45 protein-coding genes and 1 tRNA gene (1 of these 46 cut by a window edge) are annotated in these 57,671 nt (G+C 63.5%); 17 read left to right on the top strand and 29 right to left on the bottom strand.

Annotated features, from left to right (window positions below; translation table 11 throughout):
• The 3 genes in view from DDE20_RS00755 to DDE20_RS00745 are tightly spaced (each overlapping or abutting the next) and all read right to left on the bottom strand, a layout consistent with a single transcriptional unit that may run on beyond the window.
• Positions 1-1,197: the 5' portion of an FAD-binding oxidoreductase gene (locus tag DDE20_RS00755; RefSeq protein WP_116556538.1), read on the bottom strand. It extends 123 nt beyond the left edge of the window; 1,197 of the gene's 1,320 nt are visible here — the first part of the coding sequence; its start codon is at positions 1,195-1,197; its stop codon lies off the left edge, out of view.
• The gene (locus DDE20_RS00750) at positions 1,197-1,610 is read right to left on the bottom strand and encodes a GtrA family protein (protein ID WP_116556537.1); all 414 of its coding nucleotides are present in this window, start codon (positions 1,608-1,610) and stop codon (positions 1,197-1,199) included. Before DDE20_RS00750 ends, DDE20_RS00755 begins: the two co-directional genes overlap by 1 nt.
• Positions 1,607-3,049 (bottom strand): UbiA family prenyltransferase, encoded by a 1,443-nt coding sequence (locus DDE20_RS00745; RefSeq protein ID WP_116556536.1) that lies wholly within the window; start codon positions 3,047-3,049, stop codon positions 1,607-1,609. Before DDE20_RS00745 ends, DDE20_RS00750 begins: the two co-directional genes overlap by 4 nt.
• 510 nt (positions 3,050-3,559) lie before the next feature.
• Here DDE20_RS00745 and DDE20_RS00740 point away from each other — a divergent pair.
• Complete coding sequence (locus DDE20_RS00740; protein WP_116556535.1) at positions 3,560-4,771, top strand: NnrS family protein; 1,212 nt, start codon at positions 3,560-3,562, stop codon at positions 4,769-4,771.
• Between the two features lie 3 nt (positions 4,772-4,774).
• On the opposite strand, the gene DDE20_RS00735 is transcribed toward DDE20_RS00740, so the two are convergent.
• Entirely contained in the window at positions 4,775-5,461 is a 687-nt protein-coding gene (locus tag DDE20_RS00735; RefSeq protein ID WP_116557198.1) for a phosphatase PAP2 family protein, read from the bottom strand.
• A 328-nt stretch (positions 5,462-5,789) separates the two neighbouring features.
• Between DDE20_RS00735 and DDE20_RS00730 the strand changes: the two genes are divergently transcribed.
• The 5 genes from DDE20_RS00730 to DDE20_RS00710 all read left to right on the top strand — a co-directional run bounded on the left by DDE20_RS00730 (position 5,790) and on the right by DDE20_RS00710 (position 15,115).
• Positions 5,790-7,265, top strand: a complete 1,476-nt coding sequence (locus DDE20_RS00730) for a catalase (protein ID WP_205961591.1) — start codon at positions 5,790-5,792, stop codon at positions 7,263-7,265.
• Between the two features lie 1,165 nt (positions 7,266-8,430).
• Positions 8,431-10,023: an ABC transporter substrate-binding protein gene (locus DDE20_RS00725; protein WP_116556534.1), complete on the top strand. Its 1,593-nt coding sequence runs from the start codon at positions 8,431-8,433 to the stop codon at positions 10,021-10,023.
• A 105-nt stretch (positions 10,024-10,128) separates the two neighbouring features.
• Positions 10,129-11,106, top strand: coding sequence for an ABC transporter permease (locus DDE20_RS00720; RefSeq protein ID WP_116556533.1), 978 nt, complete (start codon positions 10,129-10,131; stop codon positions 11,104-11,106).
• Positions 11,103-12,830, top strand: coding sequence for an ABC transporter permease subunit (locus DDE20_RS00715; protein ID WP_116556532.1), 1,728 nt, complete (start codon positions 11,103-11,105; stop codon positions 12,828-12,830). The genes DDE20_RS00720 and DDE20_RS00715 overlap by 4 nt, the downstream gene beginning before the upstream one ends.
• Positions 12,827-15,115 carry a dipeptide ABC transporter ATP-binding protein gene (locus DDE20_RS00710; protein ID WP_205961590.1) on the top strand — a complete coding sequence of 763 codons (2,289 nt, stop codon included), beginning with the start codon at positions 12,827-12,829 and terminating at the stop codon, positions 15,113-15,115. The genes DDE20_RS00715 and DDE20_RS00710 overlap by 4 nt, the downstream gene beginning before the upstream one ends.
• A gap of 169 nt (positions 15,116-15,284) precedes the next feature.
• Here the strand turns inward: DDE20_RS00710 and DDE20_RS00705 are convergent, their stop codons facing one another.
• The 18 genes from DDE20_RS00705 to DDE20_RS00620 all read right to left on the bottom strand — a co-directional run bounded on the left by DDE20_RS00705 (position 15,285) and on the right by DDE20_RS00620 (position 35,500).
• Positions 15,285-16,454 carry an ABC transporter substrate-binding protein gene (locus DDE20_RS00705; RefSeq protein WP_116556531.1) on the bottom strand — a complete coding sequence of 390 codons (1,170 nt, stop codon included), beginning with the start codon at positions 16,452-16,454 and terminating at the stop codon, positions 15,285-15,287.
• A gap of 24 nt (positions 16,455-16,478) precedes the next feature.
• On the bottom strand, positions 16,479-18,359 hold the full coding sequence (locus DDE20_RS00700) for an AMP-dependent synthetase/ligase (protein WP_165814379.1): 1,881 nt from the start codon (positions 18,357-18,359) through the stop codon (positions 16,479-16,481).
• 17 nt (positions 18,360-18,376) lie between these two features.
• A complete protein-coding gene (locus tag DDE20_RS00695; protein WP_116556529.1) occupies positions 18,377-19,147 on the bottom strand; it encodes an ABC transporter ATP-binding protein in 771 nt (256 codons plus the stop codon).
• Complete coding sequence (locus DDE20_RS00690; RefSeq protein ID WP_116556528.1) at positions 19,147-19,917, bottom strand: ABC transporter ATP-binding protein; 771 nt, start codon at positions 19,915-19,917, stop codon at positions 19,147-19,149. The genes DDE20_RS00695 and DDE20_RS00690 overlap by 1 nt, the downstream gene beginning before the upstream one ends.
• Positions 19,914-20,990, bottom strand: a complete 1,077-nt coding sequence (locus DDE20_RS00685) for a branched-chain amino acid ABC transporter permease (RefSeq protein ID WP_116556527.1) — start codon at positions 20,988-20,990, stop codon at positions 19,914-19,916. Before DDE20_RS00685 ends, DDE20_RS00690 begins: the two co-directional genes overlap by 4 nt.
• A gap of 1 nt (position 20,991) precedes the next feature.
• Positions 20,992-21,876, bottom strand: coding sequence for a branched-chain amino acid ABC transporter permease (locus DDE20_RS00680; protein WP_165814378.1), 885 nt, complete (start codon positions 21,874-21,876; stop codon positions 20,992-20,994).
• Positions 21,873-22,811 (bottom strand): winged helix-turn-helix transcriptional regulator, encoded by a 939-nt coding sequence (locus tag DDE20_RS00675; RefSeq protein ID WP_165814377.1) that lies wholly within the window; start codon positions 22,809-22,811, stop codon positions 21,873-21,875. Before DDE20_RS00675 ends, DDE20_RS00680 begins: the two co-directional genes overlap by 4 nt.
• A gap of 8 nt (positions 22,812-22,819) precedes the next feature.
• Positions 22,820-24,004, bottom strand: coding sequence for an acetyl-CoA C-acyltransferase (locus DDE20_RS00670; RefSeq protein WP_116556524.1), 1,185 nt, complete (start codon positions 24,002-24,004; stop codon positions 22,820-22,822).
• A gap of 68 nt (positions 24,005-24,072) precedes the next feature.
• Positions 24,073-25,287, bottom strand: coding sequence for an acetyl-CoA acetyltransferase (locus DDE20_RS00665; RefSeq protein ID WP_116556523.1), 1,215 nt, complete (start codon positions 25,285-25,287; stop codon positions 24,073-24,075).
• Positions 25,284-26,225: an NAD(P)H-dependent flavin oxidoreductase gene (locus tag DDE20_RS00660; protein WP_116556522.1), complete on the bottom strand. Its 942-nt coding sequence runs from the start codon at positions 26,223-26,225 to the stop codon at positions 25,284-25,286. Before DDE20_RS00660 ends, DDE20_RS00665 begins: the two co-directional genes overlap by 4 nt.
• Entirely contained in the window at positions 26,222-27,907 is a 1,686-nt protein-coding gene (locus DDE20_RS00655; RefSeq protein ID WP_205961589.1) for an aldehyde dehydrogenase family protein, read from the bottom strand. The genes DDE20_RS00660 and DDE20_RS00655 overlap by 4 nt, the downstream gene beginning before the upstream one ends.
• Positions 27,904-28,311 (bottom strand): lipocalin-like domain-containing protein, encoded by a 408-nt coding sequence (locus tag DDE20_RS00650; RefSeq protein WP_116556521.1) that lies wholly within the window; start codon positions 28,309-28,311, stop codon positions 27,904-27,906. The genes DDE20_RS00655 and DDE20_RS00650 overlap by 4 nt, the downstream gene beginning before the upstream one ends.
• A complete protein-coding gene (locus tag DDE20_RS00645; RefSeq protein ID WP_116556520.1) occupies positions 28,311-29,795 on the bottom strand; it encodes a carotenoid oxygenase family protein in 1,485 nt (494 codons plus the stop codon). Before DDE20_RS00645 ends, DDE20_RS00650 begins: the two co-directional genes overlap by 1 nt.
• A 2-nt stretch (positions 29,796-29,797) precedes the next feature.
• On the bottom strand, positions 29,798-31,294 hold the full coding sequence (locus DDE20_RS00640; RefSeq protein ID WP_116556519.1) for a carotenoid oxygenase family protein: 1,497 nt from the start codon (positions 31,292-31,294) through the stop codon (positions 29,798-29,800).
• A 450-nt stretch (positions 31,295-31,744) separates the two neighbouring features.
• Positions 31,745-33,034 (bottom strand): TRAP transporter large permease, encoded by a 1,290-nt coding sequence (locus DDE20_RS00635; RefSeq protein WP_116556518.1) that lies wholly within the window; start codon positions 33,032-33,034, stop codon positions 31,745-31,747.
• Complete coding sequence (locus tag DDE20_RS00630; RefSeq protein ID WP_116556517.1) at positions 33,031-33,552, bottom strand: TRAP transporter small permease; 522 nt, start codon at positions 33,550-33,552, stop codon at positions 33,031-33,033. Before DDE20_RS00630 ends, DDE20_RS00635 begins: the two co-directional genes overlap by 4 nt.
• Positions 33,553-33,556: 4 nt before the next feature.
• Complete coding sequence (gene dctP, locus DDE20_RS00625) at positions 33,557-34,531, bottom strand: TRAP transporter substrate-binding protein DctP (RefSeq protein WP_116556516.1); 975 nt, start codon at positions 34,529-34,531, stop codon at positions 33,557-33,559.
• Positions 34,532-34,567: 36 nt separating this feature from the next.
• On the bottom strand, positions 34,568-35,500 hold the full coding sequence (locus DDE20_RS00620; RefSeq protein ID WP_116556515.1) for a fumarylacetoacetate hydrolase family protein: 933 nt from the start codon (positions 35,498-35,500) through the stop codon (positions 34,568-34,570).
• A 99-nt stretch (positions 35,501-35,599) separates the two neighbouring features.
• On the opposite strand from DDE20_RS00620, the gene DDE20_RS00615 reads away from it, so the two are divergent.
• The 3 genes from DDE20_RS00615 to DDE20_RS00605 are packed head-to-tail and all read left to right on the top strand — an operon-like array spanning position 35,600 to position 37,624.
• On the top strand, positions 35,600-36,298 hold the full coding sequence (locus DDE20_RS00615; protein WP_116556514.1) for a GntR family transcriptional regulator: 699 nt from the start codon (positions 35,600-35,602) through the stop codon (positions 36,296-36,298).
• A complete protein-coding gene (locus tag DDE20_RS00610; protein WP_116556513.1) occupies positions 36,295-36,615 on the top strand; it encodes an EthD family reductase in 321 nt (106 codons plus the stop codon). The genes DDE20_RS00615 and DDE20_RS00610 overlap by 4 nt, the downstream gene beginning before the upstream one ends.
• A 34-nt stretch (positions 36,616-36,649) precedes the next feature.
• The gene (locus tag DDE20_RS00605; protein ID WP_165814376.1) at positions 36,650-37,624 is read left to right on the top strand and encodes an NAD-dependent epimerase/dehydratase family protein; all 975 of its coding nucleotides are present in this window, start codon (positions 36,650-36,652) and stop codon (positions 37,622-37,624) included.
• Between the two features lie 213 nt (positions 37,625-37,837).
• Here the strand turns inward: DDE20_RS00605 and DDE20_RS00600 are convergent.
• Positions 37,838-37,913: transfer RNA gene (locus tag DDE20_RS00600), tRNA-Thr, on the bottom strand.
• A gap of 91 nt (positions 37,914-38,004) precedes the next feature.
• Between DDE20_RS00600 and DDE20_RS00595 the strand changes: the two genes are divergently transcribed.
• Positions 38,005-38,892 (top strand): hypothetical protein, encoded by an 888-nt coding sequence (locus tag DDE20_RS00595; protein ID WP_116556511.1) that lies wholly within the window; start codon positions 38,005-38,007, stop codon positions 38,890-38,892.
• A gap of 63 nt (positions 38,893-38,955) precedes the next feature.
• Here the strand turns inward: DDE20_RS00595 and DDE20_RS00590 are convergent, their stop codons facing one another.
• Positions 38,956-39,207: a DUF2312 domain-containing protein gene (locus tag DDE20_RS00590; protein WP_116556510.1), complete on the bottom strand. Its 252-nt coding sequence runs from the start codon at positions 39,205-39,207 to the stop codon at positions 38,956-38,958.
• A 184-nt stretch (positions 39,208-39,391) separates the two neighbouring features.
• Here DDE20_RS00590 and DDE20_RS00585 point away from each other — a divergent pair, with 184 nt between their 5' ends.
• Positions 39,392-39,616: a hypothetical protein gene (locus tag DDE20_RS00585; RefSeq protein ID WP_116556509.1), complete on the top strand. Its 225-nt coding sequence runs from the start codon at positions 39,392-39,394 to the stop codon at positions 39,614-39,616.
• Positions 39,617-40,132: 516 nt separating this feature from the next.
• Here DDE20_RS00585 and ppk2 read toward each other — a convergent pair.
• Positions 40,133-41,152, bottom strand: a complete 1,020-nt coding sequence (ppk2, locus tag DDE20_RS00580) for a polyphosphate kinase 2 (protein WP_420812346.1) — start codon at positions 41,150-41,152, stop codon at positions 40,133-40,135.
• Between the two features lie 183 nt (positions 41,153-41,335).
• Here ppk2 and DDE20_RS00575 point away from each other — a divergent pair, with 183 nt between their 5' ends.
• Both DDE20_RS00575 and DDE20_RS00570 read left to right on the top strand, forming a co-directional pair.
• The gene (locus tag DDE20_RS00575) at positions 41,336-42,907 is read left to right on the top strand and encodes a Re/Si-specific NAD(P)(+) transhydrogenase subunit alpha (protein ID WP_116556508.1); all 1,572 of its coding nucleotides are present in this window, start codon (positions 41,336-41,338) and stop codon (positions 42,905-42,907) included.
• 12 nt (positions 42,908-42,919) lie between these two features.
• Positions 42,920-44,365: an NAD(P)(+) transhydrogenase (Re/Si-specific) subunit beta gene (locus DDE20_RS00570; RefSeq protein WP_116556507.1), complete on the top strand. Its 1,446-nt coding sequence runs from the start codon at positions 42,920-42,922 to the stop codon at positions 44,363-44,365.
• A 242-nt stretch (positions 44,366-44,607) separates the two neighbouring features.
• On the opposite strand, the gene lpdA is transcribed toward DDE20_RS00570, so the two are convergent.
• The 3 genes from lpdA to DDE20_RS00555 all read right to left on the bottom strand — a co-directional run bounded on the left by lpdA (position 44,608) and on the right by DDE20_RS00555 (position 48,096).
• Positions 44,608-46,002 (bottom strand): dihydrolipoyl dehydrogenase, encoded by a 1,395-nt coding sequence (gene lpdA / locus DDE20_RS00565; protein WP_116556506.1) that lies wholly within the window; start codon positions 46,000-46,002, stop codon positions 44,608-44,610.
• Positions 46,003-46,099: 97 nt separating this feature from the next.
• A complete protein-coding gene (locus DDE20_RS00560) occupies positions 46,100-46,690 on the bottom strand; it encodes a DUF924 family protein (protein WP_116556505.1) in 591 nt (196 codons plus the stop codon).
• A gap of 170 nt (positions 46,691-46,860) precedes the next feature.
• Complete coding sequence (locus DDE20_RS00555; RefSeq protein WP_116556504.1) at positions 46,861-48,096, bottom strand: MFS transporter; 1,236 nt, start codon at positions 48,094-48,096, stop codon at positions 46,861-46,863.
• Positions 48,097-48,489: 393 nt separating this feature from the next.
• Between DDE20_RS00555 and uvrA the strand changes: the two genes are divergently transcribed.
• Complete coding sequence (gene uvrA / locus DDE20_RS00550; protein WP_116556503.1) at positions 48,490-51,357, top strand: excinuclease ABC subunit UvrA; 2,868 nt, start codon at positions 48,490-48,492, stop codon at positions 51,355-51,357.
• Between the two features lie 233 nt (positions 51,358-51,590).
• Here the strand turns inward: uvrA and DDE20_RS00545 are convergent, their stop codons facing one another.
• Positions 51,591-53,576 (bottom strand): FAD-dependent oxidoreductase, encoded by a 1,986-nt coding sequence (locus tag DDE20_RS00545; protein WP_116556502.1) that lies wholly within the window; start codon positions 53,574-53,576, stop codon positions 51,591-51,593.
• Positions 53,577-53,883: 307 nt separating this feature from the next.
• Here DDE20_RS00545 and hutH point away from each other — a divergent pair, with 307 nt between their 5' ends.
• The 3 genes from hutH (at position 53,884) to DDE20_RS00530 (ending at position 57,597) form a co-directional block, all read left to right on the top strand.
• Complete coding sequence (hutH, locus tag DDE20_RS00540; RefSeq protein WP_116556501.1) at positions 53,884-55,401, top strand: histidine ammonia-lyase; 1,518 nt, start codon at positions 53,884-53,886, stop codon at positions 55,399-55,401.
• 215 nt (positions 55,402-55,616) lie between these two features.
• A complete protein-coding gene (locus DDE20_RS00535) occupies positions 55,617-56,903 on the top strand; it encodes a lipoprotein-releasing ABC transporter permease subunit (RefSeq protein ID WP_116556500.1) in 1,287 nt (428 codons plus the stop codon).
• A complete protein-coding gene (locus DDE20_RS00530) occupies positions 56,896-57,597 on the top strand; it encodes an ABC transporter ATP-binding protein (RefSeq protein WP_116556499.1) in 702 nt (233 codons plus the stop codon). Before DDE20_RS00535 ends, DDE20_RS00530 begins: the two co-directional genes overlap by 8 nt.
• The last annotated feature ends 74 nt before the right edge of the window (positions 57,598-57,671 follow it).

Raw genomic sequence — 57,671 nt, 5'->3', positions numbered from 1 at the left:
GCTGTCCTTGGCCAGATAAAAGCGCCCGCCGTGATCAAGGGTGATCCGGTCCAGCTCGGGCAGCAGGTCAAGGCTGCGCTGGTGCATCGGGAAATCCAGCGCCAGCGTATAGCCCGCCATCGGAAACGACAGGCGGCTGTCCTGCGGACCCATCCGTTTGAGCACCGCCAGAAACGAGCCCGCGCCCGAGCGGGTGATCGCCTGCAAGATCGCGCGCAGCCCTTCGGCATGGGCCTCCAGCGGCACCACGCATTGAAACTGCATGAACCCCTTGCGCCCGTAAATTCGGTTCCAGTCGCGAATGGAATCCAGAGGATAGAAGAACGGCCCGTAAGCACTCGTCGAGAGTTCGGGCTTGCGGGCGTTGCTCCGGTAATAGACCTCATTGAACAGCCGCACCGAGGTCGGGTTCAGCGCAAATCCCGGAAAATCAAAGGGCACCCGCAGATTGCCATGCGCCGGCGTGCGGTAGGGGTGGAACCGCCGCGCGGGCGTCAGTTCCGCGCGGGTCGCATGTTCGCCGGTCATCACAATCGAGTGGCCCAGTTTCGCCCCCGTCGCCGCGCAGTCAATCCATGCCATGGAATAGGTCGCAGAATAGGTCGCTTCAAAGGCCTCCAGCGCGGCGTCCAGATCGGGTGCGGCAATGGTGCGCTGGCGGATATAGGCGCTCTCGACGGGTTTCAGCCGGATCGCGGCGCGCAGAATGACACCGGTCAGCCCCATGCCGCCAAGCGTCCAATGGAAGAGATCGGCGTTCTCCTCACGCGAGCAGCGCTGCACTTGGCCATCACCGCCCATCAGGTCGATCCAATCGACGAAGGTGCCAAAGGATCCCTCGGAATGGTGGTTCTTGCCGTGCACATCCGCCGCGATCGCCCCGCCCAGCGAGACAAACTGCGTCCCCGGTGTCACCGAGAGAAACCAGCCGCGCGGCAGGAAGGCGGCGATCACCTCGCCCAGGGTCACTCCGGCCTCGGCGACCAACTGCCCGCTGGCGGCGTCAAAACCGATCATCTTGTTGAACCGGCCCATATCGACGGTATGCGCGGCCAAGGCGCTGTCGCCATAGGCCCGCCCCATACCGCGGGCGATCAACGGCCCCTCCGCGATCAGCGCCGCCAGAGCGCGCTCATCCCGCGGGCTGCTCAGACGGGTGTCAACGCGCGGGAACCGGCCCCAGCCCGAAAGTTGCATCACATCGCCTCCGAGGTGGTAAAGACAAAGCGCCGGTCCAATTGGTATTTCACCACATAGCCGACCGCCAAGCCCAGCACCGCGCCGATCTCGCGCGCGCTATGGGTCTGGCCGACCACCCAAAAGACCGTCTCGGAGGCCCAGAAGATCGCCGTGGTCACCAGCCCCATCGCCGAATACAGCGAGAACTTGCGCGAATGGGCGCGCAAGCCGGTGGACATATCGGCAAAGATCCAGCGTTTATCCAGCGCGTATTTCACCGCCAGCCCCAGCGCGGTGCCGGTGATCATCGCCAGCGCAAACCACGCCCGCGTCTCGCCCAGCATCAGGACCAGCCGCTGCGCGCCCAGATTGGCCAGCGTGGCAATCACCGCAAATACGCTATAGCGAAAAACCAGTGAAGCGCGGCTCATAGATAACCCGCCGCCAGAAACAGCCCGACAATCAGCACAAAAGCCATGCGGCTGACGCGGTCGCGGGCGGTAAAGACCACCGGATCATCATCCATCTCGCCGCGCTGGGCCTTCAGGATCATCCGCGTGTTCCAATACAGCAGGATCAGACAGGCGACCCAGATCAGCACCGGAAAGCGGTAAAGCTGCTGCACCGTCGGCTCATTTAGATAGAGCATTAAGACCACCACCGAGGCGAACCCCGAGGCCACCGCCATCTGCGTGACCACCGCCAGATCGCCGACACGGTAGCCGCGCCCGGCGATCTCGTCGATGCCCCGATGCACCATATCGACCAGCTCTGCCTGCCGTTTCACCGCCGCCAGCGAGAAGAACAGGAACGCCGAGAAGGCCAGCAGCCAGACCGACAGGGTGATCCCCGTCGCCGCCGCCCCCGCCGCCATGCGCAGGGTGTAAAGGCTCGCCAAGGTGCAGATGTCGATGATCGGGCGGCGTTTGAGCCAGAGCGAATAGGAAATCGTCAGCAGGTAATAGACCGTCAACACCAGCAGGAACAAAGGCGCCAGCAGAAGCGCCATCGCCAGCCCCGCACAGAGCAGCACCGGCACCAGCATCATCCCGTGGCGCAGGGGCAGCGCGCCCGAGGCAAGTGGCCGGTTGCGTTTGCGCGGATGCATCCGGTCCGAGCCGAGGTCCAACAGGTCATTGAGCAGATAGACGCTGGAGGCAACAAGGCTGAAGGCGACAAAAGCCACCGTCGCCTGCCAGATTGCCAGCGGCAGTAGGTGATGCGCGGCGACCAGCGGAAAGAAGACCAAGAGGTTCTTCAGCCATTGATGGGGCCGCATGGCGCGCAATGCGGCAGGCAGCACCGATTTGGGCGGCGCCAGATGGGTTGATCCGGGATGCTGCGCCTCGACCTGTCCGCGCAGCGCTGCGTTCAGCCCGACAGTCACCGCGCCCGCCGCCTCTTGCCAGACCGGCAGATCGGCGCTGCTGTCACCGGCATAGATATAACCGCCCGCGCCAAACCGCTCGATCAGCAGCGCGGCTTTCTTGGCGCCCTTGAGGTTGGTCTCGCCGTCCGAGCCGTGGATCTCGTCAAACAGCCCCAGATGCGCGCCAATCGCATCGGCAAGGCTCTGGTCGGCGGCGGTCACCAGCGCGGTGCGCCCGCCACTGGCCCGCCACTCGCGGATATGCTCCAGAACCTCGGGCGTATAGGGCAGGGTGGCGGGATCGGGCGCGCCGCACAGCGCCATGCGTTCCTTCAGCGCCGCGCGGCCACGGGTCAGCCCCGCAACCGCCCAAAGGGGCGTGCGCCAATTGCGCGAGAATCCGGTCCAGAAACACTCATAGAGCATATCCGAGCGGATCAGCGTGCCATCAAGGTCGATCACCAGAACCGGGCGCGTATCGTCGATCTCCAGCATGGTCATGCCCGCTCTATCCTCCGCTCGGCGCAGCCCGGGTCACAACCCGCTACTGCACCGTGTTTAAAGGCACATTTGCATGCAACCCCGTGCCCGCGCAAGAGAACCACGCGGCTGGGGCAGGACTGTGGTGAAATAGGGACAATTTGCGCCATTTCGCGGGGCAAGGGCGGGCAGGGGGCAGATAGACTGCGAGGGAGACTGCGAGGGAGACTGCGAGGGAGACTGCGAGGGAGGGGGCGGAGCATGGGCGGGGAGGCCCGGAGGATAGCCATACTCGGGCCCGGATACGCACAATCGTGCCCAGACAGGCGTTTACCCAGACGGGCGCTTACCCAGACAGGCGGTTACATGAACAGACAGGCACAATCGCGCGCGCCCCAAGCCAAATTGCCGCAGATGGGACAGATTGCGCGGGGCGTGGTAATCTGACAAAAATACTCTGGTAATCCGCCAGACTCGCCCCACCAGACTCGCAATCGCCTGTCTGCCCATCCCTATAAGGTCGCGCGCGCCATGACCCAGACCCAAAGCCAATCCCCCGCCACCCAATCGCCGCTCTCGCTAACCGCGTTTTTCTCGCTCGGGTTCCGGCCGTTCTTTCTGCTCGCGGCGCTCTGGGCGGCACTGGCGATGCTCTTGTGGATCGGCGCGCTGACCGGCGTTATGGAATTGCCCACCGCTTTCGACCCAGTCTCATGGCACGCGCATGAATTCCTCTTTGGCTATCTCGGCGCGGTGATCGCGGGCTTCCTGCTCACCGCGGTGCCCAATTGGACCGGACGCCCGCCGCTACAGGGCGCCCCCCTCGCAGCGCTGGTCGGGGCATGGCTGATCGGGCGTATCGCTGTCACCACATCGCTGTTCTGGCCCGCCGTTCTGGTCGCGATTCTGGACCTGATCTTCCCCTGCGCGCTGGCCGTTCTGGTGCTGCGCGAGATCATCGCCGGTCGCAACTGGCGCAACCTGATCGTGGTCGGCATGCTGGCGCTCCTGATCCTCGGCAATCTGGCCTTCCATATCGAGGCCGCAGAGGGCGCCTTTGCCGCGCAGGGCTACGGGCTGCGGCTGGGGCTGGCGGCGGGGGTGATGATGATCGCGGTGATCGGCGGGCGGATCATTCCCGCCTTCACCCGCAACTGGCTGATGAAACGCGGCGCAGGGCGGCTGCCCACGCCGCCGATGGCAAAGTTCGACGTGCTGGCGCTGCTGGTGCTGCTACTGGCGCTGCTCGCTTGGGTGGCGTTGCCCGACCAGTCACTGACCGCCGCGGCGCTGATCCTCGCGGGGCTCTTGCATATCTGGCGGCTGATGCGCTGGGCCGGAGAGCGCACCCTCTCCGAGCCGCTGATGTGGGTGCTGCATCTGGCCTATGTCTTTGTTCCCGCAGGCGCTTTGGCCATCGGCATCGCGGGCCTCACCGGCGCCTATTCCGCCACCATCGCCGCGCAGCACCTATGGATGGCCGGTGCGCTGGGCCTGATGACGCTGGCGGTGATGACCCGCGCCTCCTTGGGCCATACCGGCCGCCCTTTGGTCGCGGGATTGGGCAGCACGCTCAGCTATCTGTTGATCCTCGCCTCGGTCGCCCTGCGCGTCGCGGTTTGGTTCGCGCCCGACGCCGCCTCCTCCCTCCATGCGCTCTCGGCGCTGTTCTGGATCGCGGGTTTCGGCCTGTTTGCGCTGCATTTCGCGCCCTTGATGCTGCGCCCGCGCCCTGCTGGCTAAGCGTCAGAACAACAACCGCGCGAAATAGCTGACCAAGGCGCGGGCGCTGTCGAACATCGAGGCCAAGAGGAACAGCACTGCAAACAGCAAGGGGTGAAAGACCTGCGGCCAGCGCTCGGCAAACGCATCAAGCCCGATGAGCCGCGCCAGCGCCACCATCGGCCGCATCAGGACCAGCGCCACGACAACGCCGATCACCGCGCCGACCAGAATATCGCTGGGGTAATGCAGCAGCAGGAACACCCGCACGAAAGCGACGATGAACAGCGCATGGATCAGCGCCACAACACCGGCCCAGCGGTTGATCAGGAAGAAACAGGTCACCAGCGCGCCGAAAAACACCGCATGATCGCTGGGAAAGGACGACCATTCGGCCAACCCGCTGGCATCGGGGGTGGCCGAGAGATGCAGCTCAAGCTCCTCGGCATAGAGGGGCCTGATCCGGTAGGGAAACAGCATATTGGTGCCGCGCCCGAGGAAAATCGCCACGATTCCGATCGCCAAAAGCGCGATCAGCCGCAGCCGCGCTTCGACCTGTTCAGGGCGCGGGAGAAACCACAGATAGCTGAAGATCATCGCAATCGGCACGCCTTTGATCAGCGGATTGTCCGAGATCACGGTGATAAATGCGTTGAATGCCTCGGATCTGGCGGCGATCCCGTCCAGCCAAAGCAGAATTGCTTCATCCATGCTGCTCATTCCTTCTGCCGTTGCGCTTCTGTCTCTCCTTTGTGGCCTTGCGACCGCTGTCCCGCGCCTATTGCGCGCTCAAGCTGCACAGTATGCAAAGAATTTGTGGCAATTTGGCGGCGTTTTCCACCGCTTCGATCCCCCACGCCCGCTAACGCGCCGCGCAGAGCCAAGCTCGCCGACGTTCTTCGCCCATCCAGCGCCATCCACGGCATTAGGTTTTGACAAAAGGCGCCGGTTGCTTAGGCTCGACATGTAACACTTGGCGATGCGCGCGGCATCCGCGCACAGCACCGGGTCAGTTCACGGGCACTATAGGAGGATTTAGATGACCGATATGAATAAGAAACAGGGCGGAACAGGCTCGACCACGGGCACCGGCGCACCGGCGGTAAGCGACCGCAACTCTCTGACCGTGGGCCCCGATGGCCCGATCCTGCTGCATGACGTGCATTTCCTCGAGCAGATGGCCCATTTCAACCGCGAGAAAGTGCCCGAGCGCCAGCCCCACGCCAAAGGTTCGGGCGCGTTCGGCACTTTCGAGACCACCCATGATGTCTCGGCCTATACCAAGGCGGCGCTGTTCCAAAAGGGCGCGACCACCGAGATGCTGGCGCGCTTCTCCACCGTCGCCGGCGAGATGGGCAGCCCCGATACATGGCGCGATGTGCGCGGCTTCTCGCTGAAATTCTACACCGATGAGGGGAATTACGATCTCGTCGGCAATAACACCCCGATTTTCTTTGTCCGTGATCCGATGAAATTCCCGCATTTCATCCGCAGCCAGAAACGCCTGCCGGACTCTGGTCTGCGCGACAATCATATGCAGTGGGATTTCTGGACCAATAACCCCGAATCCGCGCATCAGGTCACCTATCTGATGGGCGTGCGCGGGTTGCCCCGCACATGGCGGCATATGAACGGCTACGGCTCGCACACCTATATGTGGGTGAACGAGGCGGGGGAGCGTTTCTGGGTGAAATACCATTTCCACACCCATCAGGGGATGGAGTTCTTCACCAATGAAGAGGCCGGTGCGATGGCCGGTGCCGACGCCGATTTCCACCGCCGCGACCTGTTTGACGCGATTGCCCGTGGCGAGCATCCGGCCTGGACGATGTCGGTGCAGGTGATGCCCTATGAAGAGGGGAAAACCTATCATATCAACCCCTTCGATCTGACCAAAACCTGGCCGCATGCGGATTATCCGCTGATCGAAGTCGGCAATATGACCCTGAACCGCAACCCCGAGAACTTCTTTGCCCAGATCGAGCAGGCAGCCTTCTCGCCGGGGAATACGGTGCCGGGAATTGGCCTCTCGCCGGATAAAATGCTGCTTGGCCGCGCCTTTGCCTATAATGATGCGCAGCGCAACCGGATCGGCACCAACTTCCACCAGCTGCCGGTGAACCAGCCGAAAGTGCCGGTGAACACCTATATGTTCGACGGGCAGATGGCCTATCACCACAGCGGCAGCGCGCCGGTGCATGCCACCAATAGCGGCGGGCGCAGCTGGTCCGACGAGACCGGCGCGGTGCATGACGGCTGGGAGGCGGACGGCGATTTCGTGCGCAGCGCCTATACGTTGCGGCCGGGTGATGACGACTTCTCGCAGCCGGGCAAACTGGTGCGCGAGGTGTTCAATGACGACGAGCGCCGCCAGTTGGTCGAAACGGTCAGCGGCGCGCTGCTCGGCGGGGTGCGCTCTCCGGTGCTTGAGCGGGCCTTCGAGTATTGGAAGAGCGTCGACACCGAGATCGGCCAGCGCATCGAAGACGCGGTGCGTGCGGGGCAGGCGGGCTAAGCCCAGCGTTCCGGGATGAACACAGACGCCGGCCCTCACAAGGGGCCGGCGTTTCAAATGTCTGTTTCGCCCGTGGGAACCACGGGCCGCGCCCGACCCTCCCCCCGGGAGGGCGCATCGGCGATGTCTTTCACCGCACACCCGACATCAGTGCTTTTGAGCGCCCGCGTTGTGGAGCGGGTGCGCGCGCCCACCCAGGGTCGGGCGCGTCCCTTCGTTCATTGTTGCAGTCGTCTTGCGACAGGTGGACTTCCAACGCAGGGGCCGTAAGGGCTTCACCTCCAATTACCCTCTTGGCCCGGCGGCACCACGGGCCGCGCCCGACCCTCCCCATGGGAGGGCGCCTCGGTGATGATGGGTGGGGCTCGAACGTCGTGGATGCTTTGCAGTGCGGCGCGTTGTGCTGAGTTCAGCGCGCCCACCCAGGGTCGGGCGCGTCCCTTATCGCCTCACTTTGAGTGGGGTGTGAGGATACCCTTAGCAAATGCCCCTGAAAATCTCAGCGGAGCATGTCCCAACAGCAGGGCCCGTGGCCACCACAGGCCGCGCCCGACCCTCCCCATGGGAGGGCGCATCGGTGATGATGGGTGGGGCTCGAACGTCGTGGATGCTTTGCAGTGCGGCGCGTTGTGGTGAGTTCAGCGCGCCCACCCAGGGTCGGGCGCGGCCCTTTGTGTTTTGCTCGTAGGGATGGGGAAGCGGGGCGGGGCGAAGCACCGTAAGAACTCTCAGCGCTATGAACCCCACATAGGGGCGGCAGGGCGGGTTAGCGGTAAAAAACTGGCCCTTCTGCCGTATTCCACCGCGGACCGCCGGAAAAAACGCAGCACGTTCCGCCACGAAACCCGCGCGATATCCGGCATTAATCCTCCACCGGAAACCCACAAAAACCGCCCCTCTCCGTCACCTCTAAAACCAAAAACCCGCTGACATATCAATCACCTGTGCTTATGCCAAACCCGCATCTCTCCACGCGCCCGCAAGCAACTCACCACATAAACCACCGGAAAAACTCAAAAAATCACGTGATCACCCTGAAATAATTTTATGGAACCCATCTTGACCATTTTTTATATCACGTAATATTGAGTGGAGATTAGACCTGCTGCCTTGGGAGGCATGGCAAGCGATCGAATTCGTCTTAGTGAAGGAAATTGCCGTGAGAATGACAAAACTGCTGGGCTCAACGATTTTGTTGGCCGCGACGACTGTGGCATTCGGTGCCGCCGCGCAAACCCGCGTCGCGCCGATCGAGATTTACACCACCACCCAGTCTTATGACCCGATCCGCTATGAGAGCGCCTATATCATCGCCGACGCATGGCGCGATCTGGGGCTGGAGGTCGAGGTCCGGCCGATGGAGTTCAGCACCCTGCTGGACCGTTTCTATACCGAGCAGGATTTTGACGCGACGGTGCTGGGCTGGTCGGGCCGCACCGACCGTCTCGATCCGCAGTTCTTCCTCGGCACCCTCGACAGCCGTCAGGCCGATCCGGGCGCGAACAACCCCGGCGGCTATGCCAACGCCGACTATGACGCGCTGTTTGACGCGCAGTCGGGCGAGTTCAACATCGAGGCCCGCCGCGACATCGTCCATGAGATGCAGGATCTCTACAAAGGCGACGCACCGATGGCGGTGCTGTTCCACCGCGACGAGGTGGTCGGCTATAACCACACCACCTTCACCAATCTGAACGCGATGGCGGGTGAGGGGCTCTATTCCGAGTGGGTGCCGATGGAAGCCCAGCCTCTGGGCGAGCGCGCGACCCTGCGCATCGGTGGCCCGCAGGAGCCCGACAACCTCAACCCCTTGGCCTCGACCAGCGTTTGGGGCTGGAAGTGGATGCGGATGTATTACGACCGCCTCGTGCGCCTCTCGCCCGACGTCGAGCCGGTGCCGTGGGCGGCCGCTTCGGTGGATGCCGTGGATGAGGTGACGATTGATGTCACCCTGCGCGAAGGGATGAATTTCCACGATGGTAAGCCGGTAACGGCGGAAGACGTGGCCTTCACCTTTAACTATTATATGGGCTCCGATTACAGCTATTTTAACGCCTATCTGGCGCCGCTCGCATCGGTCGAGGTCACCGGTGATCTCAGCGTCCGCTTCAATCTGACCGAGCCCTCGGCGCCCTTTGCGACGATCACGCTCAGCCAGATCCCGATCCTGCCCAAGCACCTCTGGGAAGGCATCGAGAACCCCGAGGAACTGACGCCTGAGCAGATCCCGACCGTCGGCTCCGGCCCCTTTGTCTATGAGCGCTACGACCGCGGCGAATATATGTCGCTGCGCGCAAATGACGCGCATTTCTACAAGGAAAACATCGGTGTAGACGGTGTTGAGTTTGTCATCTACGCCGATGCCGAGGGTGTGTTTACCGGCCTTCAGACCGGCCAGATCGACATGACCGCTTGGCGTATGGAGCCGGGGCAGATCCCGCTGGCCGAGGGCAACGAGAATATCACCGTGGTCTCGGTGCCGGACTTTGGCTACTTCCACATCACCTATAACACCCGTCGCGAACCCTTTGACGACCGTGCCGCGCGCCGTGCGCTGACCATGGCGATGGACCGCGAGCGGATGGTGAACGTGCTGCTTGACGGGCGCGGCGAAGTCGGCGGCTCGGTGGTGGCTCCGGTTAACGCATATTGGCACAACCCCTTTGTCGAGCGTTTCGAGTATGACATGGCAGCCGCCCGCGCCGAACTCGAGGCCGCAGGCTATAGCTGGGACAGCGATGGCCGCTTGCAGCGCTAACCCGACATAACCCCTATGCCCTGCCGCAGCACACCGCTGCGGCAGGGTCTTTTTTTAGCCGGCTCTGCGCGATTTGCGCGGGCCAAGCCGTCAGAAGGATCAGGCATGTCCCGCCGCAACTATCTGATCAAACGCGTGGTGCAGGCGCTTTTCTCGCTTTGGATCATCGCCACGATTTTGTTTTTCCTGTTCCGCATGGGTCTGCCCGATCCGACCGCGGCGCTGATCACCGAAGGGTTGAACGCCGAACAACGCGCGCTGATCCGCGCCCAGTTCGGTCTCGAAGACCCTTTGTGGAAACAATATATGTTGTTTCTCACCAATGCGCTGCAGGGTGAATTCGGCACTTCCTTCAGCTACCGCGCGCCGGTCGCCGAGATCGTCTGGGAGCGGCTGGGCAACACGATGATCCTGATGGTCGCGGCGATCACGCTGGCCTATGCGATCGGCGTGCCCTTGGGCGCGTGGCTGTCGTGGCGGCGGGGCTCGCTGGCCGATACGCTGGGGATTTTCGTCGGGCTGATGTTCCGCTCGGCGCCGATGTTCTGGACCGGCATGATCGCGATTCTGATTTTCGGGGTCAGTTTTGCGCTGTTCCCGACCTCGGGCATGCGGACCTTGCCTTATGACGCGACGGGGTTTTTCGACAAAATCCTGACGCTGGATTTCCTCTGGCACGCCATTCTGCCGGTGCTGGTGGTGGCGCTTTACTACCTCGGTTCGCCGCTCCTGATCATGCGCAACACCATGCTTGAGGTCTACGGCGAGGATTTCATCGAGATGGCCCGCGCCAAGGGTCTGCCCGAGCGCGACATCCTTTATAAACACGCCGCGCGCAACGCGCTCTTGCCGGTGGTCACGCAACTCGCGGTGACGATTGGTCTGGCCGCAGGCGGGCAGGTGGTGGTCGAGGTGGTGTTCTCTTGGCCCGGTCTGGGCCGCGAGATCCTCAACGCCGTGCGCACCTCGGATTTCCCGCTCGCGCAGGCCAGTTTCCTGATCATGGCCGCATTTGTGATCACACTTAATCTGCTGGTCGATTTTCTCTATTCCACACTTGATCCAAGGGTGAGTTTCCGATGACCCTGCCTCCTTTTCTACGCGCGGCCCTTGCGCCGCTGCGGTTGATGATGCGCGACCGGCTGGCCGTAGCCGGCCTCTGCGTGCTCAGCCTGATCATCGCTATGGCGCTGTTCGCGCCGCTCCTCTCGCCGCATGACCCGCGCCATATCAACGAGGTCGAAGACGGCTCGGTGCTGGTGCAAACCCCCGAGGGCTGGGTGCTGGGCGAGAGCCTCGGCGCGGTGGCGCTCAATGATGCGGCGCATTTTGGGGCGGATATCGGGGCGCAATCGCTGATCGTGGGCCGCGAGGGCACGATCTGGGCGCGCGAAAGCGGCCATTGGGCGCGGCTTGACGGCGGCACCGTGGCGGATCTGAACGCGGTGGATTTCAGCCCCGAGGGCACCGCCTTGATCGCCGGTGCCGATGGGCTGATCCTGCTGCGTGACGGCGACAAATGGACCGAGATCAAGGCCGAGAATGCCGATCTGCGCGGCGCGGCATGGCTCTCGGCAGGTGACGCGCTGATTGTCGGCGATAATGAAGATATCTGGCGGTTGGACGCCGAAACCGCGCTGATCACCCGCATCAACAGTCCCGTGGGCCGCGGGTTCTCGCTGCGCAGCGTGGCGCTGGACGCGGATGGCACGGCGCTGATCGTCGGTGAGCGCGGCTTGGCGATCCGCTTTGATCCGCAGAGCGGCAGCACCGCGCTGGAACGCCTCGGCTCCAGCCGCGACCTGAACCATATCCACATCACAACGGGCGGCACCGCGCTGGTCACCGGCGAACGCGGCACGCTGTTGCGCCGCGCCGCCGCTGATGCCGCATGGGTCACTGATCCCGCCCCCGACACCCGCGCCCTGCGCGCCGGTTATATCGACGATACCGGCACCGCGATTGCGGTGGGCCGCAACGGGATCATCATGGAGTGGGACGGCGCCGAATGGCTGCTCTCGCCCACCGAGAGCGAGCGCCATCTGCGCGCGCTGCTGGTCGTCGGCGAGGACCGGCTGGCTCTTGGCTCCGACCGTTTCGTCACCCGCCTCGCGCCGCCCTCGCGTGAGCATTGGTTCGGCACCGACCATCTGGGCCGCGACCTGTTCAGCCAGAACATGCACGGCAGCCAGATTGCGCTCTTGGTCGGGTTTCTCGGCGCCGCGCTGGTGGTCCTGATCGGCACCAACGTGGGCCTCGTCGCGGGGTATTTCCGGGGCCGGACCGAGACCATCCTGATGCGCACCGTCGATATCATGTATGGCATCCCCTTCGAGCCTTTCGCGCTGATCCTAGTGCTTCTGTTCCAGCCCAGCCTGATGATCGTCATTCTCGCGGTTTCCTTGCTGACATGGCGCACCGTCGCGCGGCTGATCCGCTCGCAAGTGCTGACCCTGCGCGAACGCCCCTTTGTCAAAGCCGCCCGCGTCGCGGGCGCGTCCGACCTGCGGATCATGTATCTGCACATCTTCCCCAATGTGCTGCCGCTGGTGTTTCTGGAACTGGCGATCATCGTCGGCGTCTCGATCATCGCCGAGGCGACGCTCAGTTTCCTCGGGCTCGGGCCACCCCAATCGATCTCATGGGGCGGTATCCTGCATGACGCGCGGCTCTCGGGCGCATGGCGCACCGCATGGTGGTGGAACCTGCCGCCGGGCATATTGATCATGACCACCGTGCTGTCGGTGTTCTTTATTTCGCGGTCGCTGGAAGTGGTCGCCAATCCAAGACTGAGGGCGCGGGAATGAGCGATATGACCCAGAAAACCCTGCTCGATGTGCGCGATCTGGCGATCCATTACCGCACCGGCGCCGGACCTGTTCAGGCGGTGGACGGGATCAATTTCTCCATCGCCCCCGGCGAGGCGCTGGGGCTGGTCGGCGAATCCGGTTGCGGCAAAACCACCGCCGCCAAGGCGATGCTGAAACTGCTGCCGCCCAATGGCGAGATCCCGCGCGGGCAGATTGATTTCGCCGGTCGCGATCTGGTGCCGCTGAAGGGCGAGGACATGCGCCGCGTCCGCTGGAAAGAGATCGCCTGGATCTCGCAGGCGGCGATGAACGCGCTGGATCCGGTCTACCGCGTCGGCGACCAGATCCTCGAGGCGATGCAGGCGCATATCAAGATCGACAAAGCCGAAGGCTGGGCGCAGGCCGAAGACCTGTTCCGCGCCGTCGGTCTCGATCCCTCGCGGCTGCATGCCTATCCGCATGAGATGTCGGGCGGGATGAAGCAGCGCGCGGTGATCGCCATGGCGATGGCCCTGCAACCGCAGCTTCTGATCGCTGATGAGCCGACGACGGCGCTGGATGTGGTGACACAGGCGCAGATCCTCTCGCGGCTGGCGAAACTGCGCCGTGAGCGGGGCATGGCGCTCCTGTTCATCACCCATGACATTTCCGTCGTGGTGCAGACCTGCGACCGCGTGGCGGTGATGTATGGCGGCAAAATCATGGAAACGGGGCCGGTGCGCGAGGTCTTCGGCCAGCCCTTCCACCCCTATACAATGGGCCTCACCAACGCCTTCCCGACGCTGGAGGGCGCGCAGCGTGAGCTGATCTCGATCCCCGGCACGCCGCCGGACCTGCTGAACCCGCCGACAGGCTGCCGCTTTGCCGAGCGTTGTCCCTTCGCCACTGACCTGTGTCGCGCTGAAGAGCCCGCGCAGCATGAGGTCGGGCCGGGCCGCTATGCCGCCTGCCATTACCCCGAGCGCGTCGAGGAGTTCCGCAAGATCGCCGCCACCAATGAGGCTTGGGCCGAGGTCGGCCACCGGCTCAATGAGGAGGTGATCTCGGTCACCCGCCGCGAGGTCGAGGCCAAGGACGCCGTGCTTCAGGTCGATGATTTGGTCAAACACTTCCCCGTCCCCGGCGGGTTCTTTGGCAGATCCGACGACAAGGTCCACGCCGTCGACGGCATCGACCTGACCCTGCGCCAAGGCGAAATCCTTGGCATTGCGGGCGAATCCGGCTCGGGCAAGACCACCACCGGCGAGATGCTGGTGCGGTTGCAAGACCCGACCGCGGGGCGCATTGTCTCCGAGGGCGAGGATATCGCGCCGCTCAAAGGCGCGGGGCTCAAAGCCTTCCGCCGCCGCGCGCAGATGGTGTTCCAAGACCCTTACCAGACCCTCAACCCGCGGTTCACCATCCGCGATATCGTCGGCGAACCCCTGACCATTCACGGGCTCGCCAAGGGTGAGGACCGCCGCCTGCAGGTGGTCAAAGCGCTGGAACGGGCCGGGCTGAAACCCGCCGTCACCTATCTTGACCGTTTCCCGCATGAACTCTCGGGCGGGCAGCGCCAGCGCGTCGCCATCGCCCGCGCGATTGTGCTGGAACCACGGTTTATCGTCGCCGATGAGCCGGTCTCGATGCTTGATGTGTCGATCCGCGCCGGGGTGCTGAACCTGATGCGCCAGTTCCGCGACGAAATGGGGATTTCCTTTGTCTACGTCAGCCATGACCTGCCGACGATCCGCTATGTCGCGGACCGCACGGCGATCATGTATCTGGGCGAGATTGTCGAGGTTGGCCCCACGGAAAAGGTGATCACCGAGCGCCGCCACCCCTATACGCAGCTGCTGCTCGACGCCTCGCCCGAGCCTGATCCGGCGGTGGAGAAACCGCCCTTGGATTCGGCGGGCGAGATCCCCTCGGCGATCGACATTCCCAACGGCTGCCGCTTTCACAACCGCTGCCCCTTGGCGACGGTGGATTGCGGCTGGGAGGGGCGCGACGTGATCGCCGCGCTCTCGGACTGGGAGTTGTCCGGCCATGACCGCGCGGCTCTCGGCACGCCAAAACGCGACGGGTTGTCCCTGCGTATCCCCGCACCGCAAGGCGTGCAGGCGGCGCGCGAGCAGCTAACACAGGTGATGGCGCAGCGGCCCGCCTCCCTCACCGAGGCCGCGCAGATCACCGATACGGGCAACGCCCTGCATCTCGCCTTCGCCGCCCACCCCCCGCCCAAACGCCGCAAGATCGACGACGGGCATGAGGTCGCTTGCCTCCTCTATCCCGAGGCATAACCAACACCCCCGGGCCGCGCCAATCCACGCGGCCCGAGGGTAGATACACGGCCACCACCTGCGCCGCACCGGTGACGCAGGTGCATGTTCAGGCTGAGCTGCCAGACCTCAGATCACCCAGCCCAGACAGCGAAACCGCCCCGCGCCAGCAGACGCGGGGCCATTGGTCTCAGAATGGGGCAATCTGTTGCTCCCATGTGCCATCCACCACCCTGTCGATCGACACCATCTCGGGCATCGCGTGATTGTCGACAAATGTCTGCTCGGTATAGGTGGTGAAATCATTGTGGCCGCTGGCCCGCGCCGCCGCGACAAAGCTGTCCGAGGTCAGATCCTCACCCGCCCCGCGCAACGCGCTCAGGAACCAGTTGGTGTAGGAATAGGCGTTGGCGGCGTTTTCATCGGGCATCGTGCCGTAAGCCTCCTGATAGGCGCTGATGAAGGCCTGCGCCTCGGCGTTCGAGGTCTCGGCGCCGTGCAATTGCCAGCCGCCGATGCCGTAGAGCCCTTCGGTATCCGCGCCGCCCAATTGCGCAACCATGGTGCTGCGACCGGGGATCGCGCAGAGCACTTTGACATCCCAATCGAGCTTTTTGACCTCGGCCATCACCGCCACGGTCTCGCGAATGATGGTGCCGGCGATGATCAGATCGACGCCCGCCGCGCGCATCCGTGCGACCTGCGAGGAAAAGTCGATCTCGCCGGGGCGGTAGGCGGCTTCTTCGGCGGTGCTCATACCCAGCGACTCGAGCGCCGGATTGACGCCCGCGCGGATCAGATCGCCGTAGGGGCCCTCCATATAGATCACGCCGGGCCGCTCGACGCCCCATTCGGGGATCACCCGCTCGAGCGCGCGCTGGGTGGTGGTGTTATAGTTCTGCACGGTGGTGAACAGGAGCGGCGAATTGCCCGAGACCTGATGCATCACCGCCGAGGCCGCCCAAGGCGCGAAAACCACCACGCCGGCGCCGGTGGCCAGCCCCATGGTCGCGGCATTGGGGCCCGAGCCAAAGCTGTTGTGCAGCGCAAAAACCTCATCCGAGCGGATCAGTTTTTGCACCGCGCGCACCGCCTGTTGCGGCTGGCCGGCGTTATCCTCGACGATCATATTGATCTGGCGCCCGTGCACGCCGCCCGCGGCATTGGCCTGTCCAAAGGCCAGTTCGGTGGCATTGCGCAGCATCGGCATGCTCGAGGCGGTCGGGCCGCTGAGATCCAGATGCATGCCGATATTGATCGCATCGGCGGATACTCCGGCAGCGCGGGCCGCGCGCAGCCCGCTGCCCATTGCCAGCGCCGCAGCGCCGGTGGCCAGCATTTGACGACGGTTCATAGTCATAGCGTCCTCCCTTTATGGACTTGGTTAGATGGTGGCTTCGGCATGGTCCGGCGGCGCCTCCACTCGCCTTTGGGTGCCATACATGCCGTCGATCAGCGCCGCGTATTTCTGCGCGATCACCTTGCGTTTCAGCTTCATCGTCGGGGTCAGCTCTTCGTCCTCGGCGGTCAGAAGCTGGTCGATAATGCAAAAGTCCTTGATCTGTTCGACGCGGGCCAGACGCGGATTGACCACGTCGATCTCGCTTTGGATCAGCGCGACAACCTCGGGGGCGCGGGTCAGGCTGGCGAAATCGGTGTAGGGGATTGCCTGATCCTGCGCGTAGCGCGCCACCTGTTCGAGGTCGATCATCACCAGCGCGGTGATGTAGCGTTTGCCCTCGCCGATCACCACCGCATCGGTGATATAGGGGCTGAATTTGAGCTGGCTCTCGATCTGGGTGGGCGCGATATTCTTGCCCGCGCGGGTGATGATGATGTCCTTGATCCGGTCACGCAGCGCCAGATAGCCCTCATCGCTGATCTCGCCGCAATCGCCGGTGTGTAGCCAGCCCTCGGCGCTGATCGTCTCGGCGGTTTTCTCGGGCGCGTTCCAGTATCCGGCAAAAACATTGGCGCCGCGAATGAGGATTTCATTCTCCGGCCCGATGCGGATTTCGGTGTCTTTGGCGGGCAGACCAGCCCAGCCAAGCCGGATGCCGCCGCGCGGTGTGGCGGTGGCGAAACCGGCGGTCTCGGTCATCCCGAAGGCCTCGCGCAGTTCCACCCCGATGGCCAGAAACCAGCGGATCAGATCGGGCGGCACCGGTGCGGCGCCGGTCAGCGCGCTGCGGCAGTTTTGCAGCCCCAGAAACACCCGCACATTGCGAAACGCCAGCCAGTTGAGCAGCCGCGACAGCGGCCCGACGCGCGGCGGTTTGCGCCCCGCCAGCCGCGCTTCGACCGAGGCGCGACCGGTCTCGAGCGCACGGCGGTAGATAAAGCGCGCCGGTGCAATCGCGTCGCGCAGATAGAGTTCGATCTCGCTGTGCATCTTTTCCCAAAACCGCGGCGGCGCGAAGACCACATGCGGCGCGATCTCGCGCAGGTCATTGGGCACGGTGCCCGAGTTCTCGGGGAAATGCACAATCAACCCCAGTGCCAGCGGGTTGAACACCGAGGCCATGCGTTCGGCGATATGGCACAAAGGCAGGAACGAGAGGGATTTCTCGCCGGGTTTGGCGTCGAGATATTCCTCGGCCTTGTTCATCTGGAAGATCGCATTGGCGTTCGAGATCATCGCCCCTTTGGGCGCGCCGGTGGTGCCCGAGGTATAGACCAGAAACGCCAGATCACCGGATTTGCCCGCGTCAATCGTGGCCTCGAAATCCTGCGCCTGGGTGCTGGCCAGATCGTCGCCCTGGGCGATGAAATCGTCGAAAAACCCGACCTGCGGGTCGTCCAACGCGCGCAGACCCTCGCGCTCGATCACCAGAATACGCGAAAGATCGGGGCATTCGGCGCGCACTTCCAGCGCCTTTTCCAATTGTTCCTGATTTTCCACCACCAGCAGGCGGCAGCCAGAATCCTGCAGGATATAGCGCAATTGCTCGGGCGAGGCGGTGGGGTAGATGCCGTTGCCGACCACGCCCATACATTGCGCGCCGACATCGGCAATCAGCCACTCGGGGCGGTTCTCGGCCAAGACCGCGATGATCTCGCCGCGCTCGACACCCAAGGCGCGCAAAGCCAGCCCGAAGGCGCGGGCGCGGTGGTAATAGTCTTGCCACGTCAGGGTTTGCCAGAGCCCGCGCAGCTTGTGGCGCAGGGCCGGACGGTCGGGCCAGTCCGTGGCGCGCTGGCGCAGCACCCGCGCGGGCGTCTCATGGCCCAAAAAGCGGATCACTGGCTTGGGACTCTCGGACATAGATCTCTCTGGCATCGTCATCTCCAGGTTTTCCGCCGCTTCCAGCGTTGCGCGGTGCCCGACAGGCCATAGCCGCCGCCGCCGCCCAGATAGGCCTCGCGGATGTCTTCTTTGCGGGTGAGCGCCGCGCAGCTGTCGGCGGCGACAATGCGGCCCAACTCCATGATGTAGCCGTCATCCCCATGCGCCAGCGCCACCGCGGCGTTTTGCTCGACGACCAGAACCGCGGTGCCGGTTTCGTCGCGGATGCGGCGGATGATGCCGAAGATTTCGGTGGTGAGCATCGGCGAGAGGCCAAGGCTGGGCTCATCGAGCATCAAGAGTTTCGGCGCCGAGAGATAGGCGCGGGCAATGGCGACCATCTGCTGCTCGCCGCCCGAGAGCAGCCCCGCGTGCTGGCTGTCGCGCTCCTTGAGCCGCGGGAACCATTCCTGCACCCGCGCGATATCCCGCGCCACCGCGTCGCGGTCCTTGCGGGCATAGGCGCCCATCATCAGATTGTCGCGCACGCTGAGAAACGGGTAGACATGCCGCCCCTCGGGCACCAGCACCAGCCCGCGCCGCGCGACTTCGTCGGCATCGAGCCCCTGCACCTCGGCGCCTTGGAACAGCGCCTTGCCCTTGAACGGGTCGATCACCCCTGCAAGCGTGTTCAGCAGCGTGGTTTTGCCCGCGCCATTGGCGCCCAGCACCGCCACAATCCGGCCCTCGGCAACGCTCAGATTGACGCCTTTCATCGCGGCAATCGGCCCATACCATGTTTCGAGGTTCTGCACGTCCAGCATCATCAAGCCCCCAAATACGCGCTGATCACATCGGGATGCGCCTGCACTTCGGCGGCGGTGCCCTGCGCCAGCACGCGGCCCTGCGCCATGCAGATCACCCGGTCGGCGACGGCATTGACCAGCGCCATATCGTGTTCGATCATCACCACGGTGATGCCCAGATCGCTGCGGATATCGTCGATCCAGAAGGCCAGATCGCGGCTTTCCTCGGGGTTGAGGCCGGAGGCGGGCTCATCGAGAAACAGGATCTCGGGCTCGGCGCAGAGCGCGCGGCCCAGTTCGACAACCTTGCGCACGCCGTAGGGCAGACCGGCGACCGGCGCGTTGCGCCATGGCGAGAGGTCAAGAAATTCGATCACCTCTTCGACGCGGGCGCGGTGGGCCTCTTCGCGCCGGGTGAGCGCAGGCGTGCGCAGGACCTGCTGCCACCACGCCCCCGCACCGAACCGGTGGCGGCCAAGCAGCAGATTGTCGAGCACGCTGGCGGCGTCAAACAGCTCGATGTTCTGGAAGGTGCGCGCGATGCCCAGATGGGCGATGCGGGCGCGGGGCAGGCGGGCAATATCCTCGCCCTTGAACAGGATGCTGCCACGGCTTGCGTCAAACACCCGCGTGACCAGATTGAGCATCGAGGTTTTACCCGCGCCATTCGGCCCGATCACCGCCAGCACCTCGCCGGAATTCACCGAGATCGACAGATCCGAGATCGCCGCCAACCCGCCGAAATGCAGCGCAACCTTGTCGATCTCGAGTAAAGGCGTGGCGGAACTCATCTGTTACGCTCCGATTTCATATAGGTTTTCTGGCGGCGGAACATGTCGCGGCGATAGAGCGGGAAGCTCTCGATCAGCGCGCGCAGCTTCAACCAGCGTCCGTTGAGACCGGTGGGCTCAAAGAGCACAAACAGCGCCAGCACCAGCCCCGCGACAAAGATTTCCAAGCCGGTTTGTCGTGCCATCGCCGCCGGCAGCAGAGATTTGAGCGCCGCAACCGCATTGGGCAGCAGGCTGATCAAGACCGCGCCGAGGATCGCGCCGCGCAGGCTGCCGATGCCGCCGATCACCACCATCAGCACCAGATCAAGCGACAAGAGCAGGGTGAAAGCGTCCGGCGTCAGATAGCCGATGTGGTGCGCCATCAACCCGCCCGCAAGGCCGGTGATCCCCGCCGAGAGGCCGAAAGCGCCGACCTTCACGCGGTTGACCTCGATGCCCAGAGCATAGGCCGCGGCCTCGGAATCGCGCACGCCGGTGAAGGCGCGGCCAATGCCAGAGCGCATCAGATTGGCCAGCGCCAAGAGTACCAGCGCGGCGACAAACAGGCAGACGTAGTAGAACACCCGCGGCGAGCCCAGCGACAGGCCGAGGAGTTGCGGCGTCTCGACCATCATCCCCATGTAGCCGCCGGTGACCCCGCGCCACATGCCGATGATCTGCTCGACGACAATCGCAAAAGCCAGCGTGACCATCGCCAGATAAAGCCCCGAGACGCGGATCGCCGGAATGCCGACCACCAGCCCCGCCGCCGCCGAAATCAGCGCCGCAAGGGGCAGGGAGGCGGCAAAGGGCACGCCCTGCGCCATCAGCCACGCATGGGCATAGGCGCCGATCGCCACGAATGACGCATGACCGAGGCTGACCTGTCCGGTAAAGCCGGTGAGCGCCATCAGCCCCATGGAGGCGATGCAGAGGATGAACACATAGCCCAATTCGCCGACCAGATAGGTCGAGGCGAGCATCGGCAGCGCCAGCAGCGCCGCCGCCAGCAGCCCGTAGGACAGCCAGTCGCTGCGGTGTCTGAGCAGCGCAAACCCCTGCCGGTAGCGGGTGTGATAGTCAAACCGCATGTTAAACTCTCCGTCCGTGGGCGTCGCCCAGAATGCCGCGCGGGCGCAGGATCAGGACCACGATCAGCACCAGATAGGGCGCGATATCGCGCGAGCCGTCGGGCAGATAAACGCCCGCATATTGCTCGATCAGCCCGATCAGAATGCCGCCGATCAGCGCGCCGGGCAGGCTGCCGAAACCGCCCAACACAATCGCCGCCAGCGCCTTGAGGGTGATCAGCCAGAGCGAGGTATCGACCAGCGACAGGGGCGCCAGAAACATCCCCGCAATCGCCGCGGTGACACCGGCCAGCGCCCAGACCAAGGAATTCAGCCGTTTGACCCGCACCCCGTTGAGATGCGCGGCCAATTGGTTCTGGCTGGCCGCCTGCATCGCCACGCCCAACCGCGTGTGCCGAAAGAACAGCCAGAGCGCAGCGGCGATACCCAGCGACACACCCATGATCACCAGCGACAGGTTGCCGATGGCGACGCCGCCCAACTCGCTGGTCTGTCCGGTCCAGGGCGTGTCATAGCTTTGCGACTCAGGCCCGAACCCCATGCTGACCGCGCCGCGGATCATAAAGGCCATGGCGATGGTCAGCATCACACCGGCGAATTGCGGCTGTCCGGCAATCCGGCGCACGATCACCGCGTCGAGCCCGTAGGCAATGACCCCGATGCCGGCGCCAACCAGCGGCACCACCGCCCAGAACGGCAGCCCTACATGGGTGATCAACGCCCAAGCCGAGAAGGCCGAGAGCACCAAAAGATCGCCATGGGCGAAATTCAACACTTCGGTGGCCTTGTGGATCAACACGATCCCCATCGCCACCAGCGCATAGATCGCGCCGACGGCAATGCCGTTGACGGTGACCTGCGCAAAGACTTCCCAAGCGGTGTTCATACGGGCTCTCCACGCTCGAAGCTGACGTCCCATGCGTGCAGCCGTTCATGGCAATGGCCGCAGGTGGCGCGCGGCAGGAAGGCGGCGCCGCAGGCTTTGTGGTAGGGGTGGATCGACGAGGGCTCATGGAAATGATGCTCGGAGGCCCAAGTGCTCAGAAGCGCGATATAGGGGAACATCGCGCGGCCCGAGGGGCTGAGCAGATAGACGCGGCGGCGGCCATCCTCGCGGTCGGGCGCGACGCTCATCAGCCCCGCCTCGACCATCGCGGCCAAGCGGCGGCTGAGCAGCGGCGGGCTGATCCGCAACACATGGGTGATCTGGTCGAAATACCGGCAGCCCAGCGTCGCGGCGGTGATGATCATCAGCGTCCAGCGGTCCATGCGCAGCCCGAGATGCGAGATCGCCGCGTCACCGGTCGAGATTTTCGGTGTCCGCATCGGCGCGCCGCTGTCATGGGGCAGGCGCGGGTTGGGGCGCAGTTCCAGTTCCAGATCGCGCACCACCACCGGCTCGCGACAGGTGCCGCAGATCATCTCGGGCCAGAAGCCGTGGCCACAGGTTTTATGCACCAAACGGGTCGGCAGACCGAGGCGGTTATCGCCAAAGCGCTGCTCCCATTCCCAGGTCATCAAGGTCGCTTCATAAAGCGCCATCCCCTTGTCGGTAAGATGATAGGCATAGCGCTCGGGGCGTTCCTGATAGAGCCGCGGGCGCAACATATCCATATGCACCAAGGCTTTAAGGCGCTCGGAGAGGGTGCGGCGCGGGATGTTGAGATGGGTCTGGAAATCATCAAACCGCTTGATGCCGGTAAAGGCACCCATCAGGATCTGCATCGTCCAGCGGTCGCCGATCAGCTTGAGCGCATGGCTCAGCGTCGAGGTCGAAAGCGCGTCGCGGATCAGGTCGAGATCGGGCGTCTGCGAGGGCATGGCTTGGCTCATGCGAGGCGCTCGATGATCATCGCCGAGGCCAGCCCCGCCGCGCCGCAGGCGGCGATCAGCGCGCGTTTGCCGCCGCGCCGCTCGAGTTCATCGAGCGCCGTGCCAATCAGCGCCGTGCCGGTGGAGCCCATCGCATGGCCCAAGGCAATCGCGCCGCCGTTGACGTTCAGCCGGTCGAGACCGACGCCCACATGTTTGGCGAAATGCAGGGCGAGGGCGGCGAAACTTTCGTTGACCTCATAGAGATCAATGTCATCGGGCGAGAGGCCAGCGCGGGCGAGGGCGATGTTTGCCGCATCGACCGAGCCGGTCAGCGCCAGCACGCGGTCGACCGAGAGGTCTACCATCGAGAGGATGCGCGCGCGCGGGGTCAGCCCGTGGCGCCGCGCGGCCCCCTCGCTGGCCAGCAGCACCGCCGAGGCGCCATCCGCCATCGCGGGGGAGTTGCCGGCGTGGTGGATATGGCTGACCTCACGGAGGCCGGTATGCGCCATGATCGCCGCGTCCATCCCGTATTTCGCGCCCATCTCGGCGAAGGCGGGGGCGAGCGCGGAGAGGCCCTCGGCTGTGGTGCCCGCGCGCGGGGTTTCATCGGCACTCAGATCGCCCAGCGGCACCAGCGAGGTGAAATGCCCCGCGTCGCGAGACGCCAGCGCGCGGGTCTGGCTCTGCGCGGCATAGGCATCGCAATCGGCGCGGCTCAAGCCCTCCATCGTCGCCACCGCATCGGCGCTGATCCCGATGGCCACCAGACCGGCGGCTTTCTGAAAGCCGAAATCATGGGTCAAAGCGCCTTTATCCGAGCCCATCGGCACCCGTGACATGCTTTCAACACCGCCGCCAATCGCCAACCCGTCCTCAGCCTCTGCGCGCAGGGCGGCCAGACCCAAGGCACTGATCCCGCTGGCGCAATAGCGGTTGATCGTCAGCCCCGGCACGCTGTCATTATAGCCCGCTGCGATCAGCGCCAGCTTACCGATATTCGCCCCCTGTTCGCCGGTCTGGGTGACGCAACCAAACACCGCCTCGACCACTGGACGCGCGCCTAGATCATGGCGATCAGAGAGCGCCCGCAATGGCACGGCGAGCAGATCCAGCGGTTTGACGCCGCTCAGCGCGCCCTTGGCGTTGCCGCGTCCGCGCGGCGTGCGCAGCGCATCAATGATGACGGCTTGGGTCATCCCATCCTCCCGTAGCGCCGGTTGACCGGCTGTGTTGTTATGCCCCGTCGCACAGGGCGCGTTGCGGCTCAGGCGGGCGCGGCTTCGACCACGAAGCTGACCACGGTGCCGAAGCTGCCGCCGAAATTGAGCGTTTGCATGCGCTGCGCCCCCTCGATCTGCATGTCACCGGCGCGGCCCAGCACCTGCCGCGCCGCGTCATGCAGCATCCGCGCACCGGTGGCGCCGACTGGATGGCCGCAGCCGATCAACCCGCCGGACATATTGATCGGGCAGCGCCCGCCGCGCTCGATCGAACCGTCCTCGATCGCGCGCCAGCTTTGCCCCGCCTCGGTCAGCCCGAGATGGTCGATGGCAATATATTCGGTGGTGGTAAAGCAATCATGGGTCTCGACGCCGCTCATCGCCTCGATCCCGCCGACCCCCGCGCGGTGCCAAGCGTCCTGAATGGTCTGGCGGACATGCGGGAAGACGTGATCATCGCTGCGCTCGAGTTTGTCCTTGAACCGCAGACTGGCGTTGCGGTGGCCCCAGCCGGAGATCCGCGCCGCGGTCTTGCCGGTGCGGCGCATCCAGCGGGCGGCGAAGTCCGGCGAGGCCAGCACCAAGGACGAGGCGCCATCGGTGATCTGCCCGCAATCCTGCCGCCGTGTGCCCGGTTCGATCACCGGATTGGCGTTGTCGTCATCGGTGAAAGACAGCGCGTTGAACGCCCAATTGCGGGTTTGCGCCTGCGGATTGTTGCGCGCATTGGCATAATTTAACTCGGCAATGCGGTTCAGATAGCGCCGGTCGAGCCCGTAGCGGCGCTCGTATTCCTGCGCGGTGAGGCCGAAGACGGCGGGCCAGAGAAAGCGGCAGTCGATATCCTCTCGCCCCTGCCAACCGGCGGCGTTCTGGTTCATCGAGGCAATATCGCCGCGGGTGTTTTTGAACTCCTCGGCGCCGACCACCAGAATGCAGTCGTAGCGCCCGGCTTCGATCTCGGCCATCGCGGTCAGCACCGCAAGCGAAGCGCTGGCGCAGGCGCCTTCATGGCGCATCGCGGGCACGCCCCATAGCTCGGGGACCACCTGCGGGACCATCGCGCCAAGATGCGCCTGTTGGCGCTGCAATTCGCCAAAGGCATTGCCGACATGGATGCTGTCGATCTGTTCGGCACCCACCTGCGCGTCTTCCAGCGCATCGCGCACTGAGTCGCGCATCATATCGGAAATATCGAGCCCCTCACGGGCCCAGGCACGGGCGAAATCGCTTTGCGAGGAGCCAAGAATATAGGTCATTGGGCGGGTTCTTTCTGCAGGGCATCCGCGCGGTTGTGGAAGGCGGCGCAGGCGGTTGCGTATTCGGCGGCCAAACGGTCAACGATCTGCGCCACGGGTTCACGGGCGGTCACCGCGCCCACACCTTGCCCCGCCGCCCAGACATCGGCCCAGCGTTTGCCCTTGCCGATTTTGGCGCTGTCATAGGCGCGGTCGGGGGCCTCGGGCATCGCGTCGGGGTCATAGCCATTGGCGCGCAGCGAGGGTTTGAGCCAGCTTGCCGGCGTGCCGGTGACGCCCGCCGAGATCAACAGGTCCTCGATCTGCGCCGCCACCAGCATGTCCTTATAGGCGTCGGCTGCCATGCTCTCATCGGCGGCAATGAAAGAGGTGCCGAGATAGGCGAAATCCGCGCCCGCCGCGATGGCACCGGCAAGGCCGCGCCCGTCGCTGATCCCGCCGCCGACGACCAAAAGCCCGTCGAAAAATTCGCGCACTGCGCTGACAAAGGCAAAGGGCGAGAGCGTGCCGGTATGGCCGCCCGCACCGGCGCAGATCAGCGCCAGCCCGTCGACACCGGCGGCGGCGGCCTTGCGGGCCAGCGCCACGCTGGTCACATCGGCGATCACCTTGCCGCCGTAGCTCTGCACCACATTAAGCGCAGGTTTCGGCGAGCCAAGCGCGGTGACCACATAGGGCGGCTGGTGTTTGGCAATCAACTCAAGGTCTTGCGGCAGGCGGGAGTTGCTGGAATGGGTGACCAGATTGGCGCACCACGGGCGCGCGCCGACCTCGGCGCGGATGCGGGTCATCCATGCGTCGAGCTGGTCGATGCTGCGGCAATTGGGCGTCGGAAAGGCACCGATGATCCCCGCTTTGCAGGCGGCAATCACCAGATCGGGGCCGGAGACCAGAAACATCGGCGCGGCAAACACCGGCAGGCGGAGCGTGTCATTCATTCTGCGGCCTCGCGGGTTTCGGCAATCGGGCGGCGCGATTGCGCCACGGCAAACCGCGGGGCGACAAAGCCGAGCGTGGTCAGCGTGGCGTTGCCCGCGCCATTGAGGCCGGTGACATGGTAATCCGAGTAAGCGGCGGCGAAATTCAGCGGCATCGCGCCGGTCAGATTGATGGTCAATTGTGCTCCGGCCCGCGCATAGGCATCCTCGGCGCGGGCAATGAAACCCTCGTCACTTGCATAGAGAAAGCCGGTGATCCCGCCATTTTCGCACGCATCCGTGGTGGCCTGATGCAGCGCGTCCTCGGCGCTGTCGCAGTCGATGACAAAACCGATCGGGCCAAAGCGTTCCTCGGCATAAAGATCGCGCGCGTCCTTGCCCAGCCGGACCAGAAGCGGCGTCGCGGTGCGGGCCTGCGGAAACTCGGGGTGATCATAGGGGCGGCTGTCGAGCAGCACCTCGCCGCGCGCTGCCGCTGCGCTGCGGATCTGGTCGATCAGCGCCAGCGATTGCGGGGATTGCACGCTGGCAAGGATCATCGACGCGCGACGCGGGTCTTCGGTCAGGGTGCGGATCGCCTCGGCGAGTTTGGCGGCAATCTCGGCGCGGGGCACAGGCCCCTTGGGCGTGTCGATTTCGGGCGGCAGATAGATGTTTTGCGGGCTGGTGCACATCTGCGCCGAGAACATGCACATGGTGGTGGCCAGCGCGCGGATCGCGGCGTCCAGATCCTCGGCGCCCGCGATCACCACGGTGTTGCAGCCCGAAGTCTCGGTGAAGGCCAGCGCGGGATGGGCGTTGGCCTCGACCCAAGCGCCGAATTGCGCCGAGCCGGTGAAATCGACGATCGCGCAATCTTTGTGCTTGATCAATGCCTTACCCAGTGGCTCGGACACCGTATCGACGCAAAGCGTAACCAGATTGGGATCAAACCCTTGTTCCGTCAGCAGGTCGCGCAGCACCCGCACGGTGAGCGCCATCGGCAGCACACTGGCGGGATGCGGTTTGACGATCACCGCATTGCCGGTGGCGAGGCTGGCCAGTATCGAGGGCCAGGCGTTCCAAGTGGCGAAACTTGCGCAGGTGAAGCAAACAGCGACGCCGCGTGGCACGATGCGATAGGTTTTCTCCAGTGCGATATCGCTGCGGCCAAAGCGGCGCGCCCATTGCGCCTTGGGGGTCACCGCGCGCATCGCCTGTTCGGCATAGACCAGCGCCTCGATACCGCGGTCGAGCGCGTTCACGCCCGAGCCCGCGTAGGCCATGTTGTAGGATTGGCCCGCGGTATGCATCACCGCCTGCACGATTGTGAACAGATGGTCGCGGTAAAGCCGGTCAAGCGCCTCCATCAGCAGCATCAAGCGGGTGTCGATGGGGGCGGCGGCCCATGCAGGGATCGCGGCTTTGGCGGCAGTAAACAGCGCGTCGGGATCGGCCTGCGGGTAGGTGATGCCAAGGGGTGCTTGCGTATAGGGCGAGAGTTCTTCACCGATCCAGCCGGTGACACCGGGCAGATCCAGCGCGAAGCGCTGGCCGAGATGCGCGGTGAACGCTGCTTTGCCCTCGCGGTCGGCCTGTTCGAACGCGGGATAGAGTTTCGGCATCTCGGGATAGGGCGACCAGCATTCGCGGGTTTCGCAGGCGATGCGGGCGCGGGCGAGGGTGGCGGCGTGATCCATCATCCCCGCCTCCAGCGCAACCGGTGATGGCGCGCGCCTTCCTCCGCCGAGAGGGTCAGCGCATCGCCGTCCAATTCGACAACACGCACCTGCTCGGACCCGACGAAATCGGGATTCAGGCTGTGGGTGACGCTGTGGACCACGGTGGTCTGCCCGCCCCGCTGCTGTAGTTCCCAGCGACCGGCGTAGTGGAAAAAGCTCTCCAATGCTGCCAGACGCTCGGCTTCGGGCGCGCTGCGCGGCGTGCCGGTGGAGTAATTCGGCCGGTTGGCGCGGGCGATACAGGCCGCCATGCCGCCGTCCGCTGTGTAATGCAGCAGGCCGGTGGCGTCGGGGCCGAAGGGATGCGCAATGCACCCCTCGCTCTCGATCTCCCAAGCCTCAAGATGCCAGGTTCCCTCCAGCATCACGCGACCTGCGCGGCCTTGAGCTGGTCATCGCGGACCCAGCAGGAGTGGAACCCATGCGGCACGCGCTGCGGCAGGATCACCTTGGCAATCGGGCCCTTGGCGATGTCTTTCGCGTCGGTCACCCAGACCTCCGAGCGGTTCGCGATCCCGTTCCAGACAAAGCCGACCACATAGCCGTCGTCCTCTTCGGTGGCGCCGTCGCGGGGGGCAAAGGGCGCCTCCGAGAACCAATAGCCCTCACCGGGGTGGAAGGCCTGCGCGCCGCCGGTGTCCAGATCATATTTGACCAATCCGGCAAAGGCGGGCTGCTCCAAGGTGCGCATCCGGCCCATCAACACATTATAGGTGTAGCGGTTCTTGCGGCCCTGATAGGCGGTGTTGATCATCGGGAATTCACTGTTGAGAATATCGTCAACGATGCCCTCTTTGGTGGCGCCGGTGGTCAGGTTCATCCGCCATTGATACAGCTCGTAATCGGTGCCCTGCGTGCCGATGGTGAACAACAGCCGCTGCACATCCAGCCCGCCGTCAAAGCCGCGCGGATTGACATAGGGCGTGCCCAGCATGACCAGCTCGGTCTCGCCCTTGTCATTGACCTCTTCCCAAGCGTTGGCGACATGCAGCATGTAGCGCGGCTTGAACTCATACCAGCGGATTTGGTCGGCGCTGCCATTGCGCGGGATCACCGCGAAACGGGTCGGCCAGTCTTGGTGGAACTCCAGACTGTAGCGCCCGCGTGCCAAGGCCTCGGGGCTGTTGATCAGCGGGAAATCATGCAGGATCGTGTAATTCGGCGTGATCGCGCAGTCATGCGGCAGGCGCGGGCCGGGCAATTCCACCGGCATGAAGGTTTTCAGCGCGCCATCGGGCCCGATCACCCCGTAATGCATATAGGGCGGGCGGTTGCCGTAAGCGAAGAACATGAACTCGCCGGTATGCTCATCGACCCGCGAATGGGCCGAGATCTGCAACCCGATCAACCGCGGGTCTTGCTCGAGTTTACCCAGCGTTTCCAGCGAGATCGGATCAACCGTATAGACCGTGCCGCCGCGATACCACATCGAGTAAAGCTTACCGTTGTGAAAGGTCACATCGGTGTTCGAGGTGTTTTTCATCGCGTCATCGGGCAGGGCGCCCTGCGGCAAACGCTCTTTTAGCCCGGGCCAGAGCGCATCGCCAACGCGCATATCTTCCTTGAGCCCGTCGGTCTGCACCCAGCGATTGCGGTAGGTGGCGCGCCCGTCCTGAAAGCGCACCGAATGCAGCATGCCGTCGCCGTCAAACCAATGGTAGCGGCCATGCGGTGCATGCGCGGGCGAGGGGCCGTTGCGGACATACATTCCGTTCAGATCGGCGGGTAATTCACCAATCACCTCAAGGTCTTGGGCGACGGTCTCGGTATGCACCGGCCCCCATGCGCCGGCCAGATTGGGGTTCTCGATCAGCCAGTCTTGCGGCTCGGGAGTGTGGGTAAGCGACATGATTATCCCTCCATCGCGGCGCGGGCCAGAATGCCGCCATCGCGGAAATCGACGCCATTGGCCCAGCAGGAATGCGTGCCGGCGGCGATCTGGTGCGGCAGTTGCACGCGGCAGACCGGACCGGCCTCAAAATCCTTGCTGTCGATCAAAATGACCTCGGATTTTCCGGTGTTTTCATTGGTGACGAAGGTGACCAGATAGCCGTCATCCTCGTCTTTGGCGTTGATCCGCGGCACGAAAGGCGCCTCCGAGGCAAACTCGCCCTCGGGCAGTTGCACCTGCCAGCTTTCGCCGGTCTGCATGTCGTGTTTGACGTAGCCGTTAAACACAAACCATCCGGGCACCTGCACCGCGGAATAGCCATAGCGGTAAGGGCGCCCGCCATATTTCTGGTTGATCATGCCGAACTCAAGAATGCGCTCGTCAAGCCGCTCTTCACGCGTCTTGCCGGTCTTCAGATTGAACCGCCAGCGGTGCAATTTGCTGCCCATCTTGTATTGATCGAGATAGGACATCATCCGCTCGTATCCCGGCAGCGCGCCCTCGTAATTGGTCGGCATCGGGTTTTCCTGAAAATACCCGTCAAGGACGACCTCGTCGCCCTCTTCATAGGCGTTGAGGAAGTGCAGAACGAAGGTCGGATCAGCCTCGAACCACTGGATATCCTCGGGGCCGCCGCGGCGCGGGATCACTGCGAAACGGCTGGGTTTATCCTTGTAAAACCGCACCACATGCTTGCCGCGCTCCAATAGATCTGGGTCCCAATGCAGCGGGAAGTCGTTGAGAATGGCGAAGTTTTCGGTGAACGCCATGTCATGCGGCAAGCGCGGGCCGGGCAGGGGGATCGGCGTGTAATGCACCAAGCTGTCGCTGCGATCGACGACGCCGTAATGCATATAGGGCGGCTGTTTCGAGTAATTGAAAAACAGCATCTCGCCGCTGTGTTCATCGACTTTGGTATGCGCCGAAATCCCGTCTTCGGGCGACCACGGCGGGGTCTCGGTCTCTTCCAGCGTCAGCGGGTCCATCCGGTAGCCTTCGCCGCATTGGTAATAGGTGGTCAGCGCCTTTCCGGCATGCACCACAACATCGGTGCTGCTGGCATCCTTGAGCGCGCCATGCGCCCCCCAACCGGGGCGTTTTGACAGGCGCGGGTCCTCCATCAGCCCCGCCCAGAGCCGCTCACCGCTTTCGATCTCGGCCAGCATCCCTTTGGTTTTGATAAAACGGTTACGATACTGAACCTTACCATCGCGAAACGAGGCCATATGCACCATGCCGTCACCGTCAAACGGGTGATAGCGCTCAAGCGCCTGATGCAGCGGGTTTTGCGTGTTGCGCAGATAGACGCCGTCAATGTCGGTGGGCACTTGCCCCTCAAGCACGACAAGCTCATCGGCGTTGATTTCCTCATGCAGTGGCGCCCATGGACCTTGCAGATAGGGATGGTCACCGGCGGTGATATTCCCTTGGAATCGCTTGACGACATTCACGCTCATGAGGTGGCTCCTTGGCAGAGGGCACAGTTAGATACCGTTATTGAACCCATGCTGTGAGCAAAACAGGATTCTGTCAAACATATTTTTTGAATTTGCTGATTTGGCTCTACCGAACCCCTCATACCGTGTCGGTCGAGCGTTGACGGCAAAAGCGTTACGAGCGCCGGATCATTCGACGTCCGGCAGGGCCGGTTCGATGAAGGGGGAATTGCCGCGCCATTTGTTCGAGAAAACGGTTGCGGTCTGGAGGGCTGGGCGTAGGCCAGCGCATGGCTGTTGCCACCGGCCTGAACGCAGCAGATCTACAGGCATCGACGCGGCGCATTGAAGCGGGCCGGTTTGACCCAAAGCCTATGGCTTCATGTCACACGATCAATTGACCTGCGCACAAAAGCCCGCTTCCGCCGCCGCCATCCCGTCACCCCGTCTGGGCCGCGCCTAAATCGCCGCTCAGAACCCGAACAGCGAGGGCAGCAGCAGCGAGACCATCGGCACATAGGTGACCAAGGCGAGGCAGAGGATCAGCGCGATGAGGAACGGCCAGAGGTAACGCACGGTCTCGCCGAGGTCGGTTTTCGCCAGCCCGCCAAGCACGAATAACAGCAACCCGAATGGCGGCGTCACCAGCCCGATCATGATGTTGATGGTGATCATCACCCCGAAATGCACGGGATCAATGCCCAGTTCCAACACCGTCGGGATCATCATCGGCACCACCACCAAAATCAATGTGCCGGTGTCGAAAAAACACCCCAAAATCAAGAAGATCACATTGATAATCGCCAGAAACACCCAGCGCGACAGACCGGCGTTATTGACCACCGCGGCAAGGCTTTGGTCCAACCGCTCGGCGGTGACCGCATAGTTGATCAAAAACGCGCCGCCGATTAGCAGCATCACGATCACCGAGTCGCGCATTGACCCGCTGAGCACCCGCCAGACACCGGCGAAATCCAGCACGCGGTAGACCGCCGCACCCAGAAACACCGCCCAGAGCGCGGCAACGGCAGCGGCCTCGGTGGGGGTGAAAACACCCGACCAGATGCCGCCCAAAAGCACCGCGGGCAGGGTCATCGGCAGGATCGCACCGGCGAGCGCGCGGCCCACCGCTTTGGCGCTTTGTTTGGGTGAGGCAGGCAGGTTCATTCGCGGCGCGATGATCGCGATGGTGATCATCAATGACACGCCCATCAGCAGACCGGGAAGCACACCGGCCAGAAACAATGCGCCCACCGAGGTGTTGGTGTTCAGCGCATAGAGCACCATCGGGATCGACGGCGGGATGATCGGCGCAATCACCGCCGAGGCCGCGGTGATCGCCACCGCCAGCCCGCCCGGATAGCCGCCGACCTTGCGCATCATCCGGATCGACATCATCCCCGGCCCTGCGGCATCGGCGACCGCGCTGCCCGACATCGAGGCAAAGATCATGCTGACCGTGACATTCACATGACCCAACCCGCCCGGTTTGCTGCCGACCACCGCATCGGCGGCGCGCCAGAGCCTCTCGGAGATCGTGCCCGCGTTCATCACATTGGCCGCCAGAATAAACATCGGCACCGCCAGCAACACATAGGAGTTGAACAGGCTGTTCATGATCTGGTCGACGACCAGCCCCAAGTCGCGGTCACCGGCAAAGAGATAGGCGAACCCCGCGCAGACCATCGCGATGGCAATCGGCACGCGCAACAGCACCAGCGTGATCAACACCGCCAGCAAAATGACAAACGGAAGGCTCATGTCGGCTCGTCCTGACGGGTCAAAGCGGCGTCACCTTTATAGGGATCAAACGCCGAGAGGATCAGCCGCAGACCGGCCAGCCCCTGAAAAATACCAAAGATGAAAAACACCTGACTGAGCGGCCAGCGCAGGGCAGGGGTGCGCTCGCGCCACAGAAAGGCGATGTAATCCAGCGTGACCGGCAGCGAGACCAGCAAGATCACCCCCGCCACGACACTGCCCAGAACCGTGAGCCAATGGCCCGCGCGCGGCGGGATCGAATCGACCAGCAGCCCGACGGCGATATGATCGCGCATCGGCACCACCATCGCCGAGGCGCCGAACACCACCCAGAGGAACAGGATCACGATCAATTCGTCGGACCAGCGCGAGGGTGTGCCGACGAGATAGCGCATGATGATCGTATAGGCGAAAAGCAGGGTCATCGCGCCAAACGCCAGCGTTGCCGCCGCCTCGACGAGGCGACGGCACAGGGCAATTGCGCGGCGGAACGTGGTCCAGAGGCTCGCGCGGGTCATCGGCTTATTGCCCCATGATCTGCATCATCAGCTCTTGGTTCCAGTCCTGCGCCAGCTCCGAGGCGGCATAGACCTCATCGGCGCGGGTGCGGAACGGGGTCAGGTCGATCTCGTCAACCCGCAGCCCGTGCTCCGAGACCAGACGGTCGGCAACCGAGACCTCATCGGCGACGCGGCGCTCGTTGTTCCATGCGGCACCGGCCAGTGCCGCCTCGCGCAGCACCTGCTGTTGTTCTTCGGTCAGGTCGTCAAAGAACGGCTTCGAGATCGCGTAGAACACCGGCTGCACCATATGCGAGGTCAGCACCACTTGCGCGGAGACCTCATGGAACCGTGCCGCGCTCATGATCGTCAGCGGGTTTTCCTGCCCGTCGACGCCGCCGGTTTGCAGCGCGACATAGACCTCGGGCATCGCCATCGGGGTCGGCTCGACGCCCAGAGAATCGCCAAGCAGCAGCCATTCCGGCGAGGCGGGCATGCGCAGCTTCACGCCCTCCAGATCATCGGGGCTGGTGACATCGCGGGCTTCGGCGAGGTTAACCTGCCGCGTGCCCAGATAGGCGACGGAAAGGATCTCGATATCCATCTGCGCGGCGACATCGGCGACCAGTTGCTCGCCAATCGGGCCCTGCATCACCTCGATCATATGGGCGTAATCGCGAAACAGGAACGCCCGCGACAACAGCCCCCATTCGGGGATCTGCGCGGCGACCTCAAAGCCGGTCATCGTGCTCATTTCCAGATTGCCGCGCTGGATCGCCGGCACTTCGGTGCCCTGCCGGAACAACGAGCTGCCGGGATAGGTCTCAACCGTCAGCCCGGCATCGGCCTCATGCACCTGCCCGGCAAAGACCTCCATCCCGCGGTGCAGGAAGTCGGGCGCCGGACCGGCGGTTGAAAAGCGCACGGTCTGCGCCGCGGCGGGCAGCGCAAGGCCGAGCGCCAGTGCCGAAACGGCCATTAGTTTGGGAAACGTCATGAATAGTCCTCCGGTTGGATGATGGGGGTGGCCGGCTTATCCGGCTCTGGTTTTTGCGGGTTGGATGGTGGTGGCCAGCGTGCCGATACCGTCAATCGTCGCCTCAACGCGGTCGCCCACTGACAGAAAGCTCTGCTTTGCCGCGCCGACACCGGCGGGGGTGCCGGTCAGCAACACATCGCCGGGATCGAGGGTCATGATCTTCGAGGCGGTCGAGATCTGCTCGGCAATGCTAAAGATCATATCGGCGGTGCTGTCGTCCTGTTTGGCCTCGCCATTCACCGACAGGCGCAGCCGCGCGTCCTGCGCATTCGCCAGCGCCTCGGCGGGCACAAACCGCGGGCCGAGCGGGCAGCAGCTTTCCTGCGCCTTGCCCGCCACCCAGTCGAGTTTGTAAAATGTCTCGGGCGCCTTGTTCAGATCGCGGGCGCAGAAATCGACCGCCACGGTGTAACCGGCGATATGCGCCAGCGCCTCTTCGGGGCTGACATTGCGCGCCGCTTTGCCGATCACAATCGCCAGTTCGATCTCCCAATCGAAGGCCTCGGTGCCAATCGGCATATGCACGGTCTCGCCCTCGCCAACCACCGCATTGCGCGAGGGTTTGAAAAAGAAGAACAGACGCTGGCTCTCCTTGGTGATGCCCGGAAAGCCCATCTCGGCCATATGTCGGTAGTAATTCGCCCCCGCACAGAGCACCTTGCCGGGATACAGCAGCGGCGACAGCCGCCGCGGCGTGCCGCTGACTATATCCGCGGCGCTCAACTGCGGCAGCGCGGCCTCGATCAAGCCGCGTGAGGCGTCCCAGTCGTCAAACAGGTCGATCACTTTCGAGACCTCGCCGCCACCGACCCGCGCCAGACTTGGGGCGAGGCGGAACAATCCGGCGTCGGTCTCAAGGCAGGCTATCGGCCCGCTGTCGCCCGCGATGGTGGCCAAAGCCCATGTCTGTAGCGGCGTGTTGGTCATTCTATATGTCCGTCTTTGAAACTGATGCGCATCGCAATTGACGGTGCGCTTTGCATGAACTAGACTAGATTTTATAAAATATACGAGTCAACATAAAACATGCCCGAGATAGCTCTAAATTTGACCTCAGCCTATGAGCGGCTCCGCCATGAGATCCTGCAAGGGGACCTGCAATCAGGCGAGCGCTTGCGGGTGGCCGATCTTCACGCCCGTTACGGGTTTGGCCTGACCCCGATCCGCGAGGCGCTGATGCGGCTGACCAGCGAGGGGCTGGTTGTCACCGAGGCCAATCGCGGCGCGCGGGTGCGCGCGGTCACGCTGGAAGAACTGCACGATCTGATGCAAACGCGGCGCGAGATCGAGGCGCTCTGTCTGCGCGCCTCGATGGCCAATGGCGGCGCGGAATGGGAGGCGCAGGTGCTCTCGACGATGCATCTATTAGCCCGCGCCGATCTGCCGCAAAGCCCCGGCGACAGCGCCACCGCCGCGATCTGGGAACGCAAGCACCGCGATTTCCACCATGCGCTGATCTCGGCCTGCGGCTCGCCGTGGCTGCTGCGGATCTGGGACGATCTGGCCGATCATTCCGAGCGCTATCGCAAGCTACGGCTGCTCAATTACCGCGCTTTATCCGCCGATGTGCGGGATCTGAATGCCGACCATCGGGCGATCATGGACGCGGTGATCAACCGCGATGCCGACCGTGCCGTGCGCCTGATGGACCTGCATCTGCACAACACCGAATCCGCCGTGGCCCGCTTGCTGCACGACCAGTTAACCACCGGAGACACCCGATGATCATTCGTTCCGCCCTGCTGCTGGGCCAAGTTGCCGCCGACCGGCAAGAGGATTTCGACCGCCATATGCGCGAATTTGTGGTCGCCAAAATCCGCCAATATCCGCGCATTCGGGATGTGACCCTGCGCAAGACCCATGCCTCGGATGACGGCGCGCCCGAGATTTATATGCAGTTCGACCTGATGTTCGACAGTCTCGCCGATATGGACGCGGCGCTGGCCAGTCCGGTGCGCGATGCGGTCCGCGCCGAGATCATCGCCGGCATGGGTGATTTTCAGGGCCGTACTGTGCATGTGGTCTCGCAAGCGCTCGGCTGAACCCCCAATCACGACAAAACCGGAGACCGTCCGCATGACCGAGGCAATTAACCCCGTGTTGATCACCGGCGCCGGATTGATCGGCTGCGAGACCGCGCGGCTACTGTCAGCGCGCGGGCAGGCCTGTGTGGTATTCGACCACGGCACCCCCAAATCCGACCTCAGCCGCTTGCCCGGCGTCAGCTTTCAACAGGGCGACATCACCGACATGGCCGCGCTCACCGCGCTGTTCGAGGAGGGGCAGTTCGACGCGGTGATCCACACCGCCGCGATGCTGTCGAACGGGCTGCGCGCAGACCCGGTCCAAGGGCTGAACGTCAACATCATCGGCACCGCGCAACTGCTGGATCTGGCCGCGCGCCACGGCGTCCGGCGCTTTGTGCAGGCCAGTTCCGCGACCGTGGTCTACGCCGGTTTCAGCAGTTTCGACGCCAGCCCGATCCCCGAGGATTGCGCCCTGTCGCTGGTCTCGCAGCGCCCTCCCAGCCTCTATGCGTTAACCAAAGTGACCTGCGAGCATCTGGCACTGCACTGGCGCGCGACCAGCGGCCTGTCCACCGTGTCCCTGCGCTTTGCGGCGGTGCTCGGTGGCGAATCCGACCCGCCCAGCAGCGTCCCCGGCCACCTGATGAACCGGCTGATCGCCGCCGCCCGCGCCGGTGGCACGCATCTGTTGGATGACCCGCTGTTCTATTGGGACAAAGAGGAAGAATTCGTCGATCTGCGCGACTGCGCCCGCGCCATGCTCTGCGCGCTGGATGCGCCATCGCCCGCGCAAGGCGTGTATTTCGTCGCCGGTCCGCAAGGCCATACGCTGGAAGAATTCGCCGCCTACGTCGCCGCCCGTTACGGCGATTTCACCTTAGAAGTGCCGACCCATTCCCCCGTCGGCTTCGCGGGCTTCCCGCACCCGCGTCCGGCGCAAAGCAGCCGCATCGCCGCGCAACGCGAACTCGGTTTCACCGCCCGCCACACCCTCGAAGACACCCTGCACCACTGGTGGTCATAGGCCGATGCCTCGCCCCACCGGCCATGCGAGGGCCACCGTGCTCGGGGTGACTAGCGGTCACGGCAGCGCATGAAATCTAATGGTCGATCACCCTAGCTGCATCTAGGCCAGTTCACGGGGGCGGAGCAGCTAAGTCTGGGGAAGACTCAACGGCGGACCCAATTTTGAGGCCATCCCTCAACCCGCTGGCAGATAACCATTTGTTCTCGGGAATGGTGCCGGTTGAGGGACTCGAACCCCCGACCTTCGGTTTACAAAACCACTGCTCTACCAACTGAGCTAAACCGGCGCAGGCATCTGATAGCGGGGATTCGGGGCCGGCTCAAGATCGAAGATGCAAAACTCTTGCGACTCGCGGCGCATGCGCGATAGTGGCCTCTATGGAAATTGCACTACATCTTGGCGTCCATCTGACCGACAACGACCAATTGGTGCGCTGTTTGATGCGCAATCGCGGGCTGCTCGCGCAGCAGGGGATCGCGGTGCCGCCGACCGGCTCTTACCGGATGCAACTGCGGCAACTCTCGCATGATATGGCCGATCAGACCACCGACGCCGAGACCCAAGAGGCGCTGCTTGACGGGCTTCTTGAGGCTGATGACGTGCGCCGGGTGGTGTTTTCCTCGGAATATCTGCTCGCCACCCACCAGTGGATCGTGGTCAACGACCAATTCTATCCCAACGCCGGCAAACATCTGGCGCAGGCGGTGCATCTGTTCCCCGAGGCCGAGGTTTGCGTCTATCTGGCGCTGCGCAATCCGGCGCATTTCCTGCCCGCGCTGATCAAGGATGAGCGTTCGGGCGGCGCGGCAACGGTGCTTAAAAACAGCGATCCGCTCAATCTGCGCTGGTCGGAGATGCTGTTGCGGATGCATGACGCGGCGCCGGATGTGCCGATCACCCTGTGGTGCGAAGAGGACACGCCGCTTTTGTGGCCCGAGATCCTGCAGAAGGTTTCCGGCCACGCCCCTGAGACCGAGTTGGAGGGCTGGTTCGCCTGGTATTGGGAGATGATGACGCCGAAAACCCATGAGGCGATGCGGCGGTATTTCAACCGCAATCCGGTGGTTGACGCGGCGCACCGCCGCCGCATTCTCGGCGCCATGCTGGAGAAATTCGCCCGTCCCGAGGCCCGCCCCGAGGCAGGCGCCATCGACGCGCCGCTGCCCGGCTGGAGCGGGGAATATATCGACGTATTGACCGAGCTCTACCAGCAGGACCTCGATCTGATCAGCGCCATCCCCGGGGTCACGCTGCTCGAGCCCTAAGCCCAACAGCGCGCCCCGAAGACGGGCTTATGTGCAGATTACGGCCTGCAGATCAGGCGCGGATCACTCCATCCCGAGGGCGGATTTATACAGATCCATAATCGCCTCTTCCTCGGCAATCTCGTCGGATTTGCGTTTGCGCAGGGCGATGATTTTGCGCAGAACTTTGGTGTCATAGCCGCGCCCTTTGGCTTCGGCCATCACTTCTTTCTGCTGGTCGGCAATGTCCTTTTTCTCGGCATCGAGATGCTCGAAACGCTCGATAAACTGGCGCAATTCATCGGCGGCGACATCATAGCTGGCTGGGCTGCTCATAGGAACCTCATTGGGTAATCGGCGCTTGGGCGCACGGGGTTTGCATCGACCCTTTTTCTAGAGGGCGCGGGCCGGTCCCGCAAGCGGTGATCCGGTCTGCAACTGCAGCTGCGTTGTGGTTGCGGCGGTTGCCTGCGCGGCGCAAATGCACTACCACACCGGCGCAATCAGGCGTGAGGCAAAGATGACCCTGTTTCAATTGTTGATCTGGATCGGCGCAGCGGTGACGCTGGCCGGTGTCGTCGGGCTTCTGGCCACCGGCGTCAGCGCCAATAAATTGCGCAACTCCGGCCTGCCGGACGACGAGATGCGCCGCAGGCTGCAATCGGCGGTGCACCGGAATATGGCAGCGCTATTTGTCGCGGTGATCGGGTTGATGATGGTGATCATCGGCATCGCGCTGGGGTAGGGGAGTTGCGCCCGTGGGAACCACGGGCCGCGCCCGACCCTCCCCCCGGGAGGGCGCCTTGGCGATGGTGTTTATCTCTCAGCCGACATTCATGCTCTCGAGTGCACCGCGTTGCGGATAGGTCAGCGTCGCCCACCCAGGGTCGGGCGCGTCCCTGAGCACTCGGGGGCGGTCGGGCGCGGCTCGGCGGTGCCGCCGGGCGAAACGGTGAATCGGTGGTGATACCTATACCAACCCGGCACGGGGTTTCCGTTATGATCCTTTGCTGAACTTACACAGGGTCTAAGCGGTGAAAAGATATTGCCAAAGGCTGTTCTCTGCACGGCATTAAGCACTAAGGGACGCGCCCGACCCTAGGTGGGCGCCGCGCCGTCGCCACGAAACGCTGAGCTCAAAAGCATCGATGTGGGTTGCGCGGTGAGAGGCATCGCCATGCGCCCTCCCATGGGGAGGGTCGGGCGCGGCCCGTGGGTTCCCACGAGCCTGACAGGGGCATCCGCAACGCCCCAGCCCCGCTTACCCGCCCGACTGCCCGCGCGGCTCCAGCATTTGCCGCGCCTGTCCGACGATCAGCGGGTCGGGCGTGCCAACCACCTCGTGATCCTTCCCCGGATACTCCAGCGTCGAGAGCACAAATTTCATCGCATTCAACCGCGCGCGCTTTTTATCCTTGGATTTGATGATCGTCCAAGGCGCATCCGCGGTGTCGGTGTAAAAGAACATCGCCTCTTTCGCCGCGGTATACTCATCCCATTTGTCCACGCTCGCCTTGTCGATCGGCGACAGCTTCCAGCGCTTCAACGGATCGGTCTCGCGGGCCAGAAACCGGCGGCGTTGCTCTTCGGGGGTCACCGAGAACCAGAATTTGAACAGCCGGATGCCCGAGCGCACCAGCATCCGCTCGAATTCGGGCGCTTGCCGCATGAACTCCAGATATTCATCCGGCGCGCAAAACCCCATCACCCGCTCGACACCGGCGCGGTTATACCAGCTGCGGTCGTAGAACACGATCTCGCCGTTGGTCGGCAGATGCCGCACATAGCGCTGGAAAAACCACTGCCCGCGCTCGGTATTGGTCGGCTTGTTCAGCGCCACCACACGGGCGTAGCGCGGGTTGAGATGCTCGGTGAAGCGCTTGATCGTGCCGCCTTTGCCCGCCGCATCACGGCCCTCGAAGAGCATCACGATCTTCTGCCCGCTCTCCTGCGCCCAGAGCTGTACCTTCAACAATTCCGCCTGCAACCGCGCCTTTTCGGCCTCATAGGGCTCACGCGCCATTTTATGCGTATAGGGGTAGGTTTTCGTGTCAAAGGGCGCACTCAGGTCCACCCGCGCATCCAGCCCTTTGCCGCGCGGGCGAAACGCGCCCTGATCGCGCGAGACGGGGCGTTCCAACGGCGCATCGGGCAGGCCGGATCCGGCCACATCCTGCTGCGCCAAAGTGGTCGCCTTGTGAATTGCCGCCGCCCGATCCACCATCTCTGGCCCACCCCGTTCCTGCGCGATCTCCGCGTCAAATTCCTGAAAAAACACCATAACATATATCTGGGTCTTGCGCCTGCTAACCTCAAGTCCTTGCGGGGAATATGGGTTTTTACGCCACTGGTAGCGCTAGAGCCGCTTGATTTACTTGTGTCACGCGCAGCCCCGCGCTAAGCACCCGCAGCATGAACGAAAGCGGGCGTCGCACGCCCGGCCCTTGCAACAGGAGGACCCAGCGTGAAGATCGGGGCACCGAAAGAGATATTTCCGGGAGAAAACCGGGTCGCCATGACGCCGGAATCGGCGCAGGCGCTACAGAAATTGGGGCATACATGCCTCATCGAGACCGGAGCCGGCGCCGCCGCGGGCTTCGAGGATGCCGCCTATACCGCCGCTGGGGTCGAGGTTGTCGCATCGGCGCAGGCGCTGTTTGACGCCGCCGATGTGGTGGTCAAAGTGCGCGAGCCGGTGGCCGAGGAAATCGCCCTGCTCAAAGAGGGGCAGACGGTGATCTCCTTCTTCTGGCCGGGCCAGAACACCGAACTGCTGGAACAAGCCAAGGACCGCGGCGCCACCGTTGTTGCGATGGATATGGTGCCCCGCATCAGCCGCGCGCAGAAAATGGACGCGCTCTCGTCGATGGCCAATATCGCCGGCTACCGCGCGGTGATCGAGGCGGGCAACAACTTTGGCCGTTTCTTCACCGGTCAGGTGACTGCTGCAGGTAAAGTGCCACCGGCCAAAGTGCTGGTCGTCGGCGCCGGTGTTGCCGGTCTTGCCGCCATCGGCACCGCGACCTCGCTGGGCGCGATCACCATGGCGTTTGACGTGCGCCCCGAAGTGGCTGAGCAAATCGAATCCATGGGCGCGGAATTCGTGTTTCTTGAATTCGACGAACCGGCCCAAGACGGCGCCGCGACGGGTGGCTACGCCGCCCCTTCAAGCCCCGAATTCCGCGAGAAACAGCTCGAGAAATTCCGCGAGCTGGCCCCCGATGTCGATATCGTCATCACCACCGCCCTGATCCCCGGCCGCCCGGCGCCCAAGCTGTGGACCGAGGATATGGTCAAGATGATGAAACGCGGCTCGGTGGTCGTTGACCTCGCTGCCGAACGTGGCGGCAACTGCGATCTGACCGTGCCGGACGAGAAAATCACCACCGAGAATGGCGTGACCATTGTCGGCTATACCGATTTTCCCAGCCGCATGGGCACCCAGTCCTCGACGCTTTATTCCAACAATATCCGCCATATGCTGGCCGATCTGACCCCGGCGAAAGACGGGGTGATCAACCACAATATGGAAGATGACGTGATCCGCGGCGCCACCGCGACCCACGCCGGCGAGATCACCTTCCCGCCACCGCCGCCGAAAGTGCAGGCGATTGCGGCGGTGAAACGCGAAAAGCCCAAAGAGCTGACCGCGGAAGAAAAACGCGCTGCCGAAACCGCCGCCTTCAAGGCGCAAACCCGCCAGCAGGTCACCCTTCTGGGTGTCGGCGGCGTGCTGTTGCTGCTCGCGGGTATCTTTGCTCCGGCCAGCTTTATGGCGCATTTCATCGTCTTTGTGCTGGCCTGCTATGTCGGGTTCCAAGTCATCTGGGGCGTCTCGCATTCGCTGCACACGCCCTTAATGGCGATCACCAACGCGATCTCGTCGATCATCATTCTGGGCGCCTTGCTACAGATCGGATCGGGCAGCTGGCTGGTGATGATCCTCGCCGCACTTTCGGTCTTTATGGCCGGTATCAATATCTTCGGTGGCTTTATGGTCACCCGGCGCATGCTTGCCATGTTCCAGAAATCGTAAGGAGAGGCAGCCATGGAATACGGATTTACCACGGCAGCCTATGTGGTTGCAGCCGTTCTCTTCATCCAGTCGCTGGGTGGATTGTCGGGTCAGGAAAGCGCAAAACGCGCGGTCTGGTATGGGATCGTCGGCATGGCGCTGGCGGTTCTGGCAACGCTCTACGGCCCCGGAGCGGGCAATTGGGCGCTGTCGATTGTGATGATCGCCGCCGGTGGCGGGATCGGCTGGGTCGTTGCACAGCGCGTGCAGATGACCGAAATGCCGCAACTGGTCGCGGCGATGCACTCGCTGGTCGGTCTGGCGGCGGTGTTTATCGGCTTTAACGCGCATATCGAGATGGCGCGGGTCGCCACCATGCAGGCGGCTAATGACACCGCCGCATTGGCCGATCTGGCGCAATTCGCCGCCTCGGTGGCGCATAAAACCGCCGCCGAAATCTCGGTGCTCAAGATCGAGGTGTTCTTGGGCGTGTTCATCGGCGCGATCACCTTCACCGGCTCGATTGTCGCTTATGGCAAGCTGGCGGGGAAAATGAACACCGCAGCCACGAAACTGCCGGGCGGGCATATGCTCAATGCCGGTGCCGCGCTCCTGTCGGCGATCCTGTTGATCCTCTACTTCCAAGGGGCGGGCAGCTGGACCTTGATGCTGATGACGCTTTTGGCGTTCTTTATCGGCTATCACCTGATCATGGGCATCGGCGGCGCCGATATGCCGGTGGTGGTCTCGATGCTCAACAGCTACTCGGGCTGGGCGGCAGCGGCGATTGGGTTCTCGCTGTCCAACGACCTGCTGATCGTGGTCGGCGCGCTGGTTGGCTCTTCGGGTGCGATCCTGTCGTACATCATGTGTAAAGCGATGAACCGCTCGTTTATCTCGGTGATCCTTGGCGGCTTTGGCGGCCCCGCGGGCGAGCAGATGGCGGTCGAGGGCGAACAGATCGCGATTGACGCCGACGGTGTCGCCTCGGCGCTCAACGAGGCCGACAGCGTGATCATCATTCCGGGCTACGGGATGGCGGTGGCACAGGCGCAGCAATCGGTGTCGGAACTGACCCGCAAACTGCGCGCCGCCGGCAAAGAGGTGCGCTTCGCGATCCATCCGGTCGCCGGGCGTCTGCCGGGCCATATGAACGTGCTCTTGGCCGAGGCCCGCGTGCCCTATGACATCGTGATGGAAATGGACGAGATCAACGATGATTTCCCCTCCACCGATGTGGCAATTGTCATCGGCTCCAATGACATCGTAAACCCCGCGGCCCAGGAAGACCCCAACTCGCCCATCGCCGGCATGCCGGTGTTGGAGTGCTGGAAAGCCAAACAGGTGTTTGTCTCGAAACGCGGGCAGGGCACCGGCTATTCGGGCATCGAGAACCCGTTGTTCTATAAAGAGAACACGCGGATGTTCTATGGCGACGCCAAGGCCTCGATTGATGCGCTGCTGCCGATGATCGACTGAATTCGGTAAGCTGACAAAAAGAGACCCGCGCTGGAGTGATCCGGCGCGGGTTTTTTCATGTCTTGGCTCTGGTGGGGCGGCGCTTGGGGGCATCGAGCCCCCGCGCGCCGCGTGGGGTGGCCCCACACGCCACCAAGGGGGTTTTCCACCCCCTTGGAGACCCCCGAGGATATTTAGGGCATAAAGATGGCAAAAAGGGCTGGTGAGAGGCCAGCCCTTTTAGGTTTGAAGGTTGTGATGGCTTAAAAGTGGATCGCCTTGCCGTAGGCGTCGAGCACGCTTTCATGCATCATCTCGGAGAGCGTCGGATGCGGGAAGACCGTGTGCATCAGGTCTTCCTCGGTGGTCTCGAGCGTGCGGCCGACGACATAGCCCTGGATCAACTCGGTGACCTCGGCGCCGACCATATGCGCGCCCAAGAGTTCGCCGGTGGCCGCATCAAACACGGTTTTCACCATGCCCTCGGGCTCGCCGAGAGCGATCGCCTTACCGTTGCCGATGAAGGGGAAGCGGCCGACTTTGACCTTATAGCCGGCCTCTTTGGCCTTGGCTTCGGTGAGGCCCACCGAGGCCACCTGCGGGTGGCAATAGGTGCAGCCGGGGATCGAGTTGGGTTTGATCGGATGGACGGTTTGCCCGGCGATCAGCTCCGCCACCATCACGCCCTCATGGCTGGCCTTATGCGCCAGCCAGGGCGCGCCCGCCAGATCGCCGATCGCATAGAGCCCCTCGATACCGGTGCGGCAGTACTCATCGGTGACCACATGGGTGCGGTCGATTTTGACGCCCAGAGCCTCAAGCCCCAGATCCTCGGTATTGCCGACAATGCCGACCGCCGAGATCACCGTGTCGAACTCTTGCGTCTCGGTCTTGCCGTTTTCTTCCAGATGGGCGGTGACCTTGCCCTTACCGCGGTCGAGTTTCTTCACCGTGGTATTCTCGCGGATCACCATACCCTGTTTGACGAACTGCTTTTTCGCATGCGCCGAGATTTCCGCATCCTCGACCGGGAGCACCCGGTCCATCACTTCGACGACGGTGGTTTTCGCGCCCAAGGTGTTGAAGAAACTGGCGAATTCGATGCCGATCGCGCCCGAGCCGATGACCAGCAGGTTCTTTGGCATGCGCTTGGGATCGAGTGCGTGGCGATAGGTCCAGACCAGATCGCCGTCAGCCTCGAGCCCGGGCAATTCGCGGGCGCGGGCGCCGGTGGCGAGGATGATCGCCCGGGCTTTCAGCGTCTCGGTCCCCTTATCGGTTTTCACCGAGACCGTGCCTTGGGCGGGCAGATGCGCCGTGCCCATGAAGACCTTGATCTTGTTCTTCTTCATCAAATGGCCGATGCCGCCGCTTAGCTGTTTGGCGACGCCGCGCGAGCGTTTGACCACCGCGGGGAGATCGTAATCGACGCTGCCCGCCGAAAGACCGAACTCTTTGGCGCGGTGCATCAGATGGTAGACTTCGGCCGAGCGCAGCAGCGCTTTGGTCGGAATACAGCCCCAGTTCAGGCAGATCCCGCCCAGAGATTCGCGCTCGATGATTGCGACGTTTTTGCCCAGTTGCGCCGCACGAATAGCTGCGACATACCCGCCAGGGCCAGCCCCAATCACCACGACGTCGAAATTCTGATCGGCCATCTGGCCCTCCCGTTTGAAAACTGGTTGAACGTTAAACTATTCCCAAGTTCGCGGCAATCGCCCCTCGGGAATGGCCGTGATGCAGGGGATGCAAGGCTCAGTTTTGCAGCGCCTGCACGATGCTCGCATAGCCTCCGTCATTGAGAAACCCCAGTTCTTCGGGCGTGCTTTGGCGGCCCAAGGCGTCATTGCGGTAAGGGAAGCGCTGATAGCTGCGGATCACTTCGCGATGGGCGCGGGCGTGCAGCAAATTAGGGCTTTCACTGCCATCCGCCGCCTGCGGCATCCGCGCGAGGATCAGGCAGACACAGCGGTTCTGGTCGAAAATACTCTCGGAATGCATGAAGGGCAGATAGAAGAACTGCCGGATCGGCCCGTCGATTTTCAGGTCCAGCCGCCGCTGCCAGGCGCGGTCGGCGACCATCAGCGCATGGCCATCGGTGGCAAAGGCGCGCGGGTCGTTGCGAAACATATTGCGGGGGAATTGGTCGGTTAACACCAGATAGGCCAGCATCCCCTCGGGGCAGGATTGCCAGCCCTTATAGGCGCCCTCTAGCGCTGCCTCCCAAGCCGGTAAAAACCGCGCGGTGATCTCGGCGTCGAGCTCCTCTCCGCCAGCATACCAGCCTTGCGGCCCGATGGATTTCCAATACGCAAGGATTTCTGCGGCGAGGGCGGGGAGTGGCATGATAACCTCCGGCTTCGGTAATCTTTTCAACCACCTTGCGCCCAGAGGCTGGCTGCGGTCAACCCCAAGCGGGCGCGGGCAAACCGACAATGAAACCCAACGGGCGACACGAGGTCAGACGCGCGCCGCCGGGCGCAGGGGCAGCGGCGCGCGCGCGGGTTGCGGGCGGGTCAGGAGGTCTCGTCTTCGTTATACTCCAGCGCCGCCTCGACCGTGTAGATCGAGGTCGTCGGCATCACCGTGGTATAGCTGCCGGTGTTGTCGGGCGTGCCCGGATTGCGCATCATCCGCCACATGCCGTAGATGAACAGCGCGCCGAACAGCAGCGCCATGAACAAAAAGAACCCCGAGGGCCCGATATAGCCCATCATCCAACCGGTGATGATCGGGCCGGAGATCGCGCCCAAGCCATTGATAAACATCAACCCTGCCGAGGCCGCGGCCATATCGGAATGATCGAGATAGTCGTTCACATAGGCCAAGAGCAGCGAATAGAGCGGGTTCGACAATCCGCCCATCATCGCGCCGACCATCAACAGCACCGCAAAGGGCGGGTCGGTGACAATCGGCACCATCAACACCAGCGCTCCGGCCAAGGAGACCGAGACGATCAGCCCGCGCCGGTCCATCCGGTCGGACAGCCAGCCGATGGGGAATTGCAGCACCAGCCCGCCGACATAGATCGAGGCGATAAAGATCGACAGGTCGCGCACATTCAAACCGGCCTGCGTCGCCCAGATCGCCGCCATGCCGAATTGTGCCGAGAAAATCCCGCCGAGCAGGAACATGCCGACACAGCCCAGAGGCGAGGTGTCATATAGTTCGCGAAAGCTCATCCGCCGGATGCTCTCGAACGCGGGGGCAGGGGAAATCGACAGCAGGATCGGGGTAAAGGCCAGCGACACAAGGATCGAGGGGATGACAAACAGCACATAGCCCGAGGGATCGGCGACGTTCAGCAAAAGCTGCGCCAGAATGATGCCGAACATCTGCACGATCAGATAGAGCGACAGCGCCTGACCGCGGTTCTCATTGGTGGCGGCGTTGTTCAGCCAGCTTTCGGCGGTGATATAGACGCCGGAAAAGCAAAACCCGATCAACACCCGCATCAGTGCCCAGGCCGCCCAATGCGGCACCGCGGCGTAAAGGATCAGCACCGCCGAAATCAGCGAGCCGAGCGCGGCAAACACCCGCACATGACCGACGCGGCGAATCATATCCGGCGCCAAACGCGAGCCGAACAGGAAGCCGACGAAATACCCCGACATCACGATCGCCAGCTGGTTGGTCGAGAAATCCTCGATCTCGCCGCGGATACCCAGCAAAGTGCCCTGCATGCCGTTGCCCAGCATAAACAGCATCATACCCAACAATAGGGCCCAGGTTGACCCCAGAACTTTCAGCATCGCTTGGCTCCTTCACGCGTCGGGTTGTGGCCATCTGCCATCTATCGCGCCATTGGATAAAGTCTAGCAGCTTTCATCCCCTTTGATTGGGCGAAAAGCGGCATAATGGATGTCGGAAATGCAGCAGACATCAGGCTCCGAACCTGTCGGAGGCTGCGCCCTGCATATCGTGCCAATGGCCCGCAAATGGTGGAACTGTCAAGCGAACAGATCGACGGGTGAATGACAAGGGGGCCTCATGCCCTTGCGGTGCAACTCTTTGAAGCTGATTATGCTGCGAAACCCCCAACAAATCCTTAACGTTTGCGTTTTGTTCTTCAAATCGGGTTGGAGACTCAGCGCCACTGCACTATGTTCCCGAACTTGGGGCGCGTAGGGCGCTGGGTGAGTGAGATGGCCGAGCAAAAATTCATCGAAATCCGTGGCGCGCGCGAGCATAACCTCAAGGGCTTTGACGTGGATATTCCGCGCGATCAACTGGTGGTGATCACCGGTCTGTCGGGCTCGGGGAAATCCTCGCTGGCCTTTGATACGATCTATGCCGAGGGGCAGCGGCGCTATGTCGAATCGCTTTCGGCCTATGCGCGTCAATTCCTTGATATGATGCAGAAACCCGATGTCGAGCATATCGCGGGCCTGTCGCCGGCGATCTCCATCGAGCAGAAAACCACCTCGAAAAACCCGCGCTCCACGGTCGGCACGGTGACCGAAATCCACGACTATCTGCGGCTGTTGTTTGCCCGCGCTGGCACCCCCTATAGCCCCGCCACCGGAGAGCCGATCGAGGCGCAGCAGGTGCAGGATATGGTTGACCGAGTGTTAACCTTGGATGAGGGCACGCGCGCCTATCTGCTGGCGCCGATCGTGCGCGACCGCAAGGGCGAGTATAAAAAGGAACTGCTGGAACTGCGCAAACAGGGGTTCCAGCGGGTGAAAATCGACGGCACCTTCTATGAATTGGACACGCCGCCGGAACTCGACAAGAAATACCGCCACGAGATCGACGTGGTGGTCGACCGTATCGTGGTGCGCGCGGGCATCGAGACCCGCCTCGCCGATAGTTTCCGCACCGCGCTGGATCTGGCGCAGGGGATTGCGGTCTTGGAACTCGCCTCGGCCAGTGAGGGCGAAACCCCTGAACGCATTACCTTTTCCGAGAATTTCGCCTGTCCGGTCTCGGGCTTTACCATCCCCGAAATCGAGCCGCGGCTGTTTTCATTCAACGCCCCCTACGGCGCCTGCCCGCAATGCGACGGGCTCGGCGTCGAGCTGTTTTTTGACGAGCGTCTGGTGGTGCCCGACGCCATGCTGCGGCTGGAAGACGGCGCGATTGCCCCCTGGCGCAAGGGTAAAACACCCTATTTCCTGCAGACCATCGAGGCGATTGCCAAACACTATCAATTCGACCCCAAGACCCCGTGGCGCGATCTGCCGGACAAGGTTAAGAAGGTCCTGCTCTGGGGCTCGGATGGTGAAGAAATCGCCTTTCGCTATGACGACGCGGGCCGCGTTTACAATGTCTCGCGCGCCTTCGAGGGCGTCATTCCCAATATGGAACGCCGCTACCGCGAGACCGACAGCAACTGGATTCGCGAGGAATTCGAGCGTTACCAGAACAACCGCCATTGCTCGGCTTGCGGCGGCGCACGGCTAAAGCCCGAGGCGCTGGCGGTGAAAATCGGCATGAAACATGTCAGCCAGATTTCCGAACTCTCGATCAAAGAGGCGCTGGCCTGGGTCGAAGAGGCGCCGGACCATCTGAGCGTGCAGAAAAACCAGATTGCCACCGCGATCCTCAAGGAAATTCGCGAAAGGCTCGGGTTTCTGGTCAATGTCGGGCTCGATTACCTGACCCTGAGCCGCTCGGCGGGCACGCTCTCGGGCGGCGAAAGCCAGCGCATTCGTCTGGCCAGCCAGATCGGATCCGGCCTGACCGGCGTGCTCTATGTGCTGGATGAACCCTCCATCGGGTTGCACCAGCGCGACAATGACAGGCTGTTGACAACATTGAAAAACCTGCGCGATCAGGGCAATTCGGTGCTGGTCGTCGAGCATGACGAGGATGCGGTGCGCTCGGCGGATTGGGTGCTCGATATCGGCCCCGGTGCCGGTGTCCACGGTGGTAATATTGTCTCCATGGGCACGCCCGAAGAGGTCGCCGCCGATCCCGCCAGTCTGACCGGTCAATATCTGTCCGGCGCGCGCGAAATTCCGGTGCCAGCGGAGCGCCGGGCGGGCAATGGCAAATCGGTGCGCGTGGTCAAGGCCACCGGCAACAACCTGCAAAACGTCACGGTGGATTTCCCGTTGGGCAAATTCGTCTGCGTTTCCGGCGTCTCGGGCGGCGGCAAATCGACACTGACCATCGAGACCCTGTTCAAAACCGCCTCGATGCGGCTCAATGGCGCGCGCCAGACACCGGCCCCCTGCGAGACGGTGCAGGGGCTGCAACATCTCGACAAGGTGATCGACATCGACCAGCGCGCCATTGGCCGCACGCCGCGCTCGAATCCGGCCACCTATACCGGCGCCTTCGGCCCGATCCGCGACTGGTTCGCCGGGCTCCCCGAGGCCAAGGCGCGGGGTTATAAACCGGGGCGGTTTTCCTTCAACGTCAAAGGCGGGCGCTGTGAGGCTTGCAAGGGCGACGGGGTGCTGAAGATCGAGATGAACTTTCTGCCCGACGTCTATGTGACCTGCGAGACCTGCAAGGGCAAGCGCTATAACCGCGAGACTTTGGAGGTGCTGTTCAAGGGCAAATCGATCTCGGATGTGCTGGAAATGACCGTCGAAGAGGCGAAGGGTTTCTTCACCGCCGTGCCCGCGATCCGCGAGAAAATGGATGCGCTGATGCGCGTCGGGCTGGGCTATATCAAGGTCGGGCAGCAGGCGACCACGCTCTCGGGCGGCGAGGCGCAGCGGGTGAAACTGTCCAAGGAGCTCAGCCGCCGCTCGACCGGGCGCACGCTTTATATTCTCGATGAGCCGACCACCGGTCTGCATTTCGAGGATGTGCGTAAGCTCATGGAAGTGCTGCATGAATTGGCCGATCAGGGGAACACCGTGGTGGTGATCGAGCATAATCTCGACGTGCTGAAAACCGCGGATTGGATAATTGATATCGGGCCCGAGGGTGGCGATGGCGGCGGGCAGATCGTCGCCGAGGGCACGCCGGAGGATATCGCCGCGGTCGCCGCCAGCCATACGGGGCAATATCTCGGCCCGCTGCTGAAACGCCGCACGACACGGGCGGCGGAATAGGGTCGCGCAATAGATCTAAGGGCCGCGCCCGACACTGGGTGGGCGCGTGCTCGCTGGTCGCAGCAGGCTGCGCTCACAAGCAATGATGTCGGTTGCGCGGTGCAGGAACTCGCCAAAGCGCCCTCCCGGGGGGAGGGTCGGGCGCGGCCCGGCGGTGCCGCCGGGCGAAACAGGGGGCTTTGCCCCCTCGGCCCTGCGGGCCTCACCCCCAGGATATTTCTGGACAGATGATACTAGAGGCGTCGCCCGATCTCGCGGCCCTCATAGAATGCATAGGGGGCGAGGCGGGGGGCGGCGGCGTCGCCGATCAGCGCGGGCATGAGGTCGGCGAGGGGCTCCGAGAGCATATCAAACGCCGTATTGGTGGTGGCGAGGATCAGCGCGCTGGCGGGGATCACCTGCTCGCTGCGATCGAGCAGCGAGACCACGCGCGCGCCGCCGCCATTCCCCAACCATTCGGAAATCGCGGATTCACAGACGAACCGCACGCCCAGCTTCGCCAGCCGTGCCCGCGCGTAGCCATCGGCAGCGGTGCGGGTCAGCTCTTTGCCGACATAGGCGTCGGGCGTGACCAGCACCACATTATGCCCCGCCTCGGCCAGATGCCATGCGGTGCCGACCCCCTTCCAATGCCCGCCTTCATCGTAAACGATCACCGTGTCGCCCAGCTGCGCCTCGCGGCGCATCGCCGCCTCGGCGGGCCAGACCGCGCCGCGCTCGATCCCCGGTAGCTGCGCCAGATCCGGCAGCCAGCGTTGGAACCCGTCTTCATCGGGCAGCGAGCCACTGGCCAGAATGACATGATCGGCGCCGATCTCGCGCACCGCCTCATCGTCAAGGAAGCTATTGAGCCGCAAATCAACGCCGAGCCGCGATAATTCGCGCTCATACCAGTCCAGCAGGTCAAGGATCTGGGCGCGCCGCGGCTGCTGGCCCGCCAGCCGGAATTGCCCGCCGATCTGCGGTTGCGCCTCGGCCAGAATCACCGAATGCCCGCGTTCTGCCGCCGCGCGCGCCGCTTCCAGCCCCGCGGGACCAGCGCCCACCACCAGCACCTTGGCAGGGCTGTCGGCAGGGGTGAAGCGGTCACCGCCCCACTCGAATTCGCGCCCCGCCGAGGGGTTGATCAGGCAAGAAATCCAGTAATCCCGCGACCGCCGCCCCCAGCACATCTGGTTGCAACTCAGGCAGGGGCGCACGCGCTCGGCCGTGCCCTCGGTGGTCTTGCGCGCCAGATGCGGATCGGCGATCTGCCCGCGCACAATCGACACCAGATCGGCGGCGCCTGAAGCCAGCACCTGTTCGCCCACATCCGGCGTGCGGATACCGGCCTCGGCGGTGACCTTGGCGTTTCGCACCACCGCCTTCAACTGCGCGGTGATCGGCACGGTCAATGTGTCGGGCTCGGTGAAGGGCGGGATGATGCGGCCAAAATCCAGATAAGACCCCGCGCCGCATGTGACATAATCGAGATCGCCGGTGGCGTCATGCAGCGCGATGATCTCGCAGAGCGCTTCACCCTGCAATGTAATCGGGTAATTCGCATCATGGCTGATCGCCATACCGATGATGAAATCCTCGCCGCATTCCCGGCGCACCCCCTCGATCAGCAGCCGCGAAAACCGCGTGCGGTTCTCCAGCGATCCGCCCCACCTATCCTCGCGCCGGTTGGTCCAGGGCAGCCAGAATTGATCGACCAGGGAATTATAGGCCGCCCATAGCTCAACCCCTTGAAACCCCGCCAGATAGGCGCGTTTGGCGGCGGCGATATGGGCCTCGAGAAGCTCCAGAATCTCACCCTCGGACATCGCATGCGAGCCGTCGGTGTCATGATAGGAGGGGCGGCCCGAGGGCGACCAATGCGGCGTGAAACTCAGGTCGGAATCGCCATGCGCGCCGATATGGTAAAGCTGCTGGAGGATCACCGCGCCTTCCGCGCGCACCGCCTCGGTCAACTGCCGGAAGGCGGGGATGATACTGTCGTCCTGATGGCGGAAATTGCCGCGGGTCAGCACACCCGTGCGATGCACCGGCACCGGTTCCGCCACGATCATCCCGGCCCCGCCCAAGGCGCGCTCGCGCAGATAGCCGGTGTAGCGCGCGCCGGGCAGCCCGTCTTCGGCCATATTGGCGGTATGGGCGCCAAACACGATGCGGTTGCGCAGGGTCTGGCCGCGCAGGTCAAGCGACGCAAGCAGGCGGGAGTGGGATGCTGACATGGAAACCTCGGCTAGCTTGCCGCCAGTCTGCGCAGGCACCGGGCGTGCGGCATTCCGGATGGCGGCAGTTTGCGCGCCGGAAACGACCTGTGAAGCGACCTGCAGGGCGGGGCCGGGGCTTGATTAAGTGCGTGCATAATTTCCGATTGACGGGTGGAATAAGTATCTACATATTAAAAGCGTGCCACCGGAGCGCGCGGGCGAGTCCCGCTGCCTCGGGCGACAACCCGCCGCGCACCGGACCCGTCATCGCGGCAGATGGCGGGGGCTGAAATTGATCCCACGCTCCAGAAATGTCAGGCTTGTCATGTTGATTTTGAACCCCGGAACCACCACTCTGGAAACGCTTGAAACCTTTTGGAGACAAGGGGTTGCGGCAAAGCTTGACGAGGGCGTGCGAACCCAGGTCGAGGCAAGTGCCGCCCGTGTGCACCGCGTCGCCGAGGGGGACGAGGCGGTCTACGGGATCAACACCGGCTTTGGCAAACTCGCCTCGGTGCGCATTGCCCCTGAGGACACCGAAACCCTGCAACGCAACCTGATCCTCAGCCATTGCTGCGGCGTCGGCGAGATGCTCGATCCGGCAACCACGCGGTTGATGATGGCGCTGAAACTCCTGTCGCTGGGCCGCGGTGCCTCGGGTGTGCGCTGGGATATCGTCACCTCGATCGAGGGGCTGCTGGCGAAGAATGTGACGCCGGTGATCCCCGCGCAGGGCTCGGTCGGCGCCTCGGGCGATCTGGCGCCGCTGGCGCATATGGCGGCGGTGATGATCGGCGCTGGTGAGGCGCTATTTGACGGCGAACGCATGGCGGGCGGCGAGGCGCTGAAACGCGCCGGTGTCGCGCCGGTGGTGCTGGGTCCGAAAGAGGGGCTGGCGCTGATCAACGGCACCCAGTTTTCCACCGCGCTGGCGCTGGTCGGATTGTTCGAGGGCTGGCGCAACATCCGCGCAGCACTGGTCACCGGCTGCCTGTCCACGGATGCGATCATGGGCTCAACCGCGCCCTTGCAGAGCGAAATCCACAGCCTGCGCGGCCATAAGGGGCAGGTGGATGTCGCCGCGGCGATGCGCGCGCTGATGGAAGACAGCGAAATCCGCGAGAGCCACCGCGACGGCGATACCCGCGTGCAGGATCCCTATTGCATCCGCTGCCAGCCGCAGGTGCTGGGCGCGGCGATTGACCTGATGCGCTTTGCCGCGACCACGCTGGAAACCGAGGCCAATGCGGTCACTGACAATCCCTTGGTGATCGAGGCGGGGATCTTCTCGGGCGGGAATTTCCACGCCGAGCCGGTGGCCTTTGCCGCCGATATCATCGCGCTGGCGCTGGCCGAAACCGGCGCGATTGCGCAGCGCCGCGTGGCGCTGATGGTCGATCCGACGCTGAGCCACGATCTGCCGCCCTTCCTGACGCCTGCACCGGGGCTCAACTCGGGCTATATGATCGCCGAGGTGACCACCGCCGCTTTGATGTCGGAAAACAAGCATCTGGCGAACCCCTGCAGCACCGACAGCACCCCGACCTCGGCCAACCAGGAGGACCATGTCAGCATGGCCGCCCATGGCGCGCGGCGGCTGCTGCGGATGAACGCCAACCTCTCGGTGATCCTCGGGGTCGAGGCGCTCTGCGCGGTGCAAGGCATTGAATTCCGCGCCCCTTTGACTACCGCGCCGAAGCTGAAAGCGGCGATTGATGCGCTGCGCGCGCGGGTGCCCGCATTGGGTGACGACCGCTATCTGGCGCCCGAGATCGAGCAGGCGGCGGAGCTGGTGCGCGAGGATTATCTGGCGGCGGCCACCGGCGTCGAGTTTTCGCTTTAGGCTGGCCGGGCACGGCTAGGGCGGCGCTTGGGGGCATCGAGCCCCCGCGCGCCGCATGGGGCCAGCCCCATACGCTGCCAAGGGGGTTTTCCACCCCCTTGGAGACCCCCGAGGATATTTCTCGACAGATGATAGGGGCGTGATCGCGCGACGATTGGGCCTTGACCCTTTGCGGCTTTCATTCGACCTTGCGCCCGCCTTATGAGGTGGGACATATGACACGGACCACGGCGCCTTTTGCCGCATTTGAATGGATGATCGCCTGGCGCTATCTGCGCGCGCGCCGCGCCGAAGGCGGGGTCTCGGTGATGACCTGGATCTCCTTGATCGGCATCGCGCTGGCGGTGTTTGCGCTGATCGCAACGCTGTCGGTGCGCTCGGGGTTTCGGGCGGAATTTGTTGATACCGTGCTTGGCGCCAATGCCCATGCGACGGTCTATTACGCCTCCTCGACCACGCCCAGTGGCGCGGTCAGCCGGATGATCGAGGATTACGACGCGCTCGCCGCCCGTCTGGCCGCGGTCCCCGGCGTGACCAGCGCCGCGCCCCTGATCAAAGGCCAGGTGATGGGCAGCTATGATGGGCGCAACGCCGGTGTCGAAGTCTTCGGCATTGCCCATGAAGACCTGCTGCAAATCCCCCGCATCGCCGCCTCGGAACGGGCGCGCGGCGAGATTGCGCGGTTTGAAGAGGGGATCGCGATTGGCGAGGGCGTGGCGCGCGAGTTGAACGCGCGGGTCGGCGACCGCATCCGCATCATCTCGCCGGACGGGGCGCGCACCGCTTTTGGCACTTCGCCGCGGGTCAACGCCTATGAGGTGGTCTATATTTTCTCGGCCGGGCGCTATGATATCGACCGCACGCGGGTGTATTTGCCCTTTGCCGAGGCGCAGACATTCTTTAACCGCGACGGGGTCGCCGATGAGATCGAGGTGATGCTCGCCGCGCCCGAGCAGGTCGATCAACTGGCCTATGATCTGCTGCATGCGGGCGGCGAGCGGGCGATGCTCTGGACTTGGCGCGACAGTGCCGGCTCCTTCCTGCGGGCGCTCGATATCGAGGATAATGTGATGTTTATCATCCTCTCGATCCTCGTGCTGATCGCGGCGATGAATATTATCTCGGGCCTGATTATGCTGGTGAAAAACAAGGGCCGCGATATCGGTATCCTGCGCACCATGGGGCTGTCCGAGGGCTCGATCCTGCGGGTGTTTTTCCTCTGTGGCTCGCTGGTCGGCGTGGTCGGCACCGGCATCGGGGTGATCGCGGGTTGCCTGTTTGCGCTTTATATCGACCCGATTTTCGCCTTTGTGAATTATGTCGCCGGGGGCGGGGTCTGGGATCCGTCGATCCGCGGGATCTACGCGCTTCCTGCCGAATTGCGGCTGATGGATGTGCTCAAATCCGTGGCGCTCTCGCTGGGCCTGTCGTTCATCGTCACCCTGTTTCCCGCACGCCGCGCGGCGCGGATGAATCCGGTGGAGGCCCTGCGCTATGAGTGACGCTGTGAATGATGCGGTTTTGACGCTGGACGGGATCACCAAAAGCTACCCCGGCAGTGCCGCAGGCCCGATCGAGGTGCTGCGCCATGTCTCGCTGAGCCTCGCGCCGGGCGAGGTGGTGGCGCTGGTCGCCCCCTCGGGCGCGGGAAAATCGACGCTCCTGCATATCGCCGGGCTTCTGGACACCGCCGACGCCGGTCATGTGGTGATCAACGGCGCCGAGATGACCCGTCTCGGCGATGATGCCCGCACCGCCGTGCGCCGCGCACAGGTCGGATTTGTCTATCAATTCCATCACCTTCTGCCCGAGTTCACCGCCACCGAGAATGTCATGCTGCCGCAACTCGCCAACGGGGTGGGTAAACGCGCCGCACAGGAACGCGCCGAGGATCTGCTCGCCCGCGTCGGGCTGGCCAACCGCGGCAAACACCGGCCTGCGGAACTCTCGGGTGGTGAGCAGCAGCGGGTGGCCTTCTGCCGCGCCATGGCCAATGCGCCGCATATCTTGCTGGCTGACGAGCCGACTGGCAATCTCGACCCCGCGACCTCGGATCAGGTCTTTGCCGTGTTGATGGATCTGGTGCGCGAGACCGGGCTTTCGGCGCTGATCGCCACACATAATCTGGCCTTGGCGGCGCGGATGGACCGGATGCTACATCTTGATGCGGGCAGAATTGCAACGCCTAGGGATTGAATAGGCGGAATTGCGCCTAATCCATTGACTCCGGTGAGGTGAGCCCCGCTACTGGGCGCAGGCACTGCCATGCC

It is taken from the genome of Pararhodobacter oceanensis (genome assembly GCF_003076755.1).
GTDB classification, from domain to species: domain Bacteria; phylum Pseudomonadota; class Alphaproteobacteria; order Rhodobacterales; family Rhodobacteraceae; genus Pararhodobacter; species Pararhodobacter oceanensis.
The sequence above is the reverse complement of the archived record's forward strand: the minus strand, read 5'-3'. Positions and strand labels throughout refer to the sequence as shown.

Excerpts from the sequence above, each read along its gene's own strand:
- DDE20_RS00650 (WP_116556521.1), bottom strand. The coding sequence starts at position 28,311 with ATGCTGGAGGGAACCTGGCATCTTGAGGCTTGGGAGATCGAGAGCGAG.
- DDE20_RS00630 (WP_116556517.1), bottom strand. The coding sequence starts at position 33,552 with ATGACCCGCGCGAGCCTCTGGACCACGTTCCGCCGCGCAATTGCCCTG.
- DDE20_RS00695 (WP_116556529.1), bottom strand. The coding sequence starts at position 19,147 with ATGATGCTGGACGTGCAGAACCTCGAAACATGGTATGGGCCGATTGCC.
- DDE20_RS00740 (WP_116556535.1), top strand. The coding sequence starts at position 3,560 with ATGACCCAGACCCAAAGCCAATCCCCCGCCACCCAATCGCCGCTCTCG.
- DDE20_RS00610 (WP_116556513.1), top strand. The coding sequence starts at position 36,295 with ATGATCATTCGTTCCGCCCTGCTGCTGGGCCAAGTTGCCGCCGACCGG.
- DDE20_RS00605 (WP_165814376.1), top strand. The coding sequence starts at position 36,650 with ATGACCGAGGCAATTAACCCCGTGTTGATCACCGGCGCCGGATTGATC.
- DDE20_RS00735 (WP_116557198.1), bottom strand. The coding sequence starts at position 5,461 with ATGGATGAAGCAATTCTGCTTTGGCTGGACGGGATCGCCGCCAGATCC.
- DDE20_RS00685 (WP_116556527.1), bottom strand. The coding sequence starts at position 20,990 with ATGCGGTTTGACTATCACACCCGCTACCGGCAGGGGTTTGCGCTGCTC.
- DDE20_RS00645 (WP_116556520.1), bottom strand. The coding sequence starts at position 29,795 with ATGTCGCTTACCCACACTCCCGAGCCGCAAGACTGGCTGATCGAGAAC.
- DDE20_RS00720 (WP_116556533.1), top strand. The coding sequence starts at position 10,129 with ATGTCCCGCCGCAACTATCTGATCAAACGCGTGGTGCAGGCGCTTTTC.
- DDE20_RS00675 (WP_165814377.1), bottom strand. The coding sequence starts at position 22,811 with ATGCCCTCGCAGACGCCCGATCTCGACCTGATCCGCGACGCGCTTTCG.
- DDE20_RS00620 (WP_116556515.1), bottom strand. The coding sequence starts at position 35,500 with ATGACCAACACGCCGCTACAGACATGGGCTTTGGCCACCATCGCGGGC.
- DDE20_RS00750 (WP_116556537.1), bottom strand. The coding sequence starts at position 1,610 with ATGAGCCGCGCTTCACTGGTTTTTCGCTATAGCGTATTTGCGGTGATT.
- DDE20_RS00665 (WP_116556523.1), bottom strand. The coding sequence starts at position 25,287 with ATGACCTATATTCTTGGCTCCTCGCAAAGCGATTTCGCCCGTGCCTGG.
- DDE20_RS00705 (WP_116556531.1), bottom strand. The coding sequence starts at position 16,454 with ATGACTATGAACCGTCGTCAAATGCTGGCCACCGGCGCTGCGGCGCTG.
- DDE20_RS00560 (WP_116556505.1), bottom strand. The coding sequence starts at position 46,690 with ATGCCACTCCCCGCCCTCGCCGCAGAAATCCTTGCGTATTGGAAATCC.
- DDE20_RS00730 (WP_205961591.1), top strand. The coding sequence starts at position 5,790 with ATGACCGATATGAATAAGAAACAGGGCGGAACAGGCTCGACCACGGGC.
- dctP (WP_116556516.1), bottom strand. The coding sequence starts at position 34,531 with ATGACGTTTCCCAAACTAATGGCCGTTTCGGCACTGGCGCTCGGCCTT.
- DDE20_RS00710 (WP_205961590.1), top strand. The coding sequence starts at position 12,827 with ATGAGCGATATGACCCAGAAAACCCTGCTCGATGTGCGCGATCTGGCG.
- hutH (WP_116556501.1), top strand. The coding sequence starts at position 53,884 with ATGTTGATTTTGAACCCCGGAACCACCACTCTGGAAACGCTTGAAACC.
- DDE20_RS00530 (WP_116556499.1), top strand. The coding sequence starts at position 56,896 with ATGAGTGACGCTGTGAATGATGCGGTTTTGACGCTGGACGGGATCACC.
- DDE20_RS00590 (WP_116556510.1), bottom strand. The coding sequence starts at position 39,207 with ATGAGCAGCCCAGCCAGCTATGATGTCGCCGCCGATGAATTGCGCCAG.
- ppk2 (WP_420812346.1), bottom strand. The coding sequence starts at position 41,152 with ATGGTGTTTTTTCAGGAATTTGACGCGGAGATCGCGCAGGAACGGGGT.
- DDE20_RS00615 (WP_116556514.1), top strand. The coding sequence starts at position 35,600 with ATGCCCGAGATAGCTCTAAATTTGACCTCAGCCTATGAGCGGCTCCGC.
- DDE20_RS00545 (WP_116556502.1), bottom strand. The coding sequence starts at position 53,576 with ATGTCAGCATCCCACTCCCGCCTGCTTGCGTCGCTTGACCTGCGCGGC.
- DDE20_RS00635 (WP_116556518.1), bottom strand. The coding sequence starts at position 33,034 with ATGAGCCTTCCGTTTGTCATTTTGCTGGCGGTGTTGATCACGCTGGTG.
- DDE20_RS00670 (WP_116556524.1), bottom strand. The coding sequence starts at position 24,004 with ATGACCCAAGCCGTCATCATTGATGCGCTGCGCACGCCGCGCGGACGC.
- DDE20_RS00595 (WP_116556511.1), top strand. The coding sequence starts at position 38,005 with ATGGAAATTGCACTACATCTTGGCGTCCATCTGACCGACAACGACCAA.
- DDE20_RS00715 (WP_116556532.1), top strand. The coding sequence starts at position 11,103 with ATGACCCTGCCTCCTTTTCTACGCGCGGCCCTTGCGCCGCTGCGGTTG.
- lpdA (WP_116556506.1), bottom strand. The coding sequence starts at position 46,002 with ATGGCCGATCAGAATTTCGACGTCGTGGTGATTGGGGCTGGCCCTGGC.
- DDE20_RS00725 (WP_116556534.1), top strand. The coding sequence starts at position 8,431 with ATGACAAAACTGCTGGGCTCAACGATTTTGTTGGCCGCGACGACTGTG.
- DDE20_RS00585 (WP_116556509.1), top strand. The coding sequence starts at position 39,392 with ATGACCCTGTTTCAATTGTTGATCTGGATCGGCGCAGCGGTGACGCTG.
- DDE20_RS00640 (WP_116556519.1), bottom strand. The coding sequence starts at position 31,294 with ATGAGCGTGAATGTCGTCAAGCGATTCCAAGGGAATATCACCGCCGGT.
- DDE20_RS00680 (WP_165814378.1), bottom strand. The coding sequence starts at position 21,876 with ATGAACACCGCTTGGGAAGTCTTTGCGCAGGTCACCGTCAACGGCATT.
- uvrA (WP_116556503.1), top strand. The coding sequence starts at position 48,490 with ATGGCCGAGCAAAAATTCATCGAAATCCGTGGCGCGCGCGAGCATAAC.
- DDE20_RS00660 (WP_116556522.1), bottom strand. The coding sequence starts at position 26,225 with ATGAATGACACGCTCCGCCTGCCGGTGTTTGCCGCGCCGATGTTTCTG.
- DDE20_RS00535 (WP_116556500.1), top strand. The coding sequence starts at position 55,617 with ATGACACGGACCACGGCGCCTTTTGCCGCATTTGAATGGATGATCGCC.
- DDE20_RS00570 (WP_116556507.1), top strand. The coding sequence starts at position 42,920 with ATGGAATACGGATTTACCACGGCAGCCTATGTGGTTGCAGCCGTTCTC.
- DDE20_RS00655 (WP_205961589.1), bottom strand. The coding sequence starts at position 27,907 with ATGATGGATCACGCCGCCACCCTCGCCCGCGCCCGCATCGCCTGCGAA.
- DDE20_RS00555 (WP_116556504.1), bottom strand. The coding sequence starts at position 48,096 with ATGCTGAAAGTTCTGGGGTCAACCTGGGCCCTATTGTTGGGTATGATG.
- DDE20_RS00690 (WP_116556528.1), bottom strand. The coding sequence starts at position 19,917 with ATGAGTTCCGCCACGCCTTTACTCGAGATCGACAAGGTTGCGCTGCAT.
- DDE20_RS00745 (WP_116556536.1), bottom strand. The coding sequence starts at position 3,049 with ATGACCATGCTGGAGATCGACGATACGCGCCCGGTTCTGGTGATCGAC.
- DDE20_RS00700 (WP_165814379.1), bottom strand. The coding sequence starts at position 18,359 with ATGTCCGAGAGTCCCAAGCCAGTGATCCGCTTTTTGGGCCATGAGACG.